This window comes from Acinetobacter pittii (assembly GCF_034064985.1).
In the GTDB taxonomy this organism is placed as follows: domain Bacteria; phylum Pseudomonadota; class Gammaproteobacteria; order Pseudomonadales; family Moraxellaceae; genus Acinetobacter; species Acinetobacter pittii_H.
The window spans coordinates 3682094-3739251 of the sequence record NZ_CP139249.1 but is presented as its reverse complement, the minus strand read 5'-3'; the positions used below and the strand labels follow the sequence as shown (position 1 = coordinate 3739251).

58 protein-coding genes, 2 tRNA genes and 2 pseudogenes (2 of these 62 running past the window's edge) are annotated in these 57158 nt (G+C 40.1%); 43 read left to right on the top strand and 19 right to left on the bottom strand.

What is annotated here, in order from left to right:
* Positions 1-535 carry the end of an amino acid permease gene (locus SOI76_RS17940; RefSeq protein ID WP_002118023.1) on the top strand. The gene continues 905 nt to the left of window position 1, outside the view, so the window shows 535 of its 1440 coding nt (coding positions 906-1440); the start codon falls outside the window, past its left edge; the stop codon is at positions 533-535.
* A 370-nt stretch (positions 536-905) separates the two neighbouring features.
* Entirely contained in the window at positions 906-2336 is a 1431-nt protein-coding gene (locus SOI76_RS17935) for an amino acid permease (protein WP_171293236.1), read from the top strand.
* Between the two features lie 61 nt (positions 2337-2397).
* Here SOI76_RS17935 and mauR read toward each other — a convergent pair whose 3' ends face one another.
* The gene (gene mauR / locus SOI76_RS17930) at positions 2398-3279 is read right to left on the bottom strand and encodes a LysR family transcriptional regulator (RefSeq protein ID WP_005071920.1); all 882 of its coding nucleotides are present in this window, start codon (positions 3277-3279) and stop codon (positions 2398-2400) included.
* A 165-nt stretch (positions 3280-3444) separates the two neighbouring features.
* On the opposite strand from mauR, the gene mmsA reads away from it, so the two are divergent.
* The 10 genes and pseudogenes from mmsA to SOI76_RS17880 all read left to right on the top strand — a co-directional run bounded on the left by mmsA (position 3445) and on the right by SOI76_RS17880 (position 16026).
* Positions 3445-4962, top strand: a complete 1518-nt coding sequence (gene mmsA / locus SOI76_RS17925; protein ID WP_104080448.1) for a CoA-acylating methylmalonate-semialdehyde dehydrogenase — start codon at positions 3445-3447, stop codon at positions 4960-4962.
* A gap of 11 nt (positions 4963-4973) precedes the next feature.
* The gene (gene mmsB, locus SOI76_RS17920; protein WP_104080449.1) at positions 4974-5864 is read left to right on the top strand and encodes a 3-hydroxyisobutyrate dehydrogenase; all 891 of its coding nucleotides are present in this window, start codon (positions 4974-4976) and stop codon (positions 5862-5864) included.
* 80 nt (positions 5865-5944) lie between these two features.
* Complete coding sequence (locus SOI76_RS17915; protein ID WP_104080450.1) at positions 5945-7594, top strand: AMP-binding protein; 1650 nt, start codon at positions 5945-5947, stop codon at positions 7592-7594.
* A gap of 11 nt (positions 7595-7605) precedes the next feature.
* Positions 7606-8733 (top strand): acyl-CoA dehydrogenase family protein, encoded by a 1128-nt coding sequence (locus SOI76_RS17910; protein ID WP_104080451.1) that lies wholly within the window; start codon positions 7606-7608, stop codon positions 8731-8733.
* Positions 8734-8754: 21 nt separating this feature from the next.
* The gene (locus SOI76_RS17905) at positions 8755-9528 is read left to right on the top strand and encodes an enoyl-CoA hydratase (protein ID WP_104080452.1); all 774 of its coding nucleotides are present in this window, start codon (positions 8755-8757) and stop codon (positions 9526-9528) included.
* A 12-nt stretch (positions 9529-9540) separates the two neighbouring features.
* Positions 9541-10566 (top strand): enoyl-CoA hydratase/isomerase family protein, encoded by a 1026-nt coding sequence (gene hibcH, locus SOI76_RS17900; RefSeq protein ID WP_104080453.1) that lies wholly within the window; start codon positions 9541-9543, stop codon positions 10564-10566.
* 120 nt (positions 10567-10686) lie between these two features.
* Positions 10687-12039, top strand: coding sequence for an MFS transporter (locus SOI76_RS17895; protein WP_104080480.1), 1353 nt, complete (start codon positions 10687-10689; stop codon positions 12037-12039).
* Between the two features lie 268 nt (positions 12040-12307).
* Positions 12308-13024, top strand: a pseudogene (abaR, locus tag SOI76_RS17890) (LuxR family transcriptional regulator AbaR).
* Positions 13025-13411: 387 nt separating this feature from the next.
* Positions 13412-15265 (top strand): annotated as a pseudogene (dfrA, locus tag SOI76_RS17885) (alpha/beta fold hydrolase).
* A complete protein-coding gene (locus tag SOI76_RS17880) occupies positions 15265-16026 on the top strand; it encodes a 4'-phosphopantetheinyl transferase family protein (protein WP_205668468.1) in 762 nt (253 codons plus the stop codon). Before dfrA ends, SOI76_RS17880 begins: the two are co-directional and overlap by 1 nt.
* A gap of 169 nt (positions 16027-16195) precedes the next feature.
* Here the strand turns inward: SOI76_RS17880 and SOI76_RS17875 are convergent.
* Both SOI76_RS17875 and SOI76_RS17870 read right to left on the bottom strand, forming a co-directional pair.
* Positions 16196-16271: transfer RNA gene (locus SOI76_RS17875), tRNA-Gly, on the bottom strand.
* A gap of 45 nt (positions 16272-16316) precedes the next feature.
* Positions 16317-16392: transfer RNA gene (locus tag SOI76_RS17870), tRNA-Gly, on the bottom strand.
* A gap of 230 nt (positions 16393-16622) precedes the next feature.
* Here SOI76_RS17870 and bolA point away from each other — a divergent pair.
* The 5 genes from bolA (at position 16623) to SOI76_RS17845 (ending at position 19456) form a co-directional block, all read left to right on the top strand.
* Positions 16623-16931 carry a BolA family protein gene (bolA, locus tag SOI76_RS17865; RefSeq protein ID WP_002114074.1) on the top strand — a complete coding sequence of 103 codons (309 nt, stop codon included), beginning with the start codon at positions 16623-16625 and terminating at the stop codon, positions 16929-16931.
* Between the two features lie 11 nt (positions 16932-16942).
* Positions 16943-17335, top strand: a complete 393-nt coding sequence (locus tag SOI76_RS17860; protein ID WP_104080454.1) for a SirB2 family protein — start codon at positions 16943-16945, stop codon at positions 17333-17335.
* Between the two features lie 76 nt (positions 17336-17411).
* Positions 17412-18254, top strand: coding sequence for a ParA family protein (locus SOI76_RS17855; protein WP_009387679.1), 843 nt, complete (start codon positions 17412-17414; stop codon positions 18252-18254).
* Positions 18255-18264: 10 nt separating this feature from the next.
* Positions 18265-18651 (top strand): hypothetical protein, encoded by a 387-nt coding sequence (locus SOI76_RS17850; RefSeq protein WP_002114091.1) that lies wholly within the window; start codon positions 18265-18267, stop codon positions 18649-18651.
* A 214-nt stretch (positions 18652-18865) separates the two neighbouring features.
* Positions 18866-19456, top strand: a complete 591-nt coding sequence (locus SOI76_RS17845) for a LysE family translocator (RefSeq protein WP_104080455.1) — start codon at positions 18866-18868, stop codon at positions 19454-19456.
* A 7-nt stretch (positions 19457-19463) separates the two neighbouring features.
* On the opposite strand, the gene dedA is transcribed toward SOI76_RS17845, so the two are convergent.
* A complete protein-coding gene (dedA, locus tag SOI76_RS17840; protein WP_104080456.1) occupies positions 19464-20105 on the bottom strand; it encodes a DedA family protein in 642 nt (213 codons plus the stop codon).
* A gap of 194 nt (positions 20106-20299) precedes the next feature.
* On the opposite strand from dedA, the gene SOI76_RS17835 reads away from it, so the two are divergent.
* On the top strand, positions 20300-20737 hold the full coding sequence (locus SOI76_RS17835) for a DoxX family protein (RefSeq protein WP_002114126.1): 438 nt from the start codon (positions 20300-20302) through the stop codon (positions 20735-20737).
* Between the two features lie 65 nt (positions 20738-20802).
* On the opposite strand, the gene SOI76_RS17830 is transcribed toward SOI76_RS17835, so the two are convergent.
* Positions 20803-22020, bottom strand: a complete 1218-nt coding sequence (locus SOI76_RS17830) for a DUF445 domain-containing protein (RefSeq protein WP_171293237.1) — start codon at positions 22018-22020, stop codon at positions 20803-20805.
* Between the two features lie 385 nt (positions 22021-22405).
* Between SOI76_RS17830 and guaA the strand changes: the two genes are divergently transcribed.
* The 7 genes from guaA (at position 22406) to SOI76_RS17795 (ending at position 27707) form a co-directional block, all read left to right on the top strand.
* Positions 22406-23974 carry a glutamine-hydrolyzing GMP synthase gene (gene guaA / locus SOI76_RS17825; RefSeq protein WP_009387699.1) on the top strand — a complete coding sequence of 523 codons (1569 nt, stop codon included), beginning with the start codon at positions 22406-22408 and terminating at the stop codon, positions 23972-23974.
* 183 nt (positions 23975-24157) lie between these two features.
* The gene (locus tag SOI76_RS17820) at positions 24158-24685 is read left to right on the top strand and encodes a PadR family transcriptional regulator (RefSeq protein ID WP_104080458.1); all 528 of its coding nucleotides are present in this window, start codon (positions 24158-24160) and stop codon (positions 24683-24685) included.
* A 13-nt stretch (positions 24686-24698) separates the two neighbouring features.
* Entirely contained in the window at positions 24699-25088 is a 390-nt protein-coding gene (locus tag SOI76_RS17815) for a Fur family transcriptional regulator (RefSeq protein WP_104080459.1), read from the top strand.
* 21 nt (positions 25089-25109) lie between these two features.
* Complete coding sequence (locus tag SOI76_RS17810; protein ID WP_002114086.1) at positions 25110-25415, top strand: DUF3861 domain-containing protein; 306 nt, start codon at positions 25110-25112, stop codon at positions 25413-25415.
* Positions 25416-25573: 158 nt separating this feature from the next.
* The gene (locus SOI76_RS17805) at positions 25574-26521 is read left to right on the top strand and encodes a pirin family protein (protein WP_104080460.1); all 948 of its coding nucleotides are present in this window, start codon (positions 25574-25576) and stop codon (positions 26519-26521) included.
* Positions 26518-26925 carry an OsmC family protein gene (locus SOI76_RS17800; protein WP_009387662.1) on the top strand — a complete coding sequence of 136 codons (408 nt, stop codon included), beginning with the start codon at positions 26518-26520 and terminating at the stop codon, positions 26923-26925. Before SOI76_RS17805 ends, SOI76_RS17800 begins: the two co-directional genes overlap by 4 nt.
* A gap of 113 nt (positions 26926-27038) precedes the next feature.
* Positions 27039-27707, top strand: coding sequence for a glutathione S-transferase family protein (locus SOI76_RS17795; RefSeq protein WP_032055761.1), 669 nt, complete (start codon positions 27039-27041; stop codon positions 27705-27707).
* A gap of 40 nt (positions 27708-27747) precedes the next feature.
* Here the strand turns inward: SOI76_RS17795 and SOI76_RS17790 are convergent, their stop codons facing one another.
* Entirely contained in the window at positions 27748-28362 is a 615-nt protein-coding gene (locus SOI76_RS17790) for an SPOR domain-containing protein (RefSeq protein ID WP_032055762.1), read from the bottom strand.
* Positions 28363-28520: 158 nt separating this feature from the next.
* Positions 28521-30311, bottom strand: coding sequence for an arginine--tRNA ligase (gene argS, locus SOI76_RS17785; protein WP_104080461.1), 1791 nt, complete (start codon positions 30309-30311; stop codon positions 28521-28523).
* Between the two features lie 494 nt (positions 30312-30805).
* On the opposite strand from argS, the gene sfcA reads away from it, so the two are divergent.
* Positions 30806-32503: an NAD-dependent malic enzyme gene (gene sfcA / locus SOI76_RS17780; RefSeq protein ID WP_104080462.1), complete on the top strand. Its 1698-nt coding sequence runs from the start codon at positions 30806-30808 to the stop codon at positions 32501-32503.
* A 45-nt stretch (positions 32504-32548) separates the two neighbouring features.
* Here sfcA and SOI76_RS17775 read toward each other — a convergent pair whose 3' ends face one another.
* Complete coding sequence (locus SOI76_RS17775; RefSeq protein ID WP_104080463.1) at positions 32549-33469, bottom strand: Dyp-type peroxidase; 921 nt, start codon at positions 33467-33469, stop codon at positions 32549-32551.
* Positions 33470-33627: 158 nt separating this feature from the next.
* Here SOI76_RS17775 and rhtB point away from each other — a divergent pair, with 158 nt between their 5' ends.
* Positions 33628-34254: a LysE family transporter gene (gene rhtB / locus SOI76_RS17770; RefSeq protein WP_104080464.1), complete on the top strand. Its 627-nt coding sequence runs from the start codon at positions 33628-33630 to the stop codon at positions 34252-34254.
* A gap of 1 nt (position 34255) precedes the next feature.
* On the opposite strand, the gene znuB is transcribed toward rhtB, so the two are convergent.
* Genes znuB through zur form a run of 3 tightly spaced genes read right to left on the bottom strand, consistent with a single transcriptional unit; the run spans position 34256 to position 36327 of the window.
* Positions 34256-35065 (bottom strand): zinc ABC transporter permease subunit ZnuB, encoded by an 810-nt coding sequence (znuB, locus tag SOI76_RS17765; protein ID WP_104080465.1) that lies wholly within the window; start codon positions 35063-35065, stop codon positions 34256-34258.
* Positions 35066-35068: 3 nt separating this feature from the next.
* Positions 35069-35857, bottom strand: coding sequence for a zinc ABC transporter ATP-binding protein ZnuC (gene znuC, locus SOI76_RS17760; RefSeq protein ID WP_104080466.1), 789 nt, complete (start codon positions 35855-35857; stop codon positions 35069-35071).
* Positions 35830-36327, bottom strand: a complete 498-nt coding sequence (gene zur, locus SOI76_RS17755; RefSeq protein ID WP_205668469.1) for a transcriptional repressor — start codon at positions 36325-36327, stop codon at positions 35830-35832. The genes znuC and zur overlap by 28 nt, the downstream gene beginning before the upstream one ends.
* Before the next feature lie 127 nt (positions 36328-36454).
* Between zur and znuA the strand changes: the two genes are divergently transcribed.
* The 10 genes from znuA to atpC all read left to right on the top strand — a co-directional run bounded on the left by znuA (position 36455) and on the right by atpC (position 44631).
* Entirely contained in the window at positions 36455-37294 is an 840-nt protein-coding gene (znuA, locus tag SOI76_RS17750; protein WP_202745398.1) for a metal ABC transporter solute-binding protein, Zn/Mn family, read from the top strand.
* Positions 37295-37464: 170 nt separating this feature from the next.
* Complete coding sequence (atpI, locus tag SOI76_RS17745) at positions 37465-37863, top strand: ATP synthase subunit I (protein WP_002114124.1); 399 nt, start codon at positions 37465-37467, stop codon at positions 37861-37863.
* Between the two features lie 104 nt (positions 37864-37967).
* Positions 37968-38843: a F0F1 ATP synthase subunit A gene (gene atpB / locus SOI76_RS17740; protein WP_002114072.1), complete on the top strand. Its 876-nt coding sequence runs from the start codon at positions 37968-37970 to the stop codon at positions 38841-38843.
* Positions 38844-38927: 84 nt separating this feature from the next.
* Complete coding sequence (gene atpE / locus SOI76_RS17735) at positions 38928-39173, top strand: F0F1 ATP synthase subunit C (protein ID WP_000424060.1); 246 nt, start codon at positions 38928-38930, stop codon at positions 39171-39173.
* A gap of 38 nt (positions 39174-39211) precedes the next feature.
* Entirely contained in the window at positions 39212-39682 is a 471-nt protein-coding gene (gene atpF, locus SOI76_RS17730; RefSeq protein ID WP_001024691.1) for a F0F1 ATP synthase subunit B, read from the top strand.
* A gap of 12 nt (positions 39683-39694) precedes the next feature.
* A complete protein-coding gene (atpH, locus tag SOI76_RS17725) occupies positions 39695-40231 on the top strand; it encodes a F0F1 ATP synthase subunit delta (RefSeq protein WP_002114070.1) in 537 nt (178 codons plus the stop codon).
* A 46-nt stretch (positions 40232-40277) separates the two neighbouring features.
* Entirely contained in the window at positions 40278-41822 is a 1545-nt protein-coding gene (atpA, locus tag SOI76_RS17720) for a F0F1 ATP synthase subunit alpha (protein ID WP_002114049.1), read from the top strand.
* Between the two features lie 77 nt (positions 41823-41899).
* Positions 41900-42769, top strand: coding sequence for a F0F1 ATP synthase subunit gamma (gene atpG / locus SOI76_RS17715; RefSeq protein ID WP_002114131.1), 870 nt, complete (start codon positions 41900-41902; stop codon positions 42767-42769).
* Between the two features lie 30 nt (positions 42770-42799).
* Positions 42800-44194 carry a F0F1 ATP synthase subunit beta gene (atpD, locus tag SOI76_RS17710; RefSeq protein ID WP_002114045.1) on the top strand — a complete coding sequence of 465 codons (1395 nt, stop codon included), beginning with the start codon at positions 42800-42802 and terminating at the stop codon, positions 44192-44194.
* 17 nt (positions 44195-44211) lie between these two features.
* Positions 44212-44631: a F0F1 ATP synthase subunit epsilon gene (gene atpC / locus SOI76_RS17705; protein WP_002114076.1), complete on the top strand. Its 420-nt coding sequence runs from the start codon at positions 44212-44214 to the stop codon at positions 44629-44631.
* 58 nt (positions 44632-44689) lie between these two features.
* Here atpC and SOI76_RS17700 read toward each other — a convergent pair whose 3' ends face one another.
* The 4 genes from SOI76_RS17700 to nepI form a co-directional block, all read right to left on the bottom strand.
* A complete protein-coding gene (locus SOI76_RS17700) occupies positions 44690-45286 on the bottom strand; it encodes a hypothetical protein (RefSeq protein ID WP_078221356.1) in 597 nt (198 codons plus the stop codon).
* A 141-nt stretch (positions 45287-45427) separates the two neighbouring features.
* A complete protein-coding gene (btuE, locus tag SOI76_RS17695) occupies positions 45428-45973 on the bottom strand; it encodes a glutathione peroxidase (protein WP_104080467.1) in 546 nt (181 codons plus the stop codon).
* A gap of 120 nt (positions 45974-46093) precedes the next feature.
* Positions 46094-46858: an AraC family transcriptional regulator gene (gene yeaM, locus SOI76_RS17690; RefSeq protein WP_104080468.1), complete on the bottom strand. Its 765-nt coding sequence runs from the start codon at positions 46856-46858 to the stop codon at positions 46094-46096.
* 21 nt (positions 46859-46879) lie between these two features.
* Positions 46880-48094: an MFS transporter gene (gene nepI / locus SOI76_RS17685; RefSeq protein ID WP_104080469.1), complete on the bottom strand. Its 1215-nt coding sequence runs from the start codon at positions 48092-48094 to the stop codon at positions 46880-46882.
* Between the two features lie 135 nt (positions 48095-48229).
* On the opposite strand from nepI, the gene SOI76_RS17680 reads away from it, so the two are divergent.
* Both SOI76_RS17680 and SOI76_RS17675 read left to right on the top strand, forming a co-directional pair.
* Positions 48230-48883 carry a TetR/AcrR family transcriptional regulator gene (locus SOI76_RS17680; RefSeq protein WP_104080470.1) on the top strand — a complete coding sequence of 218 codons (654 nt, stop codon included), beginning with the start codon at positions 48230-48232 and terminating at the stop codon, positions 48881-48883.
* 104 nt (positions 48884-48987) lie between these two features.
* Complete coding sequence (locus SOI76_RS17675) at positions 48988-49908, top strand: DMT family transporter (RefSeq protein WP_079284394.1); 921 nt, start codon at positions 48988-48990, stop codon at positions 49906-49908.
* A 389-nt stretch (positions 49909-50297) separates the two neighbouring features.
* Here the strand turns inward: SOI76_RS17675 and yrdC are convergent, their stop codons facing one another.
* Genes yrdC through SOI76_RS17660 form a run of 3 tightly spaced genes read right to left on the bottom strand, consistent with a single transcriptional unit; the run spans position 50298 to position 53227 of the window.
* Positions 50298-50867 (bottom strand): L-threonylcarbamoyladenylate synthase, encoded by a 570-nt coding sequence (gene yrdC / locus SOI76_RS17670; protein ID WP_013199176.1) that lies wholly within the window; start codon positions 50865-50867, stop codon positions 50298-50300.
* A gap of 51 nt (positions 50868-50918) precedes the next feature.
* On the bottom strand, positions 50919-52052 hold the full coding sequence (gene dprA, locus SOI76_RS17665) for a DNA-processing protein DprA (RefSeq protein ID WP_104080471.1): 1134 nt from the start codon (positions 52050-52052) through the stop codon (positions 50919-50921).
* Positions 52053-52072: 20 nt separating this feature from the next.
* On the bottom strand, positions 52073-53227 hold the full coding sequence (locus tag SOI76_RS17660; RefSeq protein WP_032055795.1) for a LysM peptidoglycan-binding domain-containing protein: 1155 nt from the start codon (positions 53225-53227) through the stop codon (positions 52073-52075).
* Between the two features lie 123 nt (positions 53228-53350).
* On the opposite strand from SOI76_RS17660, the gene def reads away from it, so the two are divergent.
* The 4 genes from def (at position 53351) to SOI76_RS17640 (ending at position 56773) form a co-directional block, all read left to right on the top strand.
* Positions 53351-53881 (top strand): peptide deformylase, encoded by a 531-nt coding sequence (gene def, locus SOI76_RS17655; RefSeq protein ID WP_002114101.1) that lies wholly within the window; start codon positions 53351-53353, stop codon positions 53879-53881.
* Between the two features lie 43 nt (positions 53882-53924).
* Positions 53925-54359 (top strand): DUF2946 family protein, encoded by a 435-nt coding sequence (locus SOI76_RS17650; RefSeq protein WP_104080472.1) that lies wholly within the window; start codon positions 53925-53927, stop codon positions 54357-54359.
* A 72-nt stretch (positions 54360-54431) separates the two neighbouring features.
* A complete protein-coding gene (gene oprC / locus SOI76_RS17645; RefSeq protein ID WP_104080473.1) occupies positions 54432-56513 on the top strand; it encodes a TonB-dependent copper receptor in 2082 nt (693 codons plus the stop codon).
* A gap of 53 nt (positions 56514-56566) precedes the next feature.
* Positions 56567-56773 carry a hypothetical protein gene (locus SOI76_RS17640; RefSeq protein WP_104080474.1) on the top strand — a complete coding sequence of 69 codons (207 nt, stop codon included), beginning with the start codon at positions 56567-56569 and terminating at the stop codon, positions 56771-56773.
* A 69-nt stretch (positions 56774-56842) separates the two neighbouring features.
* On the opposite strand, the gene SOI76_RS17635 is transcribed toward SOI76_RS17640, so the two are convergent.
* Positions 56843-57158, bottom strand: partial view of an oxygenase MpaB family protein gene (locus SOI76_RS17635; RefSeq protein WP_104080475.1) — the 3' end only. Its footprint extends 899 nt past the window's final position; 316 of the gene's 1215 nt are visible here — the last part of the coding sequence; the start codon falls outside the window, past its right edge; the stop codon is at positions 56843-56845.

Here is a 57158-nt window from a genome sequence, read left to right as displayed (position 1 = left end):
GAACTTAGTTGTACTTTCTTCGGTGATGTCTTCAATGAACAGCGGCGTGTTTTCAACTAGCCGTATGTTGTTTGGTTTATCAAAAGATGGTCAGGCACCTGGTGCATTTGGTCGTTTATCAAAACGCGCAGTTCCTTCAAATGGTTTGATTTTCTCTTGTACGTTTATCATGGGCGGAGCGGTGCTTCAGTACTTTGTTCCAAACACAATGGAAGCATTTACTTTAGCAAGTTCACTCTGTGTGATTCTATTCATTAGTGTCTGGAGTCTTATCATGGTGTGCTATTTACGCTATCGTAAATTACGTCCTGAATTACATGAAAAATCTACTTTTAAAATGCCAGGTGGCGTTTGGATGAGTTATGTTGTTTTGGCATTCATGCTTTTCACTTTGGTGATCTTGGCATTAGAGCCAGATACATTGAAAGCTTTATATGTCAGTCCAGTATGGCTGGTTATTTTAGGTGTTACCTATCATGTGTTGTATAAACCACGTATGAAAAAACTAGGACGTGAACTCGTCAACGATCATTAAGTTTTATTAAAAAGCCAATCAATCATGATTGGCTTTTTTTATTTTTATTAGATTTTTTATCGGAATAATATTGTTTATTTTTGAATCGATAGAGCAGTTTGGAGGGTATTGGCAAAGTACATATAGCAGGATCACATGCTACACTTCGGCTAATATGGAAACCCAGATTGATTAATTAAAATTGCCGTGAAGGCAGGACATAAATAATGTGAATTAAAAAAATCAGGACAAACGATTTATCAATTAAGGAAAAAATATACTTGAACATCTTGTCCTGAGGTATAGACTCAGCAACCCACGATATACGGTTCGTTTTTCTCCCTATAGGTTGCTGATTTAAGTTAAGCAAAATATAAAAAGGACTTCTAATATGACAATGGTTCATCATTCTGATGAGGCAAGCTCCCCTGATCATTTACAACGGAAATTAAATAATCGCCATCTACAAATGATTGCAATTGGCGGTGCAATTGGAACTGGTCTATTTATGGGCTCGGGCAAAACCATCTCCCTCGCAGGTCCTTCAATCCTCGTTATCTACATGATAATTGGTGGCATGTTCTTTTTTCTGATGCGTGCATTGGGTGAACTACTGCTTGCCAACTTACATTACAAATCATTTGTCGATATGGCTTATGATTTGATTGGACCATGGGCTGGCTACTATATCGGCTGGACCTATTGGTTAGGCTGGGTACTGGTCGGTATTGCTGATTTGTCTGCGGTCATTAACTATTTAAGTTTCTGGCTGCCCGAAGGCGCCAGTTTCTCACCCATGCAACAAGCCATGATTAGTTCAGGCTGTGTACTATTCATTTTAGGGCTTAACCTTCTTACCGTTAAGCTATTTGGTGAAGTTGAATTCTGGTTCGCACTCATTAAGATTTTGGCCATTATTGGCTTGATCGGAGTCGGTGGTTACATGCTCCTCACTCATTTTCAAGCTCCGCATGGCGAGGTTGTGAGTGTAAGTAATGTGTGGTCGCATGGCGGCATATTTCCAAAAGGCGTAAGCGGATTTTTGGCAGGTTTCCAGATTGCCGTGTTTGCCTTTATTGGCGTTGAATTGATTGGTACAACTGCTGCTGAAACGAAAGATCCACAAACGAATCTGCCTAAAGCGATTAATGCTATTCCGTTACGTATTATCCTTTTCTATGTGTTGGCACTCTTTGTGGTGATGTCAGTAACACCTTGGGATCACATTCGTGCAGATAAAAGTCCGTTTGTTGAGTTGTTCTTAAATGCAGGTATTCCGATTTCAGCCATCATCATGAATTTGGTTGTATTGTCTTCAGTGATGTCTTCAATGAATAGCGGCGTATTTTCAACCAGTCGTATGCTGTTCGGTTTATCAAAAGATGGTCAGGCGCCAAGTGCATTGGGGCGTTTATCAAAACGTGCCGTACCTTCAAATGGTTTAATCTTCTCATGTATTTTCATTATGGGTGGGGCAGTGCTTCAGTACTTTGTTCCAAACACCATGGAAGCATTTACTTTGGCAAGTTCACTCTGTGTCATTTTATTCATTAGCGTGTGGATTTTAATCATGGCGTGCTATTTACGTTACCGTAAGTTGAGTCCAGAGTTACATGCTGCATCAACATTTAAAATGCCGGGTGGCGTGTTAATGGCTTATGTCGTTATTGCATTCTTCTTGTTTACTTTAGTGATTTTGGCACTCGAGCCAGATACATTAAAAGCGGTATACGTGAGTCCACTATGGTTGGTGGTTTTAAGCGTGACATATTTTGTGTTCTATAAGCCACGTATCAAAAAATTAGACCAAGAACTTGTTTAATGAACTATAAATGATTTTAAAAAAGCCAATCGATCATGATTGGCTTTTTTATTTAGGTTCTTTAATCAACCAACAAATGCTGATATTTATCGGCTTGTTTCCGTAGATAATCCCAAACCAATTTAATGCGCGGTTCATGTTGTAAATCAACAAAGGTCAGCATCCAAAACGTGTGGGTAAAGCGAACTTGTTGCTCTAACACCTCTTCAAGTTCTGGTTTATCATCTGCCAAAAACTTGGGTAAAATCGCAAGTCCTGCACCAGCACTCACCGCAATTTGTTGGGCCAAAATACTGCTGCTACGGAAGTTAGCATTCAGCTTTAGAGGTAACCGTTCTAAACAGTACAACTCGGGGCTATATACCAGATCGTCAATATAGTTCACAAAGCGATGTTGGGTTAAATCTTCTAAGGCTCGGATAGGTGGGTTTTGGGCCAGATAGTTTTTGCTACCGTAAATTTTTAAACAATAATCTGATAATCGCGTAATGATGTAAGGGCCAGACGTAGGACGATCAATTGACACCACAATATCTGCCTCACGGTGTGAAAGCTTAATCATTTTCGGCACTGGAATTAGATCGATGGTGAGCAGTGGATATTGGATAGAGAACTCAGCCAATAACCGAGCTAAAAACGCAGTACCAAAACCTTCAGGTGTGCCAATTCGCACACGACCTTGCAAAGGTTGGTGTGGTTTTTCAATTTGTAAGAAAGCTTGTTCCATTTGCTCAACTCGAGGAACCAGTGCCATCCCTTCGAGTGTCAGCTCATAACCCGTCGCTTCACGCTTAAACAGCGTTGTACCCAAAGCAAGTTCTAGGGCCTGAATTCGTCTAGCCACCGTACTGTGCTCGACACCAATAATTCGCGCAGCATTGGTCAAGGTTTTAGTCCGAGCTAAAACCAGAAAAAAATGTAGATGATCCCAATCCACTTTCATTTTTGTTGTCATCCTTGTGCATATTTGCACAACAATCGTGCATGAATTTCCGTTGGTGGTCAAAGTTTTCTTTGCTAGTCTCAATTGAAACTGGAATAAAGAAAATACATAGATAAGTATTTTCTAATAATTGAACACAATAAAAATATGGCCTACGGAGAGGTTATGAACACAATCCAAAAAATCGAGTTGGAAACCGCTAAATTACTCATTAACGGAAATTTTATCGAATCTGAAACACAGGAATGGCAAGACATTGTTAACCCTGCAACTCAGGAAGTGATTGGTCGTGTACCATTTGCAACGGTTAAAGAAGTTGACGCTGCTATTCAAGCTGCACAAGATGCTTTTGCTTCTTGGCGTCAGACCCCAATTCAGGCACGTATGCGCATCATGCTTAAGTTACAAGACTTGATCCGTGCCAACATGAAAGAAATTGCACAAGTACTAACGGCTGAACAAGGCAAAACCTTGGCAGATGCAGAAGGTGATATTCAACGTGGTTTAGAAGTGGTTGAACATGCTTGTTCGATCGGCATTTTGCAAATGGGTGAATACGTTGAAGGTGTAGCGCGTGGTGTAGACACTTACACATTGCAGCAACCTTTGGGTGTCTGTGCGGGTATTACGCCGTTTAACTTCCCTGCCATGATTCCGCTTTGGATGTTCCCAATGGCAATCGTGTGTGGCAATACATTTGTTTTAAAACCATCAGAACAAGACCCGTTATCAACCATGATGCTGGTTGAGCTTGCGATTCAAGCAGGTGTTCCAGCGGGTGTGCTTAACGTTGTGCATGGCGGTAAAGAAGTGGTTGACCGTTTGTGCACACATAAAGACATTAAAGCGATTTCATTTGTAGGTTCAACTGCAGTTGGAACACATGTTTATAACCTGGCAGGGCAACATGGTAAACGCGTGCAGTCGATGATGGGTGCAAAAAACCATGTTGTGGTCATGCCTGATGCCAATAAAGAACAAACTTTAAATGCTTTGGTGGGTGCAGCATTTGGTGCAGCAGGACAACGTTGTATGGCATTGTCGGTTGCAGTCATGGTCGGTGACAGCAAACAGTGGATTCAAGAGCTAGTCGAAAAAACCAAAACCTTAAAAGTAAACGCAGGCCATGAACCAAATACTGACATTGGCCCAGTGATCTCAAAACGTGCTAAAGCGCGAGTACTCGACTTAATTAATAGCGGTGTTGAGCAAGGTGCAGAGTTGCTACTCGATGGTCGTGATGTTCAAGTACAAGGCTATGAAGCGGGTAACTTTGTCGGCGCGACGATTTTTAGTGGCGTAAATACTGACATGCGTATTTATAAAGAAGAAATCTTTGGTCCAGTTCTTTCAATTATTTGTGTAGACACACTTGATGAAGCCATTGCGCTTATCAACGCCAACCCATTTGGTAACGGGGTAGGTCTATTTACACAAAGCGGTGCGATTGCACGTACTTTCCAAAACCTCATTGATATTGGTCAAGTCGGTATCAACATTCCAATTCCTGTGCCAGTACCTTTCTTTAGTTTTACCGGTTCAAGAGGTTCAAAACTTGGTGATTTGGGACCATACGGCAAACAGGCTGTGCAGTTCTATACCCAAACTAAAACTATTACCAGTCGCTGGTTTGAAGATAGCCATGAAGTTGGCGGTGTAAATACAACCATTAGTTTACGTTAAGGGGATCACGGATGAATATCGCCTTTATCGGTCTAGGCAATATGGGCGGCAAAATGGCCCATAACCTACTGAAAGCCGGAATCAAAGTTTATGGATATGACCTCAGTGAAGTCGCGATTCAGCACTTTGCCGAGACAGGTGGAGTGGTGTGTAGCAGCCCACAGGATGCAGCTAAACAAGCTGATGTGGTCATTAGCATGTTGCCGGCGGCAAAGCATGTTAAAGAAGTTTACTTGGGTGAAAATGGTGTGTTGGAGGTACTAAAAGCAGGTAGCTTATGCATTGATAGCAGTACCATTGACCCACAAACCATTAAAGACATTGCTGCTGTTGCACAGAGTAAAAATATCAAAATCTGTGATGCGCCTGTTTCGGGTGGTACCATTGGTGCTCAAGCAGGAACCTTAACCTTTATGGTGGGTGCCGATGAGCAAACCTTTAACGAAGTAAAACCTGTGCTCAGCCACATGGGTAAAAATATTGTTCATTGTGGTGATGTGGGTGCAGGTCAAATTGCCAAAATCTGCAATAACCTGATTTTAGGCATTTCGATGACTGCGGTAGCCGAAGGTATGGCGCTGGGCGTGAAACTCGGCATTGACCCACAAGCATTGGCTGGCGTCATTAACAGTTCAAGCGGTCGTTGCTGGAGTTCGGATGTCTGTAACCCATGGCCGCATATTAATGAAAATGCGCCAGCATCTCGAGGCTACCAAGACGGCTTTGCCACTCAGCTGATGCTAAAAGATTTAGGGCTTGCTGTCGAAGCCGCAGGCCAAGTCAAACAGCCAATTTTACTCGGTGGTATGGTGCAACAGCTTTATCAGCAAATGTGTATGCGTGGTAATGCCCATCTCGATTTTTCGAGCATTATTCAGCAATACTTGCCACAAGAAGCATAACGATTAAGCCAAAGGATGGCTTAAACAAATCAATAAAACCCTGTCGTGAATAACTACAAATCCGGACTGAGGGAAAATATATGATGGATTATCAAAAGACGGTGCAGGCTTTCGACTTGGAAAGCACTGCAAAACAGATGTTGTCAGGTTCACTCGATGCACTCAACGCCTGTTATGAATGTTGTGATCGACACGCAGAAGGTGACAAAATTGCGCTGTATTGGCAAGGAAAAGACGGACGAAAAGAGCAATACACCTTCCGTCAGTTGCAGCAATGGTCAAGTCAGTTTGCCAACTTTCTAAAATCACAAGGTGTGCAGTCAGGCGACCGTATTTCGGGGCTATTACCAAGAACACCTGAGCTTCTCGTGACCATTTTAGCTGCGTGGCGCATTGGTGCAGTTTATCAGCCATTATTTACAGCGTTTGGCCCTAAAGCCATCGAACACCGTATTCAGCTTGCACAAAGTAAGTTGGTGGTGACCGATGTTGGCAACCGTAGCAAGCTTGATGAGATCGAACATTGTCCTGCAATTGTGACCGTTGCCGACGCGCAAGGTACTCCGCTGAAAGCAGGTGATTTTAACTTTTGGGATGAAGTGCAGCTGCAGTCCGATCAATGCGATTTGGTGATGCGTAGCATCCAAGATCCTTTCTTGCTCATGTTTACTTCAGGCACTACAGGACCAGCTAAACCCTTGGAAGTGCCATTAAAAGCACTAATTGCCTTTGGTCGATATATGCAAGATGCCATTGGTTTAACCGAAGAAGATTCGTTTTGGAATATTGCCGATCCGGGTTGGGCGTATGGTCTGTACTATGCGATTACTGGGCCGTTATTCTTGGGTCACGCTACTTTGTTTTATGAAGGTGGTTTCAGCACAGATAGCTTATGCCAAATTGTGAAAGATTATAAAGTTAACAACTTGGCAGGTGCACCAACGGCTTACCGTATGATGATGGCGGCTGATCCAGCACAAATGACGCCGTTAAAAGGGCAGTTCCGTGTGGTGAGCAGTGCAGGCGAGCCACTCAACCCAGAAGTAATTCGCTGGTTTAAACAAGTGCTTGATGCTCCGATTTATGACCACTATGGGCAAACTGAAGTCGGCATGGTGGTGTGTAATCATCATGGTTTAAAACATGAAATTCATGCTGGTTCCGCTGGCTTTCCAAGTCCGGGCTATCGCGTTGCGATTGTCAATGAACAAGGTGAAGAGCTTCCAGCCGACACACCAGGAATTTTAGCAGTCGATATTAGCCAGTCTCCAATGATGTGGTTTGGCGGCTATAAAGAAAGCCGTAAATCACCTTTCGTTAGTCATTACTATTTAACTGGCGACACTGCCGAACTTCATGCCGATGGCAGCATGAGCTTTGTAGGGCGCAGTGATGATGTGATCACCACATCGGGTTACCGCATTGGTCCGTTCGATGTAGAGAGTGCTTTACTCGAACATGAAGCGGTGGTTGAAGCCGCAGTGATTGGTGTACCTGATCCGGACCGTACCGAAGTGGTTAAGGCATTCGTGATTTTAGCCGCAGATGCGCAACCTTCAGAGGCACTTGCTGAACAACTCAGCCAATTTGTAAAAAAACGACTTTCTGCACATGCTTACCCACGTTTAGTTGAATTTGTGAGTGAATTACCTAAAACTCCAAGTGGCAAAATTCAGCGCTTTTTATTGCGTAATCAAGAAATTGCTAAACAACAAGCTAAAGCAGGGTAAAGGAAATAACAATGCAATTTACCGAAGAACAATTACTCATTCGTGATATGGCGAAAAGTTTCGCTCAAGAACAAATCAAACCCAATGCCAGTGATTGGGATCGAGACGGAACATTCCCGAAAGACACATTGGCTCAAATGGGTCAACTCGGTTTTATGGGAATGCTTGTTTCAGAGCAATGGGGTGGTTCAGATACAGGTAACTTGGCGTATGTACTGGCGCTTGAAGAAGTTGCCGCAGCCGATGGCGCAACCTCGACCATCATGAGTGTACATAACTCGGTTGGTTGTGTGCCTATTTTAAAATTTGGTACTGACGAGCAAAAAGAGCGTTTTTTAAAACCTTTGGCACAAGGTGAAATGATCGGCGCTTTTGCCTTAACTGAACCACATACTGGCTCAGATGCGGGAGCCATTAAAACCCGAGCGGTGAAAGATGGCGATGATTACATCTTAAATGGTGCCAAGCAGTTTATTACCTCTGGTAATAATGCTGGTGTCATTATTGTGTTTGCGGTGACCGACCCGAGTGCAGGTAAAAAGGGTATTAGTGCATTTTTAGTCCCACGCGAGACACCGGGTTACGAAGTGATTCGTGTTGAAGAAAAACTCGGTCTGCATGCTTCAGATACCTGCCAAATTGCGCTGACAGATGTACGCATCCATAAAAGCTTAATGCTGGGTAAAGAAGGCGAAGGTCTGAAAATTGCTCTTGCCAATTTAGAAGGTGGCCGTATTGGTATTGCTGCACAAGCAGTCGGTCTAGCACGTGCGGCACTCGAAGAAGCAACTCGCTATGCCAAAGAGCGTATTACTTTTGGAAAACCAATTTTTGAGCATCAAACCATCGCGTTTCGCCTTGCTAGCATGGCAACTGAAATTGAAGCAGCGAGACAACTGGTTCACTACGCTGCGCGTTTAAAAGAAGCAGGTCAACCGTGTCTCAACGAAGCTTCAATGGCCAAGTTATTTGCTTCAGAAATGACTGAACGTGTGTGCTCGAGTGCACTACAAGTGTTTGGTGGTTATGGCTATCTCAGAGACTTCCCAATTGAGCGCATCTATCGTGATGCCCGTATCTGTCAAATTTATGAAGGTACGAGTGATATCCAGCGTTTAGTCATCGCACGTAGTCTATAAAATCAGAACAAGGAATAAGTAATGCAGTGGCAAAGTATTTTATTAGAAAAGCGTAATGGGGTTGGACTGATTACATTAAATCGCCCTCAAGCGCTCAATGCCTTAAACAGTGAATTAATTAGTGAAATTAATCAGGCATTAGATCAGCTCGAAAAAGACCGTGAAATCGGTTGCATCGTATTGGCAGGTTCTGAAAAAGCTTTTGCCGCAGGTGCAGACATTAAAGAAATGGCTGATTTGGCATTTCCTGATATTTATTTAGATGACTTTTTTCATCTTGCAGACCGTATTGCACAGCGCCGTAAACCTCTAATTGCTGCGGTGAGTGGCTATGCATTAGGTGGTGGCTGTGAATTGGCGCTTATGTGTGATTTTATTTATTGTGCTGACAACGCCAAGTTTGGCTTACCTGAAGTCACCTTAGGGGTAATTCCGGGTATTGGTGGAACACAGCGTTTAACCCATGCCATTGGTAAAGCTAAAGCAATGGAAATGTGCCTTACCGCTCGTCAAATGGGTGCAGTAGAGGCAGAACAAAGTGGTTTGGTTGCGCGTGTGTTTACTAAAGAACAATTACTTGAACAAACCTTGCAAGCCGCTGAAAAAATCGCAGCACGCTCTTTAACTGCAAACATGATGCTTAAAGAAACCATTAACCGCGCTTTTGAGGTGAACCTCACTGAAGGCTTACGTTTTGAAAGACGTATGTTCCATTCAATATTTGCAACATTTGACCAAAAAGAAGGAATGCAGGCATTCGTTGAAAAACGAAAGGCAAATTTTAAAAATCAATAAGAGATCAATAAAATGAATACAGAAAATCACTTAATGATTGAGCAACAAGGTAAGTTGGGCATGATTACCTTAGACCGTGTGACTCATCTCAATGCATTGTCGCTAGATATGATCAAAAGTATTGGCGCCCAATTGGAACTGTGGCGAAATGATGCTGCTGTTCAGGCAATCTTAATCAAATCAAACAGCCCAAAAGCCTTCTGTGCAGGTGGTGATATCCGCTATCTCTACGACAGTTATAAAAATGGCACGGCCGACTACAAAGGGTACTTTAGTGCCGAATATAAAATGCTAAATATACTGCGTGAATATGAAAAGCCAATCATTGTTGTGCTTGATGGCTATGTATTAGGTGGTGGTTTTGGCTTGGCTCAGGCTTGCCACATTGTGGTGAGCAGTGAAAAATCCAGATTTGCCATGCCTGAAACAGCGATTGGCTTTTTCCCAGATGTTGGTGCAACTCATTTCCTTTCTCGCCTTGATGATATTGGTGTTTATATGGCCATTACGGGTGAGCAGATCAGCAGTAGTGATGCGCTTTACCTCGATTTAATTGACTATCATGTGCCAAGCGAGCAGTTACAAGCGTTGCAAGATGCTCTCGTTGAAGCGCCAAGTTTAAGCAAAGAGGGAATTGAACGCATCATTACCCGATTTATTACTCGCCCTGCCGAAAGCGAATTAAAACAATTGGCAGAAGGTATTCGTAAACACTTCGGATATCAGCATTTAGATGAAATCGAGCAAAGTCTTGAAAATGAACAAGATGAAAGCTTAAAGACTTGGGCAAGTAAGATGCTTAGTATTTTGCAACAGCGCTCATTTATTGCCAAACAAACCAGTTTGAAACTGCAACATTTAGGCCGTGGGCTTTCTTTACCACAGTGTATGCAGCTTGAACGTGATTTACAGGATATTTGGTTTGAGCATGGTGACTTCATTGAAGGTGTCCGCGCTCTCATTGTCGATAAAGACAAACAACCACAGTGGCAAGAACGTAATTCGAAATTTGAGCCAATTTTAGAAAAATTGAGCTAAACCGAATTACAAAAACATAAAAAGCTTAAGGAGATAAAGCGAGACCTGAAAATGCTTATGGTCAGGGCTGGTCATAAGCATAAAAAAGATAAAACAAGAAAATCTAAAAAGGATATTACGATGCAATCAATACATGGAAACGGTTCAAATACTAAAAAGTCGTCACATCGATTAGCAGGTATCTCTAGCATGGTCGGCACCACCATTGAGTGGTATGACTTTTTTATTTACGGTGCGGCGGCGGCGCTCATTTTTAATAAGCTATTTTTCCCAAATCTGGATGCACTTACCGGCGTGCTTGCTGCATTTGCCACCTATGCCGTTGGATTTATTGGAAGACCATTAGGCGGCTTAGTCTTTGGTCATTTTGGTGACAAGATTGGCCGTAAATCGATGTTGCTACTGACCTTGATGCTCATGGGGATCCCAACCGTACTGATTGGCTTATTACCGACTTATGAATCAATTGGATATTGGGCTGCGATTGGCTTGGTTGTCTTGCGATTCATTCAAGGTATGGCAATGGGCGGTGAATGGGGCGGTGCTGTACTGATGGCCGTTGAACATGCACCCGAAGGCGGTAAAGGATTTTGGGGAAGCTTGCCTCAAGCTAGTACAGGTGGTGGCTTAATGCTAGCCTCAATCGCGTTGGGTCTGGTGTCGTTATTACCTGAAGAATCACTGTTTAGTTGGGGTTGGCGTTTACCATTTCTTGCCAGCATTATTTTACTGGCAGTGGGTTGGTATATTCGAGTAAAAGTGCCTGAGTCACCAGATTTCGAAAAAGTAAAACAACAATCTGAAGAAGTTAAAGTTCCTGCTCTACAGGTTTTTAAAAACCATCCAAAGCAACTCATCACCATTATTTTGGCTCGCGCTGCCGAAAATGCATGGTTTTACATTGCTTCAACTTTTACATTGGCTTATACCACTGCACAACTTGGAATCCCGCGCCAAGACATTTTATTTGCCACCATTTGCGGCGCAGCCGTTATTTTATTTATGACACCGTTATGTGGACATTTGTCGGATAAAGTCGGCCAACGCAATATGTTTATGTTTGGCCTATGCATACTGGCGCTTTACTGCTATCCATTTTTTACCATGCTCAATACAAAAGATCCGGTATTAGTGTGGACAGCAATTGTTTTGGCAATTGGCGTTGTGTTCCCAATTATGTATGCGCCGCAAGCTCAGCTTTTTGCACGTCAATTTCCAGCGGAAATTCGTTATAGTGGAATCTCGATTTCGGTACAGTTAGCTGGCGTATTAGGTGGTGGTTTGGCACCGATGATTGCTACTAAATTGTTGAGTGTCGGGCAGGGTAATCCATATCTAATTATGCTTTATATTGGAAGTATGGCTGTAGTCGCAATTATATCGACGTCATTTATGCCGCGTGATTGGAGTGCTAAAACGGATGAAGCTTATTATAAAAAGTCGAATTTAAATTTAAAAACCAAAATTGATTAATATAAGTTAATATTCTTTAGACTCATTGTTGATTTTCTAAATGAAAATATTGAAACTCATACCTGTCTTTGGCATGAGTTTTCTTGTTAATAGGCTTATATTTTTAAATAAGTTATATTATTTGAAATTAAAAATATTCTAGTATAATTATCACATATGGTATTCCTATAATTAAAAATATCCTCAGGTTAAAATATTATTAATGTTATATAAATTTATAATGAAAGACTATGAAAGATAGTTTATGAATGAGGTCTAATGAGGGGAAATGGAAAATTGGCAAGAAGATTTATTATCAGCATCATTGATTGTAAAAAGTGAATATCAGTTATTTGAGATTGTTGAGTCTACAGCTTTAAAGCTTGGATTTGAATATTGTGCTTATGGTATGCAATCACCCTTATCAATTGCCGAACCAAAAACAATTATGTTGAATAATTATCCAGAAGCATGACAGAAGTGTTATATGGAATGGCAGTATGTGAAGATAGATCCAACCGTACAACATTGTATGATGTCACTCCAACCACTTGTCTGGTCGAGCCAATCTGCGAAGACACAAGCACAAAAAGATTTCTGGGAAGAGGCGCGTTCTTATAATTTAAATTTTGGCTGGGCGCAATCAAGCCGTGATTTTATTGGTACGCGTGGAATGTTAACTTTAGCAAGATCCACTGAGGAGTTATCAGAAAAAGAGCAGAAATCTCAATCCATAAATATGTATTGGCTGTCTCAAACAGTGCATTCTAGTATTGCTAAAATTATGAATGACACAGAATTTGCTCGGTTTAATCTTTGTTTAACCAATCGTGAAAAAGAAGTATTACGTTGGACAGCTGAAGGTAAAACGTCAGGAGAGGTTGCTCAGATACTTAGAGTGACTGAAAGAACAGTAAATTTTCATCTCGTAAACTCAATGCAGAAGCTTAATGTGAATAATAAAATTTCAGCTGCTATCCGGGCAGTGATGTTAGGAATTTTATAGAATTATAGAAATAATAGAGAAAAAGGCTATAAAGTAGATTTTTTGATAAATATAAATCAACCTGTAAATATTTACAGGTGTAATAAAAAAATATTAGTACATAAAATAGAATTTGAATTTATTTTTATTAGAATGGATAGCTGGTACTTTTGTTAAAGAATGTCCTAATTTAAAGGGTGAATATAATTAATTAGGGGGTGTGATTTTAATAGGTATAGATAATAGTATTACAACTTGGGAAGACCATAAAATCTTTGAATGAAAATAAAACAGTTTCTGAGTATTTAGAAAAGAAAACTGGTGTAATTCAATCTCTGAAATATATATAAATGAATATGTGAATTCAATATCAAGCCCCACTTGTTATAATTCCTAGTAAGGTGATTTATGGATAATTTAAATAACGCAAAAAAAGATAATTTTTCACGGAAGACCATATTAGTAACAGGTGCAGCAGGTTTTATTGGTAGCAGACTGATCGTTGAACTTCTGCGTGAAGGTCATCAGGTGATTGCTGCGCTGCGTAATGCCGCAACTAAGAAAGACAAGCTATTAGGTTTCATTGCAACAGAAGGGCTGGCTGATCCATCTATATCTTTTGTTGAATATGATTTAAGCCGCGATTTTAAGCTGGACTCTCTATTATCGGACGCCCAGACAAAAATCCATGTAATTTATCATCTCGCAGCATCATTTAATTGGGGCATTAGCAAAGCTGAAGCTGAGCGTACCAATATTAAGTCAGGGCTGGCGTTGATTGAATGGGCTGCAACATTGAAGCAGCTTGAGCGATTTATCTGGATTGGCGGGTATCGTGTGGCTGCGCCGCCGCAAGAATCGGCTGATGAGTTGTATTGCAAACATGGTGGTTATGAGGCTTCAAAAATTTTGGGTTATCAAGCTTTCATTGAGGCCTGTAAGCGTTTAAATGTGCCATAGACTGCAATAAATCCAGCCACAGTCATTGATGGTTTTTATAATTATGGCGATATGCAATATATTGGTATTGCTGACATGATTGATAAGCTCTATCAGGGACGTTTACTGGCATTACCAGGTGGTCGTGACACATTCCTACCTCTATGCAATATGCAGTATATCGTGAGCTTTCTGATCCGAACGATGTCTTATCCTGAGACTATTGCTCAGGAATATATGCTGCTTGATCCTACGACACCCAAATTTCATCGCCTAGTTAACCTAGCTGCTGAGCACTTAGGGGTTAGCGCACCACACTTGCAAATACCTAAAGTTCTGCTCGAGAAATTACCTGAGGTATTGCTTGGTGGCTCAAAAGAGCAGCTCGCTTTCATTTCTAATGAAAACTATTATGTCGCTGAAACAGAAAAGATGGCTGTTAAGATGGGTATTGCGGACTTAATCAGTACCAGTGCTTATTTTTCTCGTTGGATTGATCGTCTAGTGCTTACATGTTTTGGTCGTATGCAAGCACCAACACCTAGCTGTTTCAACTATCAGAATCGATATTGGACAGAAATCTATACTAAACAACCAGTTGGTTCAGAAAAATCTTCTGCATTATTTTTACACGGTATCCCATTCGATAGCACATGTTGGCTCCCAATAATTAATAAAATCACCTATGATCAGGTCGTTATGATGGACCTACCTGGACTTGGGCGTTCAGGTAGTTATGAGGTGATGGAAGATAACAATCATCAGTTTATTGATAATGCTGCAAAGCTTTTAGCACCAAATAGTGTTGTTATTGCTCACTCGTTAGGATGTTTATTTGCATTGAGTCTTGCGCAGAAATATCCAAATAAAGTTGCACGTCTTATCCTTATATCGCCTTATTTCGTGCAGGCACAGGCCGCAAAAATATTTCAAATACAAATCATCTCTAATCTAATTTTCCGTTTTGTATCGAAAGATAAGATTGCTAAAAATCTGCATCCAGATGGGCAAAAAAATCTATCTGTTGGTTATGCGATGGATTCATTACGTCGAGTGTCGGTAGCCAAGCATATTAGTGAGTATATGCATCGTATTAGTTTGCCTCAACAGAGAGTATCTCAAACAGCTTTGTTAAACGAACTTGGTTCTAAAGTTGAAATCATTGTTGGAGAGAAGGACCCAATTGTTACTACAATAAGTCCTAATATTCCTGTACATATCATTGCTGGCGCAGGCCATAATCCGCACATTACACATGTAGATGCGGTTTCTGACTATCTCGCACCTGTTCTGATGAAATACAACAGCACTATAGCTTCTTAATGTCTGATCGTGCCCAAGTGCAGGTTTATGTCTGCCCAGTTTCACGGGTACCACAAGACCATATGGTATTGAGTCATTATCTCGGCTTTCTCAATACGGCAGAGAAGCTGAGATATGATCAATATCATTCTCATGCCGCACGAATTTTCTTGATCTCTCGAGTATTAGTGAAGACTGTCTTGGCGGATAAGCTAGGCATCTCACCTCATCAAGTTAATATTCAATTACATCCCAACGGCAAGCCTTTTGTACAAGGCAGCAAGGCTGTGTATTTTAATCTTACTCACTCCGCGGACGTTATTATCCTCGCTGTGACCGAAGAAGGGGAAATAGGAGTGGATATTGAACAAGTGGACCGTGAGTTCGAGTGGATGCGTGTTGATAGTGTGTTAGCACCGATTGAAATTGAATGGATTAAAGAGAATGAACTCACTGATTCATCCAGTGTATTTCAGCGATTTTTTCAAATATGGACCTTAAAAGAGGCTTATATCAAATGTACTGGCGAAGGAATGAGCCGTCATTTAAAGAAGCTCAACTTTCATGTGTTGCCTGAACATATACAGTTTCTCGACTTAACCAATGATGCTCAAAAGACAGAAGAGTATTATTTCCAGAGTTATGTCTATGATCATAACTTTATCTTTTCTATATGTTTACAACAAAGCCATAACCTAGAAAGCTTTAATATAGATTGTTTTCAAGTATTACCCTTTATATCTACGCATCGAATAACTCCAACGCCTTGTAAATATGGCTAGATTGAATCGTTATAAATGATGATTTAAAAATGTGAACCTAGTAATAAAATATTTGGCTATGAGCCGAGCCATTCTCAATGAATTATGCTGTGAATAGATAGAACGTAAAAAAATTATGAATTAATGAAAAGAAAAAAGCCCTAGTCTTTCGACTAGGGCCTTTTAAATTTGGAGCGGGAAACGAGACTCGAACTCGCGACCCCAACCTTGGCAAGGTTATGCTCTACCAACTGAGCTATTCCCGCATATATAAGCAGTTTTTACGAAAACTTTCTCAAAAAAAACCAATTTGGAGCGGGAAACGAGACTCGAACTCGCGACCCCAACCTTGGCAAGGTTATGCTCTACCAACTGAGCTATTCCCGCGTGCCGCTTATAATACATTAAGCGAAACATGGGTCAACAACTTTATGCAAATAAATATGCTGATTGCATAAAATAAAATCAGAAATGAGCAATTAGATGTATTTTTATCGTTAAGTTGCCGAATAAATAGACATTTTGTTTGAGGTCAAAGCATACAAGAGCAACTTTTGTTTGTGTGTAGACAGGGTATACTAGGGGTAAATATACGAATAATCGTAAAAGGAAAAGCTATGAGCCTTGAACAACAGTTGATTGAACGGTTACAAACCCTTGCACCTAGCCATTTGGAAGTTATCAATGAGTCTGCAGGACATGGTGGTTATTTTCCAGGTAAAGAATCTCATTTTAAAGTGATTATAGTGAGCGACGAATTTAATGGATTGCGTTTAGTTCAACGTCATCAAAAAGTATATGCCTTAGCTTCTGATTTGATGAATCCAGGCCAAATTCATGCTTTAGCAATTCATGCTTATTTGCCAAGTGAGTGGCAAGGTCAAGCACCTGCTAGCCCAGAATGTGCACATGCACCTAAAAGCTAAGGGTTAATTTCATGGATGCACATTTACTCACTAAAATTATTCATATGACTGCGGTAGCTGCCGCACTTATGGTCTTTGTTTTACGCGCTTCAACTTTGTTTATAGGTGTTCAAGGTGAACAACCTAACCCAGCAGGGCGTAAAGTATTAGTTGCCTTGCAACATTTGTCATTTACCGTGGTTTTCATTACGGGTGCAATTTTGTTAGTCATGAAAGACTTTCAAGTACAACCGTGGTTTTACGCTAAAATTATTCTATTTTTAGTGTTGTTATCTTCCTTAATGAAAGCCTTTAAAAAAGATGACACTCTTTTGTTGGCACAGCGCCGTTCAGGTTTGGTCATTAGTGCGATTGCATTTATTGCTATTATTATTTTAGTGATTGTGAAACCTGTTTTTGCTTAATTGTTCTACATTCTTTGCCTTTTTGATTAAGCTCTAGGTTAAACTGCATACAGTAAAATAATATGCAGAGGGAAACATGTTAACTCGTGTGGTGTTTAACCAAAAAGGCGGTGTAGGGAAATCAAGTATTACTGTAAATTTGGCTGCAATTAGTGCCAAACATGGCTTAAGAACATTGGTGATCGATCTTGATCCTCAAGCCAATTCTAGTCAGTATCTTTTAGGCGATGAAGCAACCTATTCTGCTGAAAAATCAATTTTAGAACCGAATATCGAAAACTTTTTTGAAGATGTGTTGGGCAACAATCAACAAAAAGGTTTAATCGGTAATGCGCTAGGTTCAATTTTAAAAGCCCCACGAAATAAAGATCTCGACAGTTTTGTACATTCAACCCCTTTTGCAAAATTAGATGTGCTTCCAGCTAGCCCTACACTTGGTGCACTTGAACATGCACTTGAAAGTAAACATAAAATTTATAAATTACGTGATTCGATCCAAAACTTAGTTGGACGATATGACCGTATCTATATAGACACGCCACCAGCATTTAACTTCTTTACTTTGTCTGCACTCATTGCGGCCGATAAAGTACTCATTCCTTTCGACTGTGATGTTTTTTCAAAACGTGCGTTACAAACATTGATTGAAAATGTTCTCGAAACGCAAGATGATCATAATGATCGCTTGGAAATTGAAGGAATTGTGGTGAATCAATTCCAATCCCAAGCAAAATTACCTCGGGAAGTGGTTCAGCAGTTAAAAGATGAAGGGTTGCCTGTACTCAATAGCATGTTACCACCTTCGATTTTGATGAAAGAATCGCATCAGAAAAATTTACCTTTGGCACATTTGGCACCAGAACATAAATTGACTCAAGCTTATGAGACATTGTTTGGTGAGATTGAGCCAAAACGATAAGAGAAAAATGATGAAAGGCTTATATATTGCGCCTTTGGTGGCAGCCACTTTACTGCTTGGCGCTTGTGCTACAACGGTAAAACCGACTTATGTGTCTCCAACACAATATCAATCTTTGAGCTGCCAACAGTTACAAAGTGAATATAACCGTATTCAGCAATATATCGACAATGGCGTGCAAACTCCAAAAAGTACAGGTATGGGTGTTGGTCTCGGACTCGGTGGTGGCTGGGGACGAGGCGGTTGGGGATTCGGGCCTTCTATTTCTGTAAATATGGGGCAATCTTCTTCAACGAAGAACACCGAACTTTCTCGTGTTTTAGGTCAACAAGAAGCGATTGTTCAGGCTGCTCAGTTCAAGAATTGTCCAATTATTGTTCGGAAAAAGACGAATTAATAGCCAATTTGACATCACAATATGCTAATAAAAGCATGTTGTGATGAATAAAGTTTAGCAAAATGTTTCATAATAAAATCAATATAAATAAATCAGTTATTCATTTTTAAGCTTCTAAAAACCTGCATTTTCTGTAATCAAAAAACTTCATAAACTTGCTATATTTTGCCTGTTTCGTTTAAGGTGGCCCCATCTTGGATATTATGGAAACTTTATGATTGAGAGTTGGTTTTTTGTATTGGCAATGTTGGCTGTTTTGCTCATTCCGGGGCCGACAAATGCTTTACTTGCAACCGCTGCTCATTCTCAAGGTTTATCTAAAGCATTTTGGCTTATTCCAATGGAATGGTTAGGCTATGCCTATGGTATTAGCTTTTGGGCTGTATTCATTCATTTGGCAGCACCAGTTTGGCCTGCGTTATTGCTCATTTTACATATTACAAGTGTGGCATATGTGTTCTGGATGGCATTCCGTTTATGGAAAACCAATCATTTACAACAATTTAGCCAAACCCACCGTAACATTCGCCCACGTCAATTATTCTTCTCAACTTTGAGAAATCCGAAATCTTTACTATTTGCTGCAGGTATTTTCCCAGCTGAAACATGGAATTCGCCTGAAAATTTTCTTATGGTTTTTGCCGCTTTTACTTTAAATCTTATTCCTGCAGCGAGTTTCTGGATGATTTTTGGACGTGCTCTATTGACGGGTTCAATGCAAAAAATAAAAGCCGATCATTTATATAAAGGATCGGCTATGTTACTCATTTTATGTATGCTTCCAGTGGTATTCCGTTTTTTCTAAATCATTCTCAAACGTTGGCTTTTCGATTTTTTAGTTTTTCACGAATAAAGCCGATGATACCCGGTAAAACGCTAACAATGATGATGCCAAAAATAAGATGAGTGAAGTTGTCTTTAACGATTGGCATATTTCCAAATAGATAACCCAAAGCCACAAAAGAAGCGACCCAACAAAATGCTCCGATCACATTATAAGTAAGGAAAAACTTATAGTTCATGCTGCCAGCACCAGCAACAAAAGGTGCAAAGGTACGGGCAAATGGAACGAAACGAGCAAAAATAATTGTCTTGCCACCATGACGAGCAAAGAATTCTTGAGTTTTAATTAAATGTTGCTTATTAATGAATCTAGAATTCATTTCGAAAACACGTGGACCGATAAAACGCCCAATATGGTAGTTCACCGTATCGCCTAAAACCGCAGCAATGAAGAGTAGAGCCCCCAACAACCATGGATCCATCGCACCAGTAGAGGCTGCTAAAGCACCAGCTGCGAATAACAAACTATCGCCCGGTAAAAACGGCATGACCACTAAACCGGTTTCGACAAAGATAATTAAAAATAAAATGCCATAAATCCATGTCCCGTAATTTGTAATAAACTCGGCGAGATGTTGATCAACGTGTAGAATAAAATCAAGAAGTTCCATGAGATGTTTAAGTGGTAAACCGTGCTCAAATCCTAGCAGTGAGCCTATAGAATGTCAGTATAAAACATCAAAAATATACAAATTGATCATCCTGTTTGTGCAACGATATATATGGATTTTGAGTATTTAATTATCAATGTCCCAAACCTAGAATGAGCTCATCAATAAATAAGCATTTAAATAAAGGTGGCAAAATGTTTAATCCAAATGTAGTGGTCAAAAATATCGTAACGCAATCAGGCGCGGACAGTTTTATTAGCCTTATTGCTCGTCTTCTTATGGCTTATATCTTCCTTGTTGCTGGTTGGGGGAAAATTACCGGTTATGCAGCAACCGCAGGATATATGGAAGCAATGGGTGTACCAGGTGGGATTCTCCCATTAGTTATCTTGGTTGAGTTTGGTGGTGGTTTAGCCTTATTGTTTGGTTTCCAAGCTCGCTTTGCAGCTTTTGGTCTCGGTATCTTTAGTATTTTAACTGCATTCTTGTTCCACCAAGGTGGAGCTGATGCAGCGGCACAATATAACAATGGCATCCATTTTATGAAAAACTTAGCTATGGCAGGCGGTTTATTCTTTCTGATGCTTCATGGTGCTGGTCGTATTAGTTTAGATCATGCAATCGAAAAATAAGATATAAGACAAAATAAAACCGGATGAGCAATTTATCCGGTTTTTTTATTTCTTTATTTTAAAAATTAGAGCATAAATTGGATTTGCAATTCCCCAACCACGAAACCAAGCACTGCACCCACTGCAATCAACGCCCATTCATCTTCTTTAAATGCTGGACGTAACATCCCTTCAAATTCAGAAGGGGTTAATTTCTGCATACGCTCAATGAGTGTGCTACGAATATTCATAGCATCTTCTGCATAAGACTCTACATATTTCATCGTCTCTGGCAGCTGTTGCATAATACGTTCAGCAACTTGTGATTTCATATTCTGATATTTTTCTCCGCCAATTGCATATACAACTAACGGACGAATAACCCCAGCTTGCATATCAATTTCTTGTTTGACATGGCGGTTAACTAGATCAATAACACGCGCAGAATGTGTACCAGAAAATAACTCTTCCATCATGTGACGTGAAGTTAAAAGCTGTTTGGAAATTAAAGCTGCATAGTCAGCTGCAACTTCATTTTGACGTTTAATAAACAGGCCTTGCCATGTGTAACCCAATATCTTTTTAGGATAAAGTGGTCTAAACATCATTTGCAGTGCAATCCAGTCACTGAAGAAACCCACAAAACCACCAAACAAAGGTAGCATCCAGGGATATTTTCCTTGAGTGACAATCCAGCACAGCATCTGAATCACACCGATGCCGAAGCCAAATACGAAACCTACATTACTGAAAAATTTAAATTCTTGTTTCCCTACACGTTTAAAAATATTGTTGAGTAAACGTTTATCTTTAAGCAAGTTGCTGATAACTAAATTTTTAATATCAAAGTATCGATTCACATCACGCTGTACTTCGCTCATGATGTGTTCAACGATTTCGGGTGCTTTAGATTGCACACGACGGATGAGTCTTTGGCGAGCAAATTCTGGCATGCCTTCCCATAAACCGGGCTGATACTCTTGAGCAACGTCACGGGTAATATCTTCAGCCGCTGCAAGTAGAGGTTTTTCTATTTCTTTGGCAATACGTTTAGGATCTAGGCGTGCAAAAATTTCTTCAGGTTTAATCAGCTTTGCTGTCATGAGCTCAACAGCAATGGTTGCCATTTTCTCTGCTTTGCGAGGCACAATGCCTTGCCAACCCAGAAAGGGTTTAATACCTTTAAATTCAAGTGGTGAAAACATCATCTGGATGGCAACCACCTTGGTGATATAGCCAATTAAACCACTCATAAAAGGAATAGAGACATACAACCAAAAATGTTGCTGGAAATCTGCAATCATAGTTTGAAGCATTGTTGTTCCTTAGATTTCTATTGATTTTGATAGGGGGCAACAAGCCATAAAAATGGATAATTGTTTAAGCACAGACAAATATCGCTTATGGTATTTACCTTTCCATGGTAATGCCTGTTTTATCGGCTCATCTTAACATCAAATTCAAGGCGATGTTGCATAGAATGTGATGAATTTATCAATACACATGGAGTTTTTAAGCGTAACCCATACATTTGATAAATATAAGTAAATTTTGATTTATATCAAACAATCCAATTATAGAAATGATTCTGATATGAAAAAAATAAGATATATGATGATTTGCGGTGCGCCGAAGCGCGAAAAATGTTAAAATGGCGCGCTTAATTCTTTTGCCATTTAGTGGTTTGTCATGACTACCAATACTCAAATTACTGAAGATCGTATCCTGATTCTGGATTTCGGCTCTCAATATAGTCAGCTGATTGCACGTCGTGTACGTGAAGCTGGTGTTTACTCTGAAATGTATGCTTTTGATATGTCTGAAGAAGACATTCGCGCTTTTAAGCCAAATGGCATTATTTTGTCAGGTGGACCTGAGAGCGTACATGAAGAAGGCAGCCCTCGCGCACCACAAGTAGTGTTTGAGTTAGGCGTTCCAGTATTGGGTATTTGCTATGGCCTGCAAACCATGTCTGAACAGTTGGGCGGTAAAGTTGAGCCAGGTACTGTACATGAGTTTGGTTATGCCGAAGTTGATATCGTTAAACGCGACCAACTGATTGGTAACTTACAAGACCGTGAAAACCAACTTCATGTTTGGATGAGTCATGGCGATAAAGTTAGCCAGATTCCAGAAGGCTTTACCATTACTGCAAGCACACCAAGCTGTCCAGTTGCTGCTGTAAGTGATGAAGCGCGTCGTTTCTATGGCGTGCAATTCCACCCAGAAGTAACACACACGGCAAAAGGTGAAGAGTTACTTGCAAACTTTGTTCATAAAATCTGTGGATGCGGTGGTCTTTGGACACCTGAACACATCATTGATTTACGCGTAGAGCAATTACGTGAACAAATCGGTGATGAAAAAGTTCTTTTAGGCCTTTCTGGTGGTGTTGACTCGTCTGTCGTTGCTGCGCTTTTACATAAAGCAATTGGCGACCAGTTAACATGTGTATTTGTTGATAATGGTTTACTTCGTTTAAACGAAGGCGATCAAGTGATGCAAATGTTTGCTGAAAACATGGGTATCCGTGTTATTCGTGCAGATGCTGAACAACGTTTCTTAACTGCATTGGCTGGTGAAGTTGATCCAGAGAAAAAACGTAAAATCATTGGTCGTGAATTCATCGAAGTATTTGCTGAAGAAGCACGTAAACTTGATGGCGTAAAATTCTTGGCACAAGGTACGATTTACCCAGACGTAATCGAATCTGCTGCAAGTAAACAAGGTAAAGCGCACGTTATTAAGTCTCACCACAACGTGGGTGGTTTACCAGACGATTTAGAATTTGAATTAGTAGAACCTTTACGTGACTTGTTTAAAGATGAAGTACGTAAATTAGGTACTACACTTGGCTTGCCACACAGCATGATTTACCGTCATCCATTCCCGGGCCCTGGTTTAGGTGTTCGTATTCTGGGTGAAGTGAAAAAAGAATATGCAGATATTCTTCGTCTTGCTGATGACATCTTCATGCAAGAGCTTCGCGACAGTGGTTGGTATGATAAAACTGCTCAAGCATTTGCTGTGTTCCAACCAGTTAAGTCAGTGGGTGTAGTAGGTGATGGTCGTCGTTATGCATGGGTGATTGCACTTCGTGCAGTTGAAACAGTTGACTTTATGACAGCCCGTTTTGCGCATTTACCATACGAATTAGTTGATAAAATCTCTACGCGTATTATGAATGAAATTAAAGATGTATCACGTGTTGTATATGACGTGTCATCTAAACCACCAGCAACGATTGAGTGGGAATAATTTTCCTCTAGTTTTTGTAAAAAGGACGCGTTAGCGTCCTTTTTTATTGCTTAACTTTTAAAGACTAAAATTAATTTTAATAATTATCAAAATGATAAATCTATTCTTAATACTTATTCTTGATAAAAGATATATTAAGATATATCTTAATAATTATAAATTGATCACTTTGGATTTTAAACGATGAAACAACAATCAGAACATCATCATGCTGAACACAGCGAACATCATCGCGGCCATCACCATTCGGGGCGTCGTGGGAGGCTTTTTGAAGCTGGCCGTATGAAACTTTTGGTACTTCATCTTATTCAGCAAAGCCCTAAGCATGGTTATGAAATCATTAAAGAAATAAGTGATGTGGTGGGTGATGGCTATACGCCAAGTGCAGGAACAATTTATCCAACATTAACCAGTCTCGAAGAAATGAATTTGATTAATTTGCTAGATGTAGAGCGTAAGCAATATCAAATCACGGAACTTGGAGAAGCTTATTTAACTGAACAGCAAGACAAGTTAATTGAGCTATTAGAAAAATTACGCCTTAGACGTGAAATTCAAAGTAAAGATGAATTAATTGAAATTCACCGTGCAATGGAAAACCTAAAAACTGCTTTACGTTTGAAGTTGAACTCGACAGCTTTACAACAAGAGCAAATTTATCAAATTGCCGAAAAAATTGATCAAGCTGCGGTTGCGATTGGGCGATTATAAATTGGGAAAAGCAATGTTAGAACTAGAGCATAAAATTAAAGAAGCGGGCCTAAAAGTCACTCATCCAAGACTTGCTGTTTTATCTGTAATTCAACAACAAGCAGAAGATCTGACTGTTAAACAGATTTACCAAAAGCTATACGTCCAAAAACAGAAATTAAGTTTAGCTACAGTCTATCGGGTAGTAAACGACCTAGCGGGAGCGGGTTTAATTTCAAATCTTCAACCAAAATGGGACGAAGCTAAATTTAATTTGCCCTCAGTCGAAAATAATCAATTATTGCAAATTCGCTGTACAGATTTAACCGCGGCTAAACAAGAGGAATTTTTAGCGTCTTTACAAGCAGTATTTGCACAGTTTCAAGTCGACCTTAAGCAGGTTGAAATTATTCAAAATTATTAATTTTTAAGAGAGAATTTATAAATGAAACAACATCAATATCATGTCACGGTACAACACTTAAAAAATGCAAAAGGAGAAGCCTCAACCTATACTGAACGCCTTGAATTCTATGCAGGAAATCATGATGATATTTTTGAAATTGTTGAACGCTTAAAAAAAGCAGATTTTTTTGATGATGAAACAACAAAATCCTTTGGAGTTGGGCTAAAACTTTTTAGTGAGGTTATGCTTGAAAACCGTGACCACCCACTATTTCAAGAGTTTCTCCCACAATTTGGTCAATTTATGAAGAACCTAAAACAGCTCGTTAAAACTCAATCATCTTAAGCTACTCAATGCAGCTTTAATTTTCTGTAATTAAAAACTTTGATTGTCTCATTCATAGCACCCTGTGTATTACTAAAAGACTATATTGAATAATGAGTGTATTGTTAAGATCATTAGAACAACTCATTGCAAAAGCATAGGTAAAAGAGAGTAATATCATGAGCAATAATAATGATTACGATATTTCTGATTCAAAGGATTGCGAAAAATTTGCCAATCAGTTTATTCAGGAATTTCCAATTCGCTCTGCTGAAATTGGACAGGGGACAGTCATTAAGCGGGCTTTACCTAGCCGACAAAAACGAATGATTGGTGCGTGGTGTTTCCTAGATCATGCGGGCCCAGTAACTTTTCCGGCGGGTGATGGTTTAGATGTTGGTCCTCATCCTCATATTGGTTTGCAAACCTTCACGTGGATGATTGAAGGCACGATGATGCATACCGATAGCTTGGGTTCAAAACAACTTATTCGACCTAAGCAAGTGAACTTAATGACAGCGGGACACGGAATTTCACATACAGAAGTTGCACCTGATACTGAAACTCAAATGCACGCTGCGCAGCTCTGGATTGCTTTACCAGATGCTAAGCGCAACATGGATCCGAAATTTGAACATTATCCTGAACTGCCTGTTGTTGAGAAAGACGGTCTAGAATTTACCGTGCTTGTGGGTGAATATTTGGCAACGATTTCTCCGGTCTTGGTACATACACCATTAGTGGGTGTTGACTTAATTGCTACCGAAGATACTAAAACCCGCATTCTATTAAATCCTAATTATGAATATGGTTTTATGGCGCTTGAGGGTAGTGCTCATGTGAATGGTCATGAGTTAACTGCTGACAACATGGTAGTATTAGATACGGGTCTTAGTGAAATCGAGATTGAAGTAAAAAAAGGCAATCGGATTTTATTAATTGGTGGTGAACCGTTTGAAACACCGATCTTGCTATGGTGGAACTTTGTTGCACGTACAATGGATGATTTAAAAGAAGCCCGCGAGCAATGGATTAACCATGATGCACGTTTTGGTGAAATCCCAGATTATGTAGGTGCGCGTTTAGAAGCCCCTGTTCTTCCAGATCAAATGAGAGCATCAAAATGACAGCAGTAATCGCAAGCAGTAAAGCAAAGCCCCTTGCCGAACAATGGAAGGGCGAAATCACCAGTGGTCGCCATCAATATTTTTGTGATGAGCCAGAGAAGCTAGAAGGGCAAGACCAAGGTCCGGCGCCATATGATTTGCTCACTGGAAGTTTAGCCGCGTGTACGCTCATTACTTTAAGAATGTACGCAAAGCATAAGGGTTATGATTTTGGTGAGTTTTCGGTTGAAATCGATTTCCATACCAATAGAGAGCATGAAGAACATATTGAGCGTCGTATTGTTTTTAAAGACTTGCCAGATGAAGAACTTCAACAAAAAATCTTGTTGGTGTGTGGTAAAACCCCAGTCACTAAAACTTTGTTACGTAGTTTAGACATTCATACTGTGCTTGTTACAGCATAATAATGCTATTTTGTTGAGGTGGATGATTTTATATCCATCCCACAAATGGAATAAAACAGCATGTTCACATGCTGTTTTTTATGTAAAAAAGAAAAATAAAAGCAGGCAATAACATGATTAGTGTGCACCACCTGGAATGTTCGCGATCGTTTCGAATTTTATGGGCTTTAGAAGAGTTGGGCTTAGATTATGATATTCATTATTATCAACGCTTACCTAACTACTCTGCCCCAGAAACATTGAAATGTATTCACCCATTAGGCAAAGCTCCGATTTTGACTGATGATGAACAAGTCATCGCAGAATCTGCTGTGATTTTAGAATATTTACAGCAGCGTTATGATCAGAAGCAACAATTTAAACCTACAAAACCTCAAGATTTACAGCAGTATATTTACTGGATGCACTATGCAGAAGGTTCACTTATGCCGTTATTAGTCATGACTTTGGTCATGAATAATGTAAACAAGCATGTGCCATGGTTAATTCAACCAGTAGCTAAAAAAATCACGGAAGGGGTAAAGGCAAATTTTGTTCGCCCACGTATGAAAGATCATATTAGCTTTTTAGAAAACTATTTGGCTGAGCATGAATATTTCGCAGGTGATTTTTCATTTGCTGATGTTCAAATGAGCTTTCCATTGGAAGCTTTACAATCACGCTTACAGGGTAAATACCCTCATATTCAAGCTTTTTTACACCGTATTCAGCAAAGACCTGCGTTTCAAAAAGCGAGACAAAAGGGAATTGGTTCCAATGAAAGGAATTGTGCTGATATTTAAAAGAAAAGGAACAAATATTTGTTCCTTTTTTATTTGTACTTTACTTGCGTTTGATCACAATAGAATCAATGCCGCTGTGTTGTAAGGTCTGCTGAGCAGCTAAGGCAGCGTCTTGAGTATCATACGGTCCGGAAATAACGCGATACCATGTTTGCCCATTTTCAGTACTTTTGACTACATCAGCAGATAAGCCATTTAAAATGATTTCTGCACGGCGAGCATCCGCCTGATCAGGATCGTTATAACTACGAACTTGTAAAATATAGGTAGGTTGCTGAGGAATTGTAGCTGATTGATTAGGATCAATTCCTACACTTTCAGAGGCAGCTGGTTGAGTGGTACTTGGTGCCTCAACGATCATAGCAGTGCCTTGATTTTTACTTTCAGGGATTGCTTGTTCAGGAATAGGGGTAACCTGTTGTTGAGGCAATAGGTCATAGAAGCGATAGTCTTTGTTGGTATCTTCTTCTTGATAATGTTCAGAAGTAATCTGATTTTTCGCAGGAACAGGTTGCCAAGGTTTCCAAAGCATAAGCATTACAGCGATACATAAGACCGCCAAAATAGCGACAAGTGTCCCTAACCATTTGGGAATTAGGGGCTTTTTAGGCTTATTAGGTCTTTCAGATACACCGCGTTGCGTTTTGCCAAACACGTGGATTATTCCTCTGTATTTTGATTGTTTTTTAATTCGAGTTTGAGTCTCGTCTTACGATGCTAAAAAACAGTGGTTTGTATCGATATTTTAACTCTACAAACCACCGCTTACTATATATTGCATGACCTTTAATTTGCTGTCATGCAATATATTTATTACATAGATTCTGGTGCAGATACACCAAGTAATTCTAAACCATTACGAAGTACTTGTTGTACATTGATTGAAAGCAATAAACGGGCTTGTGTAAGCTCTGCATCATCGCTTAATACTTTATGTTCATTGTACCAACCGTGGAACAGGGCAGCTAACTCTTTTAAGTAATTACCAACTTGGTGTGGTTCATAGGCATTTGCCGCTCGCAACACTGCATCTGGATAAGCTGCCAGTTTAGCAAGAATCTCGGTTTCTGCATCAAGAGACAAGCGTGCTGCATGTGGGCGAGCAGTGTTTACATCGAATTGTAAGTTTGTGCTTGCTGCTTTTTCTAACATGCGGCAAATACGTGCATGTGCATATTGAATATAGTACACAGCATTGTCTTTACTTTGTGACACAGCAAGGTCAAGGTCAAAGTCAATGTGTTGTTCGCTCTTACGCATTACATAGTAGAAACGAGCTGCGTCGTTGCCTACTTCTTTACGCAAGTCACGTAAAGTCACGAATTGACCTGAACGAGAAGACATTTGTACCATCTCGCCACCACGCCACAAACTTACGAACTGAACTAAAAGAACTGTTAATTTTTTAGAGTCGTAACCCATCGCATCAATTGCCGCTTTTACGCGGGAAATATAGCCGTGGTGGTCAGAACCCCAAATATCGATTAGGTCAGTATAACCACGTTGTAGTTTATTTAAGTGGTATGCAATGTCAGATGCAAAGTAAGTCGTTTGGCCATTACGACGCTTAACAACACGGTCTTTTTCATCACCAAATTCAGTCGATTTAAACCAGATGTTGCCATCTTTTTCATAAAGGAAGCCACGTTGATCAAGTGTTTCTAAAGCTTCATCAATTTTCGCGCTGAGAGATGCTTCACTAAACCATTGGTTGAACGTTACACCAAAGTCAGCAAGGTCATCTTTAATATCATCTAAAATGGCATGAAGTGCAGCTTGATGGAATACGCGGTAGCCTTCACCTAACAATTGTTGTGAGTTGGCAATAAGGCCATCAATATGCTTTTCTTTATCACCAGATAACACAACTTTGTTGCCTTCGCTATCTAGCTCTTCAGCATATTGCACATCTTCTGGTACGTCTTTATAGACATTTGCAACTTCACGAACGTAAGCATCGCCATCTTTATCAATAATGCCTTGTGCGATTTCTTTAACGTAATCGCCTTGATATGCATTTTTAGGGAATACAAGGTTTTGTCCAAGTAGTTCCAAATAACGTAAATAAGTAGAAGTCGCCAAAATATCCATTTGACGGCCAGCATCATTCACGTAGTATTCGCGGTCAACTTTAGCACCTGTTGCTTCAAGTAAATTAGCAACAGTCATACCGTATGCCGCACCACGACCATGACCTACGTGTAGGCTAGACGTTGGGTTTGCAGAAACAAATTCGACTTGAATTTTTTTCGCTGCATTTGCTTGGCTACGACCAAAAATTTCTTTTTGTGCTTGAATTTGATCAAGAATAGCAAAGCGCTGGTCTGCATTTAAAAAGAAGTTAATAAATCCAGGTCCTGCGATTTCAGCTTTACTGATATCTGCCACTTCCGGTAATGCAGCTAGAACTTTCTCAGCTAAATCGCGTGGTTTCATACCAGCAGCTTTCGAGCCGATCATGGCAATATTAGAAGCAAAGTCGCCATGGCTTCGGTCTTTGGTGCGTGTTAAATTGCTTGTGTTTTTCCAGTCGGAAGGAAGCACCCCTTCTTGTTGAAGAGTTTGCACTGCATGGTCGAGAGCTGCTTGTATTGCCGTATTCATATCAATCGAAAATAGATGTCGCAGAAAAACGTCAAATATAGCAAATTTCCGATGACTTAGGGGAGGGGATTTAATATTCCAATAATTCTTTATGCAAATTACTGATGATTATTTTTTAAATGAATGTTGGTTGATGAATCGCCTTATTATTCTGAGAATAAAGATTTACAAGCCTTCTGGGCAGTTTTTGTGAATAAATTACGTGTTTAATTTAATATTATTTCCTGAGGAAATACCTATTGCCGCTAAATCATATAATTATGTCTTTTAAAGTTGAGAAAATAAAAGAAATTTTTAAAATAATAAAAATATTAACATACTGATTTTTATTATTTATTTTTAAACATGTTTTAACTAAATAGTGTTCAATTTTAACATCACGGTTTAAAATATCTATTTTGATCGAATTAGGCTTAAGCTTATACGCACAAAGAGTTTTAGAGACCATGCAAAACATGTTTTTCTCTACTCTAAGCTGGAAAATGAGATAGGCAATGATATCAGGACACCCAAGTAAACATCCCCTTTATATTCCATATGCAGGTTTTACACTTTTAGAGTTACCACTCTTAAATAAAGGTTCGGCTTTCACTGAAGAAGAAAGAAGTAACTTTAACTTACACGGTTTACTCCCCCATATTATTGAAACTATTGAAGAGCAGAGCCAGCGCTCTTATCAGCAATATTGCGCTTTTACTGATGATATCAATCGACATATCTATTTGCGTAATATCCAAGATACCAACGAAACCTTGTTCTATCATCTAATCGAAAATCATCTTGAAGAAATGATGCCGATTATTTACACCCCAACAGTGGGTGAAGCATGTCAGCGTTTCTCTGATATCTATCGTCGTCATCGTGGTGTTTTTATTTCATATCCAGATCGTGATGTGATTGATGATATTTTGCAAAACGTAAATAAAAATAATGTAAAAGTGATCGTTATTACTGATGGTGAACGTATCTTAGGTCTTGGTGACCAAGGTATTGGTGGCATGGGTATTCCTATTGGGAAACTTTCACTTTACACCGCTTGTGGTGGAATTAGCCCAGCCTATACATTGCCAATCACAATTGATGTAGGGACGAATAATCCACAATTGTTAAATGATCCGATCTATATGGGTTGGCGTCAGCCACGTATTAGTGGTGATGAATATTACGCATTTGTAGATATGGTGATTGAAGCTGTAAAGCGTCGTTGGCCAAAAGCATTAATTCAGTTTGAAGATTTCGCACAAAAAAATGCGATGCCACTTTTAGAAAAATATCGCGATAAAATTTGTTGTTTTAACGATGATATTCAAGGAACAGCAGCGGTATCCGTAGGTAGTTTGATTGCTGCAAGTCGTGCAGCAGGCAAGCAATTAAAAGATCAAATAATTGCTTTCTTAGGCGCGGGTTCGGCAGGATGCGGTATTGCCGAGCAAATCGTTGCACAAATGGTTGCTGAAGGTCTGACTGATTCTGAAGCACGTGCACGCGTTTATATGGTGGATCGTTTTGGTTTGATTACTGAAAATCAGCCGAACTTATTAGACTTCCAACGAAAATTGGCGCAAAAAGCTGAGGTGGTTGATCAGTGGGGCAATATTGAAGAAGTGATTTCACTCCTTGATGTTGTTAAAAATGCTAAGCCTACAGTGTTAATTGGCGTTTCTGGTCAACCAGGTCTGTTCACAGAAGAGATTATTAAGACCATGGCAGCGAATTGTGAGCGCCCAATTGTCATGCCATTGTCTAATCCAACTTCACGTGTTGAAGCAGTACCAGCAGATATTGTGGAGTGGACTGAAGGTAGAGCATTAATTGCAACAGGTAGTCCGTTTGCTCCTGTGAATCACCACGGTAAGCTTTATAATATTTCTCAGTGTAATAACTCGTACATTTTCCCGGGCATTGGCTTGGGGGTAGTGGCATCGGGTGCTAAACGCGTTACTGAAAATATGTTAATGGCTTCAAGTAGTGCTTTAGCGAATTGCTCGCCATTACTAAAAGATCCGCAAGCTGATTTATTACCACCTTTAGGGGAAATTCAGCAAGTCTCTAAAGTGATCGCATTTGAAGTTGCGAAAGCTGCCATGGCAGATGGCGTGGCTGTAACGATTAGTGATGATTTACTACAGCAAAAAATTGATCAATCATTCTGGAAACCTGAATATCGCAAATATAAGCGTATTCCTTTCTAAGGTTGAGAACGTAAAAAGAGGAGCTTAAGCTCCTCTTTTTTATTTTTAACCTTCTAAAACTTCTTCTAGCAATTCTTCACTAGGTGCAAAGTAATATGCACCGTCTAGTGGTGTCACGAAATGCAATAGGCGATCATGGATACCATCTCCACTTGTACCGAACATACGTTTTAGCATGGCATCAATAATGTTCAGGTCCTTGGTGTAGGCAATGAAAAATAAACCTTGATCACCTCGGCCGTCACCATAAGGCAGACTATGGCGCAAGATTTCCATTTCTTCGCCTTCATCATCTTCAACAACAGTACGGGCGACATGGGCATTTTCTGGTTTAACATCATCATCAAGTTCAATTGACTCAAGCTTAGTACGACCCATGATATTTTCTTGAGCATCAACTTTTAGTTTTTTCCATTTTTCTAAGTCGTGTGCATAACGCTGCGCGAAAATGAAACTGCCATCCGTAAAAACTCCCGCGCTTTCTGGCAATAGGGCTGTTTCTGCGCGGTCCTCTGGAAATTGAGGGTTTTCTGTACCGTCTATAAAGCCTGTAATATCTCGGCCATCAAAATAGCGGAAGCAAACACGCTCATCAAGAACTTCAACTTTATCTTTAATACCTTCAAAAAATGCTTGGCTTAATGCAAAACAAATATCAGAACGCATACTAGCAATATGGATGAGGACATCAGCAGGTACAACTGGCATATTGAATGCGCCGTTTTCTGGTTCAAGTTGTTTAAAGCCAGCAGGAGATTGACTGTAAAGTTGCTTCCAAAGTTCTGGACCAAAAGCGACTGCTGTTTTAATTTGCGCGTCTGAATGCTGAGTAATGAGACGGTCGCGTGTTTCAAACAACGCTTCGAGTTGTTCTTTTAATTCATCAATTGATAAGTCTTTTAAACGAAGAACAATAAAACGGGCATGATCTGATGGCAACGGCAAAATGACAGATTGAGCAGTCATTGCAAGGTATCTCCTCAATTATAATTTAGTATGAGCTTTAATTATTGTGCCTGATGCGAAGAGCGGTTAGTAGTCTATTTCTTGATTTTATTGTTTGAATTCTCATCAATATAGTTTTATAAAACAGTATAATTCCACTTTTATTGTCTATTTTTACTATGTCTTTGCAAGTTTGGTTTGCCTATATGTTGGCCTGTTGGGTTATTAGTATCTCTCCGGGTGCGGGAGCTATTGCCTCAATGTCGAGTGGTCTAAACTATGGATTTAGACATGGTTACTGGAATGCAATCGGTTTGCAAGTTGCCCTAGTGCTTCAAATTATGGTGGTGGCCGCAGGTGTCGGGGTCTTATTTGCAACGACTCCTTTAGCTTTTCAGGCCGTTAAGTGGTTCGGTGTAGCCTATTTATTGTATTTGGCCTATTTGCAGTGGACAGCACCTGTAAAAGATATAGAAATTCAACAAGAAAAAAGAGATAAGTCTGCTTTAGCTCTGCTATTAAATGGTTTTGTGGTCAATATTAGTAATCCTAAAGCAATCGTATTTTTATTGGCAGTTTTACCGCAGTTTTTAGATTTGAGTAAACCTCAATGGATACAATATCTAATTATGGCGGCCACTATGATTACAATTGATTTGATTGTAATGGCTGGATATACGGGGCTTGCATCAAAGGTTTTAAGATTACTTCGATCCCCTAGACAGCAAAAATATTTAAATCGGGGCTTTGCTGTGATGTTTAGCTGTGCGGCTTTATTATTGAGCACAGTTCATCAGACGGCCTAGTTTAGGTCGTCTGTGTCTGATTTTTTAGTTTTTGAGTTATAAAAATAACAGCAAAACTTAATGCCATACATAAAACAATACTAAGACCTGTAGAGATATTAAGTGCTGCACTTGACCATAAACCGACACTAACACCGAGCTGGGCTAACACGAATGCCCAAATAACCATTTGCTTTGGTGAGTTTGCTAATAGACGAGCGCTTAAGGCTGGTATTACGAGTAATGCGCCCATTAGCAAAGAACCTACGGCACGCAAAGCTAAAACTGTAAATAAGGCTAATAACAGCATAAAAATAAGGCGTTGCCAGTTTGCATTCACCCCTTCACTAATTGCGATATCTGGATCAATTGCAAACTGTATTTGTGGCTGCCAAAAACGGTAAAGAATTACGAGTGATATCGCAATAATTAAAGTGAAAACAGGAAGATCTGGCCAATCAATACTAAGTAAATCACCAAACAAATAACTTAAAAGCTCTGGTCTTAAACTTGGAACATGTTGAATGAATAGTAAGCCACTACAGAGTAATGTTGCTGAACATAAGGCTAGCAGAGCATCATTGGGTAAACGGTTGTCATGTAAAGCCCATAAAACGCCTACCAATAAAGCCGCTGTACCTGCAACACCAAGCCATAATGGAAGACTTAAAGCTCCCGCAATAGCTACCCCAAGTAGTGTTCCGTGCGCCATCGTGTCAGCAAAAAAAGACATGCGTCTCCAAAGCATCAAACAACCCAGAGGTGCGGTTAAAAATACTAGCAGAGTTCCCATAATCCATGCGGGTAACAATAATTGTAACCATTCCATCATGGCTTAAGCTTCCGGTTCTGGGTGAATGTGAGGACGGTCATTATGAGGGCAGGGGTGTGCAGCATCACCGTGAGCACAATGGTCATGATGATGTTGATAGAAAACCCTTTGAGTTCCAAATATTGCCTGATATTCAGGGTGTTGTTGGATATTTTCGGGTAGTCCACTACAGCAAATATGTTTATTTAAACACACTACACGGTGTGTTCCTTGCATCACCCATTGTAAGTCATGAGAAACAATTAAGATCGCGCAACCATATCGTTCTGGCAGACTGCGAACATAATCATAAAGTTCCGCTTCTGACTGAATATCTAGGCCTTGCATGGGTTCATCAAGAACTAAAATATCTGGCTGACGAAGCAGTGCACGAGCCAATAGTACTCTTTGGCGTTCTCCACCTGAAAGTTGTTGTACTTTTGATTGTTGTAACTTTGAAATACCTGTGTCTTGAATAATTTCCTGACGCAGGGCAGGGCTACATTTTTCTAAATCAAGAAGGTCCTGAACACGTAAAGGAAGGCTGTGTGAAGGATTAAACTTTTGTGGCACATAAGCCATTTTAAGTTTTTTATGATTAATAACACGCCCGCTACTTGGCTGAAGAATACCGAGTAGAACTTTAATCAGTGTTGATTTACCTGCACCATTGGGTCCAATTAAAGACACAATTTCATTTTGATGTAGGGCAAAATCAACTTTCTTTAATATATCCCGATCATCACGATGAACAGAAACCTGCTCAAGCTGAATTAATACAGAATTTAAGGAGTTGTGCGGCACTGTTGGCATTTCCCCGAAATTTCAATAATGCTGTGTTGAGCCACGAAGTCATCTGAAGCTGCAAGCTGGTCGAGTTGTTGAGTCAGACCTTGTGAAGATGCTTCTTTAACCATATGGCATTCAGTACAAATCAGGAACGCTGCTTGATGACCTTCACGCGGGTGGCAGCAAGGTATATACGCATTAATAGAAGTTAGGCGGTGAATGAGGCCTTTTTCTAATAAGAAATCTAAAGTTCTATATACAGTTGGAGGCGCAGCAGGGCGATCGGTTTGACTTTTTATACGTGCCAATAAGTCATAGGCACCCATTGGACCCGATGCATTTAAAATGAGTTCCAGAACTTCTTTGCGCAAAGGTGTAAGGCGTGCGCCAGTCGCAGAACATAAACTTTCTGCTTCAGCTAAACGGCTTGCGACATTATGGTGATCATGCACACCATGCAAAGAATCATGATGTTCATGCGAGCAGGAACTCATAGGGATAACCTCGAATTTTTAACGGAATATTAGCATGAAGCGATGCTTCATTCGATTAATCTTAGGTATTTTTGTAACTTTGTTATATTATAACATGCTTCGAGCTAATTTAAATTGATGGTCTGTCATGTTCCGTTTTTTTGTTTTCAGTATGTTCTCTCTTTTGAGTACGTTAGGGTGGAGTCAGGGTTTGGTGGTTTCTACGCACCCGATTTATCTGATTGCAAAAGAAGTCACTCAAGGGGTTGAAGAACCACAACTCTTATTAAAGGGACAAACTGGGCATGACGTACAATTAACCCCAGCGCATCGTAAAGCAATTAATGATGCTTCTTTGGTGATTTGGTTGGGTAAGGCCCATGAAGCACCTCTAAATAAATTGCTAGGTAATAATAAGAAAGCAATTGCCTTATTAGATAGCGGCATCGTTTCTGTTTTGCCTCAGCGCAGTACACGTGGTGCAGCTTTACCTAACACAATAGATACACATGTGTGGTTAGAGCCCAACAATGCAGTTCGAATTGGTTTCTTTATTGCTGCTTTGCGCTCTCAGCAACACCCTGAAAATAAGGCAAAGTACTGGAATAACGCCAATGTGTTTGCCCGTAAAATGTTCCAGGCAGCACAAGCTTACGATAGTTCAAGTAATGGCAAACCGTATTGGGCATATCATGATGCCTATCAATATTTAGAACGTTCACTAAACTTAAAGTTCGCTGGTGCTTTAACAGATGATCCTCACGTTGCACCAACAGCAGCTCAAATTAAGTATCTTAATGATAGCCGACCAAAAACTCAGATGTGTTTATTGGCAGAAAGTTTTACCACTAAGAATCAATATCAAAAATTAGGTAACATTACTTTTCAGCCAGTAGACGAGAGCATGAATAATGAGGATGATTTCGTCACTGCATGGAAGAAACTGGCAATAAAAACTGATAAATGTGTATTAAGTACGCAAAAGTAACATAAAAAATAAACAAAGGCTGACTGTAGCGTCAGCACCACCTGTCATGAAAAACCCCGACTAAAGTCGGGAAAAGATTGCATGTTCAGGGGTGTAACTCTATAATGCCTGCGATTAAAAGCGATCATCAGCTAAACTTGTCAAGCATTTATGCTGTGAGTGGATAAATAATGAGCCAAACTAGTCGCTTGATTGACCGACGATTAGCAAAAGCTTTGGTCTTCTTACAAGCATGTATGATCCCTGTTTCCGCTCTTGTAGCGTGGAGCATAAAAGACATGACAGCAGCATTAAGTGCGGCACTTGGCGCGTTGGTCTGCTGGCTTGCGACGAGTTATTTTTCGTGGCAATCCTTCAGAACAGCAGGTGCACGAGCATCAAAACAAGTGCTGTCTAACATGTATAGGGGCATGTTAGGCAAATTTGCGATCATGATCGTTGGATTTATTTTGATTTTGAGCAATGTTAAACCTTTATCACCGTTAGCATTGTTGTTTGGTTTTATTCTCGTTCAGGCAATGTCGTGGGTCGCTCCATTCTGGGTGTCACGTCTACAAAAACGGGTGTAGAAACAAGAAGAATTGAAGATTTTTTGGAGGGTGGCGAGATATCGACAGTACGCCGATGTTCGTTTCCCTTCTTTTTAGTAATTGACATTGACCAGGTGTGATTTATGGCTGCTGAAGAACATGCCCTCACTTCGACAGAGTATATCAAGCATCACTTGACCAATATGACCTATGGCAAAATGCCAGACGGTACATGGAAATTGGCTGAGACTGCTGAAGAAGCTCATTCGATGGGGTTCACTGCAATTCACTTGGATTCAATGGGTTGGTCAATTGGCCTTGGTGTGATTTTCTGTTTGATGTTCTGGATCGTTGCGAAAGCTGCAAATGCAGGTGTTCCAACTAAATTCCAGTCTGCAATCGAAATGATCATTGAGTTTGTTGACTCAAGTGTCCGTGATACTTTTCATGGCAAATCACGTTTAATCGCTCCGCTTGCACTCACTATTTTCGTGTGGATTTTCCTCATGAACTTAATGGACTTGATTCCAGTTGACTGGATTCCTCAAGTTGCAGCGTTTGTAGGTGCAAACGTATTTGGTATGGACCCTCACCACGTTTACTTCAAGATCGTTCCATCTACAGATCCAAACATTACTTTAGGTATGTCTTTATCTGTATTTGTACTTATCTTGTTCTACAGCATCCGCGAAAAGGGTGTTGGTGGTTTCGTTGGCGAGTTGGCACTTAACCCATTTAACCCAAGTAATCCAGTTGCAAAAGCGTTGCTTATTCCAGTGAACTTGATTTTGGAATTGGTAACATTCCTTGCTCGTCCGATTTCATTAGCTCTCCGACTATTCGGTAACATGTATGCCGGTGAGTTGATCTTTATCCTAATTGCTTTATTGCCGTTCTGGATTCAATGGGCGTTGTCTGTGCCTTGGGCGATCTTCCACATTCTTGTAATCACGTTGCAGGCATTCATCTTTATGATGCTTACCATCGTTTACTTGAGCATGGCAAGCGAAAAACATTAATGGTATTGCCTAACTATCAAATGATGGTTGGGCTGAATTTTTTTAATTTAATTTGGTAATAACCTAACCTCTGAGGAATTTTTCATGGAACTCACTTTAGGTCTAGTTGCAATTGCATCTGCTATCTTGATCGCTTTCGGTGCTTTGGGTACTGCGATTGGTTTTGGTCTTTTGGGTGGTCGCTTTTTAGAAGCTGTTGCTCGTCAACCAGAATTGGCTCCACAACTTCAAACTCGTATGTTCTTAATCGCGGGTCTTCTTGATGCTGTGCCTATGATCGGTGTTGGTATTGGCTTGTTCTTCATCTTCGCTAATCCATTTGTAGGTTAATCATCTTAATTCCTAAATCCACTATTTGAGGAATTGCAATGAATATCAACCTCACATTGATTGGTCAAGCGATTGCGTTTGCATTCTTTGTTGCATTCTGCATGAAGTTTGTTTGGCCACCACTAATCAATGCGATTAGTGAGCGTCAGCGTAAAATCGCTGATGGCTTAAATGCAGCAGAAAAAGCGAAAGCTGACCTTGCCGATGCACAAGCGCAAGTTAAGCAAGAACTTGATGCAGCTAAAGCACAAGCGGCTCAATTGATCGAACAAGCGAACCGTCGTGCAGCGCAATTGATCGAAGAAGCTCGTACTCAAGCTGCGGCTGAAGGTGAGCGTATTCGTCAACAGGCTAAAGAAGCTGTTGATCAAGAAATCAATTCTGCTCGCGAAGAATTACGTCAACAAGTAGCTGCTTTGGCAGTAACTGGTGCAGAAAAAATCCTGAACCAGCAAGTTGATGCAGAAGCTCATAACGCCATGCTGTCTCAGCTGGCTGCTAAACTTTAAGCGAGGCGAATTATGGCTGAACTCTTGACGTTGGCACGTCCGTATGCCAAAGCAGCATTTGCTTATGCTTCTGAGCAAGGTGCAACAGACAATTGGTCGAATGCGTTACAAGTGCTCAGTGCTGCGGTGCAAGACGAAGCATTTTCCGCTTATTTAAATCGCCCTGAACTTACTCCTGCGGAGCAAGTGAAGCTTTTTGCTAAAGTTTTAGGTGAAGATCAATCTCAAGCAGTGTCTAACTTTTTGACACTTCTTGCAGATAACGATCGTTTAATGTTGTTACCTGAAATTGAAGCAGAATATGAACAGCTTAAATCACAGAATAACAACAATGTGGATGTCGTGATTGAATCGGCTTTCCCGTTAACTGCTGAACAAGAGCAACTGTTGAAATCTGCTTTAGAAAAGCGTTTTAACAGCACAGTAACTGTTTCAGTTGAAGTTAAACCTGAGCTTATTGCAGGTGTTGTAATTCGTGCAGGCGATCAAGTGATAGATGATTCTGCGCTTAACAAGCTTGAAAAAATGCGTACTCGTCTTCTTGCATAATGCAAATGATGAAGACTGAACTAATAAAAGATTGAGGAATAGCGCAATGCAACAACTGAATCCATCCGAGATCAGTGCGCTCATTAAACAGCGTATCGGAGATCTGGACACCAGCGCGACCGCTAAAAACGAAGGTACCATTGTTATGGTATCCGACGGTATCGTGCGCATTCACGGTCTTGCTGATGCAATGTACGGTGAAATGATCGAATTCGACGGCGGCTTATTTGGTATGGCACTGAACCTAGAACAGGATTCAGTGGGTGCCGTTGTTTTAGGTAACTACCTAAGCCTTCAAGAAGGTCAAAAAGCTCGTTGTACAGGTCGTGTATTAGAAGTTCCAGTTGGTCCTGAACTTCTTGGCCGTGTTGTCGACGCTTTGGGTAACCCAATTGATGGTAAAGGCCCAATTGATGCGAAATTAACTGATGCTGTTGAAAAAGTAGCACCAGGCGTAATTTGGCGTCAATCTGTAGATGAACCTGTTCAAACTGGTTATAAATCAGTTGATACAATGATTCCTGTTGGCCGTGGCCAACGTGAGTTGATCATCGGTGACCGTCAAACTGGTAAAACAGCGATGGCGATCGATGCGATTATCGCTCAGAAAAACTCTGGCATTAAGTGTGTATACGTTGCGATTGGTCAAAAACAATCAACAATTGCAAACGTTGTACGTAAGCTAGAAGAAACTGGCGCTATGGCGTATACAACTGTTGTCGCTGCTGCGGCTGCTGATCCTGCTGCAATGCAGTACTTAGCTCCGTACTCTGGCTGTACAATGGGTGAATACTTCCGTGACCGCGGTGAAGACGCTCTTATTATTTATGATGATTTGTCTAAGCAAGCTGTTGCTTACCGTCAAATTTCATTACTTTTACGTCGTCCACCAGGTCGTGAAGCGTATCCAGGTGACGTATTCTATCTTCACTCACGTCTTCTTGAACGTGCTTCTCGTGTATCTGCTGACTACGTTGAGAAATTCACTAATGGCGCAGTAACTGGTCAAACTGGTTCTTTAACTGCATTGCCAATTATTGAAACTCAAGCAGGTGACGTATCTGCATTCGTACCAACGAACGTAATTTCGATTACTGACGGTCAGATCTTCTTAGAAACATCATTATTCAACGCAGGTATTCGTCCTGCTGTGAACGCGGGTATCTCTGTATCTCGTGTTGGTGGTTCTGCTCAAACTAAGATCATCAAAAAATTGTCTGGTGGTATCCGTACTGCTTTAGCACAATACCGTGAATTGGCTGCGTTTGCTCAGTTCGCTTCTGACCTTGACGAAGCAACTCGTAAGCAACTTGAACATGGTCAACGTGTAACTGAGTTAATGAAGCAAAAACAATATGCTCCTTACTCAATTGCTGACCAAGCTGTTTCTGTTTATGCATCTAACGAAGGCTACATGGCTGACGTAGAAGTTAAGAAAATCGTAGACTTTGATGCTGCGTTAATTTCTTACTTCCGCTCAGAATATGCTCCGTTGATGAAACAAATCGATGAAACTGGTGATTACAACAAAGACATCGAAGCAGCAATCAAAGCAGGTATTGAAAGCTTTAAAGCGACTCAAACTTACTAAGTTTAGTTTTAGTTAAGTTTGGTTCACGGATCAACCTTCGGAAGCTCGAAAGAGCTTTCGAATACTAGGTTAAGCGTATGGCAAATTTAAAAGAAATTCGCGCCAAAGTAGCTAGTATCAAGAGCACGCAAAAGATTACTCGCGCGATGCAAATGGTAGCTGCTTCTAAAATGCGTCGTGCGCAAGAGCGCATGGCTCAGGGCCGTCCGTATGCCGATAATATGCGCCGTGTAATTGCTCACTTGGTACAAGCAAACCCTGAATACAAACACCGTTATATGGTTGACCGCCCAGTTAAGCGTGTTGGCTATATCGTAGTGTCTTCAGATCGTGGTTTGGCAGGTGGCTTGAACATTAACTTGTTCAAGAAAGTTGTGCAGCATGTCAAAGCACAACAACAGCAGTCAATTGAAGTTGAATTTGCTTTAATTGGTCAAAAAGCGGTTTCGTTTTTTAAGAATTACGGCGGTAAAGTGCTCGGTGCAACTACCCAACTTGGCGATGCGCCGAGTTTGGAACAGTTAACTGGCTCAGTCCAAGTTATGCTTGATGCATTTGATAAAGGCGAATTAGATCGTATCTATCTCGTATCAAATGGCTTCGTTAATGCAATGACTCAGCAGCCTAAAGTAGAACAACTTGTTCCTTTAGCACCAGCAGAAGAAGGCGATGATCTCAACCGTACTTATGGTTGGGACTATATCTACGAACCAGAAGCAGAAGAATTGTTAAATGGTTTGTTGGTTCGCTATATCGAGTCTATGGTTTATCAAGGTGTGATTGAAAACGTTGCATGTGAGCAGTCAGCTCGTATGGTCGCGATGAAAGCAGCGACAGACAACGCAGGACAATTGATTAAAGACCTACAACTCATTTACAACAAGCTGCGTCAAGCCGCGATTACTCAGGAAATTTCCGAGATCGTTGGCGGTGCCGCTGCCGTTTAACATTATTAAGTTTGAATTGAGGAGACAGCAATGAGTAGCGGTCGTATCATTCAGATCATCGGCGCGGTTATCGACGTCGAGTTTGAGCGCAATAGCGTTCCTAAGATCTATGACGCTCTCCAAGTTGACGGTACTGAAACTACATTAGAAGTTCAGCAACAGCTTGGCGATGGTGTTGTTCGTACCATCGCAATGGGTTCTACAGAAGGTCTTAAACGTGGCCTTAATGTAACTAGCACAAATGCACCGATTTCTGTTCCAGTAGGTCCAGCTACGCTTGGTCGTATCATGGACGTTTTGGGTCGCCCAATTGATGAAGCAGGTCCTGTAGCGACTGAAGAGCGTTTGCCGATTCACCGTCAAGCACCTTCTTATGCTGAACAAGCAGCTTCTACTGATCTTTTAGAAACTGGTATTAAAGTAATTGACTTACTTTGCCCGTTCGCAAAAGGTGGTAAAGTTGGTCTATTCGGTGGTGCTGGTGTTGGTAAAACCGTTAACATGATGGAGTTGATCAACAACATCGCGAAAGCTCACTCAGGTTTATCTGTGTTTGCTGGTGTTGGTGAGCGTACTCGTGAAGGTAACGACTTCTATCACGAAATGAAAGATTCTAACGTTCTTGACAAAGTAGCAATGGTCTACGGTCAGATGAACGAGCCACCAGGTAACCGTTTACGCGTAGCGTTAACTGGTTTGACTATGGCTGAATACTTCCGTGATCAAAAAGACGAAAATGGTAAAGGTCGTGACGTATTATTATTCGTCGACAACATCTACCGTTATACACTTGCGGGTACAGAAGTATCAGCATTGTTAGGTCGTATGCCATCTGCGGTAGGTTACCAACCTACACTTGCAGAAGAAATGGGTGTTCTTCAAGAGCGTATTACATCTACTAAATCTGGTTCGATCACATCGATCCAAGCAGTATATGTACCTGCCGATGACTTAACAGATCCATCTCCTGCAACTACATTTGCTCACTTAGATGCAACAGTAGTATTGAGCCGTGACATCGCATCTTCTGGTATCTATCCAGCGATCGATCCACTTGACTCAACTTCACGTCAGTTAGACCCATTAGTTGTTGGTCAAGAGCACTATGAAATTGCGCGTGCAGTACAAAACGTATTGCAACGTTATAAAGAGCTTAAAGACATCATCGCAATCTTGGGTATGGATGAATTAGCTGAAGAAGATAAATTGGTTGTTTACCGTGCGCGTAAAATCCAACGTTTCTTCTCTCAACCATTCCACGTAGCTGAAGTGTTTACTGGTGCTCCTGGTAAATTAGTACCGCTTAAAGAAACGATTCGTGGCTTTAAAGGTCTATTAGCTGGTGAATACGATCACATCCCAGAACAAGCGTTCTATATGGTTGGTGGTATTGACGAAGTGATTGCTAAAGCTGAGAAACTCTAATTTAAGGAGATCATCTCATGGCGACTATGCAATGTGATGTCGTAAGTGTTAAAGAGTCTATTTACTCTGGCGCAGTAACGATGTTAATCGCGAAAGGTGCTGGTGGTGAGCTTGGTATTTTGCCAGGACATGCTCCACTTGTAACCTTGCTTCAACCGGGCCCGATTCGTGTTCAGTTGGAAAATGGTACAGAAGAAATCGTCTATGTATCTGGCGGTGTTTTAGAAGTTCAACCTCATGTTGTAACGGTTCTTGCAGATACTGCAATCCGTGCAGACAACTTGGATGAAGCGGCAATTTTAGAAGCACGTAAAAATGCTGAACAATTGCTTGCAAACCAAAAGAGTGATTTGGACTCAGCTGCTGCGTTGGCTGCCTTGGCAGAAACAGCTGCACAGCTTGAAACTATCCGTAAAATCAAAAACCGCGCACTATAATTGCCGGTTTGAGATTGAAAAAGCCACCGTAAGGTGGCTTTTTTTATAAGTTGTTTTTTTAAGATTCAGTTTTTGAATCTGACTTTTCATCTCCTGCCATAATCATGGCAGCAAGCTTCACCATATCCATTTGAATGGTATTAAGCTGTTTTTCAATTTGGTCAAAATTGATTTGATCTAATTTTCCATTGAGTAATGGCATGCTAAGAGCTTGTTGGTTGGCATGTAATAAACTTTGGCGAATATTCTCAATTTCCTGACTTTTGATATCTAAAGTCAAAAGTGCTTGATTTAAACCTTCTAGTTGCTGTTTTAAAGTAGTGACAGTAGTTTTTAGCTCATTCTGATTTTTATCTTGGATGGCTTGTTCAACATCAAGCTGAGTATCTTTAAGCTGTTCAACGTAGTCACCAGCTTTAAGCTGTAAATTAGCAGCATCGCGGACCATATAAAAAATATTGCCGCTTTTAAGTTCGGCTTTGTTGGGTGCAATTTCTGCCGCTTGTTGTTCAATGTTCTGGTCAGATGCCTGTTCAGTTATTTCAGTCTTTTCTTGTTCGGTAGCATGGTCTTGTGCCTGATCGCACCCGAGTAAAAGCATGCCTGAGGCAAAAATTACAAAAGGAAGAAATGCGCCCTGTAAAACTTTTTTCATAACTACAAACAACATCAAATAAAGCAAATAGATACTATAGGCATAAAATATGAAGAAAGATTGTATTTTTGCAAACGAACAACACTTTGAGGAGAGCATAAAAAAGAGCGTATAAAACGCCCTTTCTCACATTTTAAAATATTATTTTGCTAACTCTGCTTCAACTGCTTTAACGATTTGTTCATCGTCTGCTGTTAGGTTCGGAGCAAAGCGAGCCGCGACTTCACCATTTTTATTAATTAAAAACTTTTCGAAGTTCCATAAAACTTCTGGAGCAGGGTTGGTTGGAATACCTAAGCCTTCTAAACGCTCACGGAAAGGACCTTCACCAGTACGTTCTGGTTGAGCTGCTGTCAAAGTTTGGTAAAGTGGGTGCTTATCTTCGCCGACTACAGAAACCTTAGAAAATAAAGGGAAATGAACATCATAATTTAATGAACAAAATTGCTGAATTTCTTCATCAGAACCTGGTTCTTGCTCTTTAAAGTTATTTGCTGGGAAACCTAAAATTTCAAGACCTTGGTCTTTTTTTGCTTGGTAAAGTTTTTCTAAGCCTTCGTATTGTGGAGTTAAACCACATTTAGAAGCGGTATTTACGATAAGTAGAACTTTACCTTTGTATTGTTCGAGGTCAACCGTTTCGCCTGAAATAGCTTTTACTGGAATGTGATATACAGATTGTGTCATGAGTCTTTCCTAAAGATTGTAATTGATATCAAGTAACGCATTTGTTTTAACTGCTATTGAGGGGTAGTGCAATAATATTCGTGTTCAAAAAAGAAAAAGTTTTTAAAGATAAGCTGAATTCTAGTTATTTCTGATTTGGATAGGTGTTTGCCCAGTGTAACGTTTAAAAAATTCAATAAAACTTGAGCTATGTTGATAACCTAAATCGTATGCTAAACGCTTGATAGACGTCCCTTGGCGAATCTGATGAATGGCATAAACAATTTTGGCTCGGTTACGCCATTCGGACAACGAAAGCTGAAGCTCTTGTTGACTCAAACGTAATAAGTGGCGATCACTGACCGAAAAGTTTTGTAGCAACTGCTGTAAAGAGTGATCAAAAAGTAATGGATCTGAAAGTTTTTCTAAAATAGGCAATAAAACAGGATGCCGTGTTTGCGGTAAATAATGCGAATATGCAGGAGCTTGTTTGAGTTGATCGAATAAAACTTGTAAAAGATGTTCTAAATATTCAGGTTGTTCGGTTTGTTTTTGCTGCTCTAGAATTTGTAAAACTAAAGTGCGAAAAAAAGGCTGAATACTAAAGCATCGACAGGTATTTCCTAAAATAGAGCATAGGCGAGGGTGCAGTCGAATACAGATATAATGAATTTCATGGTCGATATGGGTTGACTGATGAACAGTTTGAGGTGGAATCCAAAGACCATAGCTAGGTGGAGAAAGATATAGCTGTTCTTCAATCTCCATTTCTAATATGCCATTTAAACTGAAATTAAAATCTCCCCAAAGAGATGCATGAGGACGAACAATATCTTCTTTTTGGTATAGAAATTCATGAACTTCTATACTGTTTAATAATGAAAATTGCTGATCCTCATTGTTCATCTATATGCTCTGACTCATATTTTAATTTTCACAAGTAGCTTTAGGGTTATTAAGACCTTTCGCTAAGGTAAATGTACTCAGTAATGCTAGGGCAACAAAGCTTAATACACCATAAATTAAAGTATTTTCATTGAAATGATCAACCACATATCCCCCTAATAATGAACCTGTCGCAATCATCACCTGAAACATACCTACAAAAAGCGGCATACCTTTTTCAACTGCATTTGGCGCATGTACAAACATCCAAATATTCGCTGAGGTAGGGAAGGCACCAAATGCAAATCCCCATAACGCGGTTAAGACAATAGCACCAAACTCATGAACGGCAAAAAGAGGAAATCCAAAGAATACGATTGCAAAGCATGTACCCACAAAAGCTAATGTATAACGGACATTTATATTGCCACTATATCCGGCAAAAGCATTTCCGAAAATACCAGCAATTCCATAGAGCAATAATAATGAACTAATGGTTGTCCCATTAAAACCAGCAACATTTTTAAAGAAAGGTGCTAAATAGCTATAGGCACAAAAGTGAGCGAGTCCGATCAATAAAACAATCAACATGCCACTACGTGCTTTAGGAGTGCGTAATAGTGCTGGCAAATCTTTCATGTGAATTGCCGAATCTGGTACAAGTTTAGGTAAAAAGATTAATTGTAAGATTAAAACAACTAAGCCAATGCCTGCAGTAATTCCAAAAGCACTACGCCAGCCATAAAACTCGCTTAACCAAGTTCCAATAGGTACACCTAGAACTGTAGCAAAAGTCACACCTGCCATCACGACCGCAGTTGCTTTAGCAATAGGAAGGTGTGAGGGAGCTAATTTTCCACTTAGAGCAATGGCGGTCGCCCAGAAACCACCAATTGAAATACCTAAAATTAAGCGGCTTAACAATAGAACATGGAAGTTTTCAGCAAATGCGGTAATGGTATTGGCAATAACCATAATAGCTGTCAGCAAGATAAGCACATAACGCCGATCAAGTTGTTTCACTGATACAGGCAATAGAGGGGCTGCAATTGCTGCCATAATGCCGGGTACTGTAATAATCAGGCCTGCTGTACCTACAGAAATATTTAAATCTGTTGCGACACTATTTAGAACGCCAACGGGTAAAAATTCACTTGTAACTAAGGCAAATGCTGCGATAGAAACGGCCAAAATGGCAAACCAGCTTCCTTGAGTGGAGGTCGTGGGTCGCGCTTTAGAGATAGACGATTGGTCCATAGGAAATCCTTACTTGGCTAAATTTAGAGTAAAGAAAGACAATTTATTAATTAACTAACGATCATTATGAAAATAAAATAGTTGATAAAAAATCGAACGTCAATTAATTTAATAACGATTGTTATAAAAATAGATGTGATCTTTATGACAAATAGGCATGAAACAGACCTTGTTGTTACTGAGGAAACGCTGAAAAAAAAGCGCGGACGTCCTAAATGCTTTGATGAACAAGAGGTTTTGCAAAAAGCAATGTTGCTCTTTTGGGAGCATGGCTATGAAGCAACGTCTATTAGTGATTTAACACAAGCTTTGGAAATTACAGCGCCTAGCCTATATAGTGCCTTTGGGGATAAGGCAGGGCTGTTTTATAAAAGTATTGATTACTATTTGGCTCATGAAGCATGCCCTATAGAAACCATCTTTTTAGAAGCAAAAACTGCAAAAATTGCGTTTGAGTTATATCTTTATGACAACGTAAAACGATTGATTCAACCTAATAAGCCAGCTGGTTGTATGTTGGTGGTTGCAGCTATGAATTGTTCTGATGCCACTCAAGATGTGCAGCAGAACCTATTAGACAAACGCATAAAAACCAAAGAAAAATTATTGGAGCGTCTCAAACAAGGTGTTGAGCAGGGGGATTTGCTATCTAATGCTCCTCTACAAGAAATGACGGACTTTTATGCCACTGTCATTCAAGGCCTTACCATTCAGGCAAGAGACGGTGCCAGTACTGATCAATTACATAAAGTTGTAGAACATGCCATGAAAGCTTGGACATTATTCTAAAAAAAGATAATGTCCTAAGTTCAATATCAATGTCGGAAATACGATATTTCAATTTATTAAGACATTCTCCAAAATAAAATCTCTTTTGTAGAGGGTGCATTGTTATGAGTCAGGTCATGAAATATCACAAATGGGCATTTATTTTTCCCATTTTGGCAGTACTGATTTGGTCTTTAAATATTGTAGTCACCCGTTATGTTTCGGATTATATCTCGCCAGTAAGTATTAGCTTCTATCGGTGGTTAATCGCTTTTATTATTTTGACTCCATTTATGTTTATGCCTGTGTGGAGACAAAGACGACTAGTAATACCATATTTACCTAAGCTTGCTGTGTTAAGTGCATTTGGGATGGTGCTTTATCAAGGCTTGGCTTATACAGCTGCCCATTATACCAGTGCGACCAATATGGGAATTGTGAATGCATTTATTCCAATCTTTACGATCTTTGTTTCACTTGCCATTTTAAAAGATGTGCCTAACCGCTTTGCAGTTTTTGGTAGTATTTTGTCTTTTGCAGGTTTGCTATACGTCATGTCCCAAGGAAATATTAATAAGCTATTAAGTGGGGGCGGGCATCTTGGTGATGCGTTAATGATTATCGCCGTATTCTTCTATGCATTTTATGGTGTCTTTCTTAAAAAATGGCAGTTGCCTCTACCAATTATGACGAGCTTATATGTTCAGATTGGATTTTCTGTAATATTTCATATTCCTTTAATTCTTTGGTTTGGACTTGATGCTTTAAATGTACAAAATGCACCAAGTGCTATTTATGCAGGTGTATTTGCTTCACTTATTGCGCCGTTAGTTTGGATGTTAGCTGTTCAACAGCTCGGTCCTAATAGAACAAGTATTTTTATGAACTTGGTTCCTGTTTTTACAGCAGTTATTGCAAGCGTCTGGTTGTCTGAACAGTGGACCATTTATCATACGCTAGGTGGGATTGTTATCTTAATTGGTATTATCATGGCTCAAAAGAAGGTTAAACCTAAAAAGAGCGGATTAATGCAAGAACAAAACTAAAGTCAGTAAAAAAACTATGGCATATTTTGAAAAAAACTAATGAAAATATGCCAATTTTTTCTTAGTTAAAGTTTTTCTATATGATTTATAAATAGTTTATAAAAATAGGTTGTAATATAAATATTAAAAAAGCCGAGCAAAAATATTAATATAATTTTAATTTATAAGCGAAAATCCGTAAATTCCCTACACTTTTCATGCTTTTTTTAGAGAAATAATATATTTCTCTCATTTGATCTCTTACTACATAATAGCGACCACTACGAAAGACGTGCTTTTTGCAAATTATCTTTCGTTGCAGAGATATCCAAACCCTCTGGATGCGGTATATACCCATCCTTTTTTATGCTCAGTTATCCCTATATAACTGAGCTTTTTTTTGTCTGAAATTAGGCACGAATAATCTCTCCAGTGAGAGCATTAATAATTCTACTTGGTTGCTGACTTTGGCCTAAATCACCATTGAGATAGTTTAATTGTGAACCAAAGTATTGGCAGGCATCTTGTAGTGAATGAGCAGGTTCTTGCCCACTTGGGTTCGCACTTGTCGAGACAATAAAACCATGAAAAGCATTGCATAATGCCACACATAAAGGATGTGTAGTGACTCGAACAGCGACAAGTGGATGCTCACCTTTAATCCATGAAGGAATATGTTCGCCAGCAGGTAATAGCCAAGTTGTTGCTCTTTCTGAAGGCTGATGATTAGTCCAACAATCAATAATTTCTTGTTGAGTTGTTTGAGGTAGAGAAGTTAGCAGGTGCTCAACTTGGCTAATATGACCTGCTAATAAAATTACACCCTTTTCAATAGGCCTTTGCTTTAATTCAAGAATCTTTTGAAAAGCTTGCTCATTAAAAGGGTCACAACCTAAGCCCCAAACTGCCTCAGTTGGATATGCCAAAACTTGACCTTGTTGTAAACATTCGGCTGCTTCGGTAACTGAGGTGGTAATCATGTTAATACTCTTCCTTTCAATCAGACAGAATTGCTATTGTGCGCTCCAATACTAAGAACGACAACGTAAATACAATCCTGATTGTTGCATACATAAACCAAGTAGTTCTAGTTCCATCAGTGAAGAGGTGAGTTCTGCAACAGGCTGAGAGTGATGTAAAACAAGTTGGTCAATATCTTGTCCAACCCAATCTAAAGACTGATAAAGGTTAACTAAATGCTGAGGAATTTCTGGGGCGCAAGAAACTATTGCTTCTTCAGTTGAGTTCTGTTGCTGACTTTGCCATTGGGTAGGTAAAGCAAGGTCTTCAATAATCTGCTCAGGATGATCAACTAAAATTGCTCCCTCACGAATGAGTTGATGGCAGCCTTGATGAAACTCACTGTAAATATGGCCAGGAATGGCAAATACGGTTTTACCTTGCTCAGCAGCTTTGTTCGCAGTAATAAGAGACCCACTTTTTAAAGTGGCTTCTACCACTAACACGCCTAGACTCAGACCACTCACAATTCGGTTCCTACGAGGGAAATGCTGTTGTAATGGGGGTGTCCCAGGCAGAAACTCAGTAATGATGGCGCCGTTTTGAGCCAAGATCTGTTCTGCAAGTTTTTTATTTTGAGCAGGATAGGTACTATCTAAACCTGTTCCTGTCACTGCAATAGTACGTTGATGTGCGGCAGCTCCTTGATGAGCAGCTTCGTCAATCCCATATGCCAAGCCACTACTTATATAAAATCCTTTTTCACTTAAGTAATAGGCAAAATCATAAGCAACTTGACGACCATGCGGGCTTGGTTTTCGACTACCGACAATCGCAATTTGTGGTTGCAATAGTGCTTGTGCCTGACCTTTTCCAAAAATGATAGGCGGGTGGTCTGTATAAGGTAGTAATTGAGTGGGGTAGCCTGAGTCATCTGCCGTTAAAATAAAGTCAGTATATTTTTGGATCTGCTCAATCAGTTTTTCAAACTGAGCTTGACCTTGAGCAGTTTGAAATTCATCTACACGTTTTAAATGATTGGCGTGTAACCCAAGATTGCGCCATTGGGATAACCCAGAAGGTTGGACAGCCTTCTCACAGGTACCAAAATAATCAATAATTTTTTTAAAGCTAACTAAAGAGTGCTGCACCAAATACCACACTTTAAGCGTGTGGTAATGGTGTGAAGAAAGTTGAGTAAGCATTGTAAAGTGTATATCCAGCGTTAATCATTAAAGCGAGGCGGCTGAATGCTTGAACCAACTTTAATTGGTAAATCGCTTTCTAATACGTAGGCATAACTCAACTGATCAAAGGTTCTAAAAACCATTAGGTTCCCAATTTGTTGACCAGGTAACTTTATTGATTCCTTGGTTTTAGGATCTCGAATGGTTTCGCCTTGCTGCGTAATATCAAAAACTTGGCCTACTTGAACTCCTTGAGTTGTGCCTCGGTCCAAAGTCACTACACTATTTTTGGCAGCAGTGCCAATTGATCCCATTACACGAATGATTTTGCCGCCATCTGGCACTTGAGTAGCGTCCACTGGATAAAATAAAGTAGGCAATGTGGCATCTTCTTCTGGCATCACCCGATCACCACGACGTACTTCAGAATCGTAGCTGTCAGTTAACTCAAGCGTGGTAATGTCTTTTTCAGAAGAGATAGCAATCCCCGAGGCAACTTGTTGTAGCTCAATACCTAGACTATGCTTTTTGCCTTTATTATCTGTGAAATAATAAGGTTCACCTTCACGATAAACTGCATAACGTTGACCATCAATCAAACCTTGTCCGCGTGCATAAATAGTTTGACCTTTTGCTGCAAGTACTCGTTGATCGGCAGTGCCGACTACATAAGGTGTATGTTCAATTGCGTCAGCTGGCAGAATAGTGCTGTGTTCTAACCACTGTTTAATATGTTCAAGAGCAATAACAGGTACGTTATTGTTAAGTGACTCCACCCGAACTTGAGGTTGTAAATTTGTCATTTGGCCTGTGTAACGGCGAATAATGCCGACACAACCATCTCCCTCATCTTTTCCAACCAATGGACGACCATCTAAACTACATAGCAGTAATCGATCACCTGGATAAATCCAATGCGGATTTTTAACATGCTGATTATTTGCCCAAATTTCAGGCCAGCGCCAAGGTTTACTCAGAAAGTGACCGGAAATATCCCATAGCGTATCTCCTCGTTTTACTACGTAGACATGTGGTGCATTACTTTTAAGAGAGGGTGGATTATGGTTTGGACTAGCAGCATAAACCTCTGCTACCGTACCGAAAGCAACCCCTGTAAAAAGTGCGAAAGCAAGTAAATGCTTTTTTATCCCCAAAGCATGAAATTGAACCATGCCGTCAAAAACCTTTTTCATTATGATAATTCCTAAAAATTATGCGTGCAGATGCGTTATAATAGGCGGCTAACACACAATTTTTTCGATGAAGTATTTCCTTCATTTGGTTTTTCAATCAATGGCATAAGTGAGGACGTCAGTATGGCCTTATTACCTATTTTAAGTTTTCCTGATCCCCGTCTTCGTACCATTGCTAAGCCTGTTGAAGAAGTTACTGATGAAATTCGTCAACTTGCAGCAGATATGCTTGAAACCATGTATGCGGCACCGGGTATTGGTTTAGCAGCTTCTCAGGTCGATCGTCATATTCAGCTTATCGTCATAGATTTGTCTGAATCTAAAGATGACCCTATGGTTTTCATTAACCCCAAAATAACTCCACTGACAGAAGATAAGCAGCAGTACGAAGAAGGCTGCCTATCGGTGCCACAAATATACGACAAAGTTGAGCGCCCGTCACGTGTGAAAATTGAGGCAATTAACCTTGAAGGTCAAGCATTTGAGTTAGAAGCTGATGGACTTCTCGCTGTTTGTATCCAACATGAAATGGATCACTTAAATGGCAAATTATTTGTGGATTATTTGTCGCCACTTAAACGTCAGCGTGCTCGAGAAAAAGTCGAAAAAGTTGTTCGTCAACGTGAGCGTGAAAAAGTTGCAGTAAAACGTTAAAAATTTCTATTCTTGAAACATTAATGTAGTGTGGATGTGATTTTTGGTTTTTCGTAGTGGTTTACTGCTTGCATGTGCAGCAGTATTTTTACAGGTCGCGGTATTTCTACAGCCGCTATTACCGAAGCAGTATCAAATTGCTCCGGTCTGTGAAACTATTACCCTCGCTTTGCTTAAACCTAAAGCACAGATGGAAGCCATGTCACATGCCATGCATTCACATCATGAACATCATGAACATCATATTGAACAGGCTCAAGCCTCTGGGCAACATGATCATCATGATGCAAATCACCAGTGTCAATATTGTACCGTCTATGCCAATCTGGTTTTGCCACCTGAATTTGGTGTAAAAGAAGTTTTAGTCCGCATACAAGTTCGCTTAGTCGCTTATCAACAAGCATTTAGACATGTCTACTTTGCACTACAGCGACTTTTTCTACTCCCGCAAGGGCGTGCACCACCTCTATTTGCATAAATAAAAGCAATTTTTTGTTGGGGTCTTAACTGACTTCGATATCACTTTATTTATGTTTTAGAGCGTATAAAAATGCCACATTCTAAATTTTTACTACAACCTTTATGGGTTGCGATGTTTGCTGTCTCTCATTCGGGGCTAGTTTTTGCTAATCCAGAAAAAAATGATGCCGATACCAAAGCGCTTCACTCATTAGCGCCTATTGTTGTTACAGCACAACAAGGCAACGATGCAAATGGTCTGATTGTACATGCAGATCCGAAACAGCCAATTCAGCCAGTGCCTGCTACAGATGGTGCAGACTATCTACAAAGTATTATGGGTTTTAACTCAATACAAAGTGGGGGAACGAATGGTGATGTGACATTCCGAGGTATGTTTGGTTCACGCATCAAAATTCTAACTGATGGAACTGAAAATTTAGGTGCATGCCCAAACCGTATGGATGCTCCAACTTCCTACATTTCACCAGAAAGCTATGATCGTATTTCTGTAATTAAAGGTCCACAAACGGTTCAATATGCCAATACAGGTTCGGCAGCAACAGTCCTTTTTGAACGTCAGCCTGAGAAACTCACCTCTGAAAAACCTTATCGCGGACAAGCGAGTGTCTTATTAGGTTCATATGGACGTATTGATCATAATGTTGAAGCGGCATTGGGTGATGAGAAAAAATATATTCGTTTAAATGCCAACCGTTCAGAATCGAATAGTTATCAAGATGGTGATGGCAATACCGTGCCCTCAGCATGGAAAAAGTGGAATGCTGATATAGCACTTGGCTTTACTCCGGATGAAAACACGTGGTTCGAACTCACTGGTGGAAAATCTGATGGTGAATCGCTTTATGCTGGACGTTCAATGGACGGATCTCAGTTTGCGCGTGAAAGCTTAGGTCTGCGATTCGAAAAGAAAAATATCACTGATGTCATTAAGAAAATTGAAGGGCAGGTGAACTACAGCTATAACGACCATATTATGGATAACTTTAGTTTGCGTGAATTTAATCCACAAGATGGTATGTCCATGCCAATGGCATCAAATGTTGCACGCCGTACATTGAACGCACGTTTAGCGATGACTAATGAGTGGAGTCAATGGAGCTTTATATCGGGTGTAGATACTCAAAATAATAAACACAGCTCACGCAGTAGTATGAGGAGTAACTACCTCAACCAACCTCGCGTAACGGATATGATCTTTCATTCATACGGAGCTTTTGGTGAACTCGGCTATCAATGGAACGATTTCAACAAACTGGTCACAGGTGTGCGTTTAGATCGAGTCACAGTTGAAGACGAACGCGCCAAATCAAAAGATTTTAATACGAAGCTTGAAAAGACTTTACCGAGCGCATTTGTTCGCTGGGAAAATCAACATCCTGAGCATGAGCTAAAAAGCTATATCGGTTTAGGTTATGTAGAGCGTATGCCTGATTATTGGGAGCTTTTCTCGCCTATACATGGTAATGCTGGCTCAACCAATACTTTTAACGGTGTGAATCCTGAGAAAACATTACAGTTAGATATGGGCTTCCAGCAGCAACATGGAGCTTTAAGTACATGGGCTTCTGCTTACGCAGGTTTAGTAGATGATTACATTTTAATGAGTTATCACCATCACCCAAGTACTGGAATAGATGGACATGGTATGAGCCATGGGATTACTGCGGGTGCTAAAAATGTTGATGCAACCATTGCTGGTGCGGAAGCGGGTATTGGGTACCAATTCACTGACCGTATTCAGGCAGATTTGAGTGCGATGTATGCGTGGGGCAAAAACACCACAGATGACAAACCTCTACCTCAAATTTCACCTTTAGAAGGTCGTTTAAATATTCGCTATGTGGCTGACAAATATAACTTAGGTCTGTTATGGCGAGCTGTTGCTGAGCAAAACCGTGTGAGTCTACATCAAGGTAATATCGTGGGATATGACCTAAAACCAAGTAAAGGTTTCTCAACACTTTCTTTAAACGGAAGTTACAACCTTCGTAAAGATATTGATGTCTCTGTTGGCATTGATAACGTATTAGATAAGACCTATACCGAACACTTAAATAAAGCGGGTAGTGCAGGCTTTGGATTTGCGAGCGAAGAGCAGTTTAACAATATCGGAAGAAATTACTGGGTTCGTATGAGCATGAAGTTTTAATAAGCTTTAGCGAATTAAAGAACTGAAATTATTAATTTAATGAGAGAAATGAAATGACTAATAAATTATCGCCTGAACAGTCTTGGTGGGGATGGAAGTTACTTATTGTGGCTTCTATCTTGAGTGTATTGTTTATGATTATTTTTTACTTGGCCATCAACAATGAGCCTGACTACATGCCAAGTCAAAAAAAGAAGCAGATGGTAGAGTCACACGAGCAAATGAATCACGCTGAAATGCACAGTTCATCAGCTCAATAAGCGCCTTAATATTTGAAAAAGGAAGTCTGGATAACAGGCTTCCATTTTTTGCTTTTTTAGATTCCAGAATTATTGATGCATACTTGCTAAGGTTTTTGCTTTACCTTGATTCTGATAAAGCGTTAAGCCAAGTTTTTGTATATTACGGCCTGATTTAGATAAAAACTTTTCAACTTTTGGTGAAAGCTTTGCGCCATTATAAAGTAGTAAATTACGCACAATTAAATAATAAGCAAACCATGAGGCAGACTGCCGAGGCAATCCGAGTAGTTTCATTCTTTTCTTACCAATAAAAAATTGGGTAAGTTCTAAATGTTGTCGATAAGCAAGCTTCTGCTGTAAAGAGCGTAAATGCAGATATTTTCTGTCAAAAGGTTCTTTCGAC

What these genes read in the sequence shown, in the direction of transcription:
- SOI76_RS17915 (WP_104080450.1), top strand. Translation starts at nt 5,945, where the DNA reads ATGATGGATTATCAAAAGACGGTGCAGGCTTTCGACTTGGAAAGCACT.
- znuC (WP_104080466.1), bottom strand. Translation starts at nt 35,857, where the DNA reads ATGCCAACAGTGCCGCACAACTCCTTAAATTCTGTATTAATTCAGCTT.
- hibcH (WP_104080453.1), top strand. Translation starts at nt 9,541, where the DNA reads ATGAATACAGAAAATCACTTAATGATTGAGCAACAAGGTAAGTTGGGC.
- guaA (WP_009387699.1), top strand. Translation starts at nt 22,406, where the DNA reads ATGACTACCAATACTCAAATTACTGAAGATCGTATCCTGATTCTGGAT.
- atpF (WP_001024691.1), top strand. Translation starts at nt 39,212, where the DNA reads ATGAATATCAACCTCACATTGATTGGTCAAGCGATTGCGTTTGCATTC.
- SOI76_RS17820 (WP_104080458.1), top strand. Translation starts at nt 24,158, where the DNA reads ATGAAACAACAATCAGAACATCATCATGCTGAACACAGCGAACATCAT.
- sfcA (WP_104080462.1), top strand. Translation starts at nt 30,806, where the DNA reads ATGATATCAGGACACCCAAGTAAACATCCCCTTTATATTCCATATGCA.
- atpA (WP_002114049.1), top strand. Translation starts at nt 40,278, where the DNA reads ATGCAACAACTGAATCCATCCGAGATCAGTGCGCTCATTAAACAGCGT.
- mauR (WP_005071920.1), bottom strand. Translation starts at nt 3,279, where the DNA reads ATGAAAGTGGATTGGGATCATCTACATTTTTTTCTGGTTTTAGCTCGG.
- def (WP_002114101.1), top strand. Translation starts at nt 53,351, where the DNA reads ATGGCCTTATTACCTATTTTAAGTTTTCCTGATCCCCGTCTTCGTACC.
- SOI76_RS17640 (WP_104080474.1), top strand. Translation starts at nt 56,567, where the DNA reads ATGACTAATAAATTATCGCCTGAACAGTCTTGGTGGGGATGGAAGTTA.
- yeaM (WP_104080468.1), bottom strand. Translation starts at nt 46,858, where the DNA reads ATGAACAATGAGGATCAGCAATTTTCATTATTAAACAGTATAGAAGTT.
- zur (WP_205668469.1), bottom strand. Translation starts at nt 36,327, where the DNA reads ATGAGTTCCTGCTCGCATGAACATCATGATTCTTTGCATGGTGTGCAT.
- SOI76_RS17775 (WP_104080463.1), bottom strand. Translation starts at nt 33,469, where the DNA reads ATGACTGCTCAATCTGTCATTTTGCCGTTGCCATCAGATCATGCCCGT.
- SOI76_RS17860 (WP_104080454.1), top strand. Translation starts at nt 16,943, where the DNA reads ATGGATGCACATTTACTCACTAAAATTATTCATATGACTGCGGTAGCT.
- mmsB (WP_104080449.1), top strand. Translation starts at nt 4,974, where the DNA reads ATGAATATCGCCTTTATCGGTCTAGGCAATATGGGCGGCAAAATGGCC.
- SOI76_RS17805 (WP_104080460.1), top strand. Translation starts at nt 25,574, where the DNA reads ATGAGCAATAATAATGATTACGATATTTCTGATTCAAAGGATTGCGAA.
- SOI76_RS17800 (WP_009387662.1), top strand. Translation starts at nt 26,518, where the DNA reads ATGACAGCAGTAATCGCAAGCAGTAAAGCAAAGCCCCTTGCCGAACAA.
- yrdC (WP_013199176.1), bottom strand. Translation starts at nt 50,867, where the DNA reads ATGATTACCACCTCAGTTACCGAAGCAGCCGAATGTTTACAACAAGGT.
- atpI (WP_002114124.1), top strand. Translation starts at nt 37,465, where the DNA reads ATGAGCCAAACTAGTCGCTTGATTGACCGACGATTAGCAAAAGCTTTG.
- SOI76_RS17795 (WP_032055761.1), top strand. Translation starts at nt 27,039, where the DNA reads ATGATTAGTGTGCACCACCTGGAATGTTCGCGATCGTTTCGAATTTTA.
- SOI76_RS17835 (WP_002114126.1), top strand. Translation starts at nt 20,300, where the DNA reads ATGTTTAATCCAAATGTAGTGGTCAAAAATATCGTAACGCAATCAGGC.
- SOI76_RS17855 (WP_009387679.1), top strand. Translation starts at nt 17,412, where the DNA reads ATGTTAACTCGTGTGGTGTTTAACCAAAAAGGCGGTGTAGGGAAATCA.
- SOI76_RS17700 (WP_078221356.1), bottom strand. Translation starts at nt 45,286, where the DNA reads ATGAAAAAAGTTTTACAGGGCGCATTTCTTCCTTTTGTAATTTTTGCC.
- argS (WP_104080461.1), bottom strand. Translation starts at nt 30,311, where the DNA reads ATGAATACGGCAATACAAGCAGCTCTCGACCATGCAGTGCAAACTCTT.
- SOI76_RS17910 (WP_104080451.1), top strand. Translation starts at nt 7,606, where the DNA reads ATGCAATTTACCGAAGAACAATTACTCATTCGTGATATGGCGAAAAGT.
- SOI76_RS17675 (WP_079284394.1), top strand. Translation starts at nt 48,988, where the DNA reads ATGAGTCAGGTCATGAAATATCACAAATGGGCATTTATTTTTCCCATT.
- atpG (WP_002114131.1), top strand. Translation starts at nt 41,900, where the DNA reads ATGGCAAATTTAAAAGAAATTCGCGCCAAAGTAGCTAGTATCAAGAGC.
- SOI76_RS17815 (WP_104080459.1), top strand. Translation starts at nt 24,699, where the DNA reads ATGTTAGAACTAGAGCATAAAATTAAAGAAGCGGGCCTAAAAGTCACT.
- znuA (WP_202745398.1), top strand. Translation starts at nt 36,455, where the DNA reads ATGTTCCGTTTTTTTGTTTTCAGTATGTTCTCTCTTTTGAGTACGTTA.
- SOI76_RS17845 (WP_104080455.1), top strand. Translation starts at nt 18,866, where the DNA reads ATGATTGAGAGTTGGTTTTTTGTATTGGCAATGTTGGCTGTTTTGCTC.
- atpB (WP_002114072.1), top strand. Translation starts at nt 37,968, where the DNA reads ATGGCTGCTGAAGAACATGCCCTCACTTCGACAGAGTATATCAAGCAT.
- btuE (WP_104080467.1), bottom strand. Translation starts at nt 45,973, where the DNA reads ATGACACAATCTGTATATCACATTCCAGTAAAAGCTATTTCAGGCGAA.
- SOI76_RS17850 (WP_002114091.1), top strand. Translation starts at nt 18,265, where the DNA reads ATGAAAGGCTTATATATTGCGCCTTTGGTGGCAGCCACTTTACTGCTT.
- bolA (WP_002114074.1), top strand. Translation starts at nt 16,623, where the DNA reads ATGAGCCTTGAACAACAGTTGATTGAACGGTTACAAACCCTTGCACCT.
- dprA (WP_104080471.1), bottom strand. Translation starts at nt 52,052, where the DNA reads ATGCTTACTCAACTTTCTTCACACCATTACCACACGCTTAAAGTGTGG.
- oprC (WP_104080473.1), top strand. Translation starts at nt 54,432, where the DNA reads ATGCCACATTCTAAATTTTTACTACAACCTTTATGGGTTGCGATGTTT.
- mmsA (WP_104080448.1), top strand. Translation starts at nt 3,445, where the DNA reads ATGAACACAATCCAAAAAATCGAGTTGGAAACCGCTAAATTACTCATT.
- rhtB (WP_104080464.1), top strand. Translation starts at nt 33,628, where the DNA reads ATGTCTTTGCAAGTTTGGTTTGCCTATATGTTGGCCTGTTGGGTTATT.
- SOI76_RS17895 (WP_104080480.1), top strand. Translation starts at nt 10,687, where the DNA reads ATGCAATCAATACATGGAAACGGTTCAAATACTAAAAAGTCGTCACAT.
- atpC (WP_002114076.1), top strand. Translation starts at nt 44,212, where the DNA reads ATGGCGACTATGCAATGTGATGTCGTAAGTGTTAAAGAGTCTATTTAC.
- atpD (WP_002114045.1), top strand. Translation starts at nt 42,800, where the DNA reads ATGAGTAGCGGTCGTATCATTCAGATCATCGGCGCGGTTATCGACGTC.
- znuB (WP_104080465.1), bottom strand. Translation starts at nt 35,065, where the DNA reads ATGATGGAATGGTTACAATTATTGTTACCCGCATGGATTATGGGAACT.
- SOI76_RS17905 (WP_104080452.1), top strand. Translation starts at nt 8,755, where the DNA reads ATGCAGTGGCAAAGTATTTTATTAGAAAAGCGTAATGGGGTTGGACTG.
- SOI76_RS17810 (WP_002114086.1), top strand. Translation starts at nt 25,110, where the DNA reads ATGAAACAACATCAATATCATGTCACGGTACAACACTTAAAAAATGCA.
- SOI76_RS17880 (WP_205668468.1), top strand. Translation starts at nt 15,265, where the DNA reads ATGTCTGATCGTGCCCAAGTGCAGGTTTATGTCTGCCCAGTTTCACGG.
- SOI76_RS17830 (WP_171293237.1), bottom strand. Translation starts at nt 22,020, where the DNA reads ATGATTGCAGATTTCCAGCAACATTTTTGGTTGTATGTCTCTATTCCT.
- atpH (WP_002114070.1), top strand. Translation starts at nt 39,695, where the DNA reads ATGGCTGAACTCTTGACGTTGGCACGTCCGTATGCCAAAGCAGCATTT.
- dedA (WP_104080456.1), bottom strand. Translation starts at nt 20,105, where the DNA reads ATGGAACTTCTTGATTTTATTCTACACGTTGATCAACATCTCGCCGAG.
- nepI (WP_104080469.1), bottom strand. Translation starts at nt 48,094, where the DNA reads ATGGACCAATCGTCTATCTCTAAAGCGCGACCCACGACCTCCACTCAA.
- SOI76_RS17660 (WP_032055795.1), bottom strand. Translation starts at nt 53,227, where the DNA reads ATGAAAAAGGTTTTTGACGGCATGGTTCAATTTCATGCTTTGGGGATA.
- atpE (WP_000424060.1), top strand. Translation starts at nt 38,928, where the DNA reads ATGGAACTCACTTTAGGTCTAGTTGCAATTGCATCTGCTATCTTGATC.
- SOI76_RS17935 (WP_171293236.1), top strand. Translation starts at nt 906, where the DNA reads ATGACAATGGTTCATCATTCTGATGAGGCAAGCTCCCCTGATCATTTA.